The organism is Microbacterium sp. T2.11-28 (genome assembly GCF_950097975.1).
Taxonomy (GTDB): Bacteria; Actinomycetota; Actinomycetes; order Actinomycetales; family Microbacteriaceae; genus Microbacterium.
Genome location: NZ_CATNHF010000003.1, coordinates 1 through 55,677, shown reverse-complemented (window position 1 = coordinate 55,677; position 55,677 = coordinate 1). Strand labels below are relative to the sequence as shown.

The 55,677-nt window shown below is 67.4% G+C and carries 65 protein-coding genes; 51 read left to right on the top strand and 14 right to left on the bottom strand.

Going from position 1 to position 55,677, the window contains the following annotated elements; all coding sequences use genetic code 11:
- Positions 1-79: 79 nt before the first annotated feature.
- The 19 genes from QQZ13_RS05600 (at position 80) to QQZ13_RS05510 (ending at position 10,236) form a co-directional block, all read left to right on the top strand.
- The gene (locus tag QQZ13_RS05600) at positions 80-541 is read left to right on the top strand and encodes a hypothetical protein (RefSeq protein WP_005051901.1); all 462 of its coding nucleotides are present in this window, start codon (positions 80-82) and stop codon (positions 539-541) included.
- A gap of 11 nt (positions 542-552) precedes the next feature.
- The gene (locus QQZ13_RS05595) at positions 553-1,830 is read left to right on the top strand and encodes a hypothetical protein (protein ID WP_005051902.1); all 1,278 of its coding nucleotides are present in this window, start codon (positions 553-555) and stop codon (positions 1,828-1,830) included.
- A gap of 36 nt (positions 1,831-1,866) precedes the next feature.
- Positions 1,867-2,109: a hypothetical protein gene (locus QQZ13_RS05590; RefSeq protein ID WP_005051904.1), complete on the top strand. Its 243-nt coding sequence runs from the start codon at positions 1,867-1,869 to the stop codon at positions 2,107-2,109.
- Positions 2,110-2,273: 164 nt separating this feature from the next.
- The gene (locus QQZ13_RS05585; protein WP_062633405.1) at positions 2,274-2,573 is read left to right on the top strand and encodes a hypothetical protein; all 300 of its coding nucleotides are present in this window, start codon (positions 2,274-2,276) and stop codon (positions 2,571-2,573) included.
- 47 nt (positions 2,574-2,620) lie between these two features.
- Positions 2,621-2,842, top strand: a complete 222-nt coding sequence (locus QQZ13_RS05580) for a hypothetical protein (RefSeq protein WP_005052790.1) — start codon at positions 2,621-2,623, stop codon at positions 2,840-2,842.
- 95 nt (positions 2,843-2,937) lie between these two features.
- Complete coding sequence (locus tag QQZ13_RS05575) at positions 2,938-3,330, top strand: hypothetical protein (RefSeq protein WP_284528112.1); 393 nt, start codon at positions 2,938-2,940, stop codon at positions 3,328-3,330.
- The gene (locus QQZ13_RS05570) at positions 3,327-3,683 is read left to right on the top strand and encodes a hypothetical protein (protein WP_005052786.1); all 357 of its coding nucleotides are present in this window, start codon (positions 3,327-3,329) and stop codon (positions 3,681-3,683) included. Before QQZ13_RS05575 ends, QQZ13_RS05570 begins: the two co-directional genes overlap by 4 nt.
- The gene (locus QQZ13_RS05565; protein ID WP_005052783.1) at positions 3,680-3,961 is read left to right on the top strand and encodes a hypothetical protein; all 282 of its coding nucleotides are present in this window, start codon (positions 3,680-3,682) and stop codon (positions 3,959-3,961) included. Before QQZ13_RS05570 ends, QQZ13_RS05565 begins: the two co-directional genes overlap by 4 nt.
- Entirely contained in the window at positions 3,958-4,086 is a 129-nt protein-coding gene (locus tag QQZ13_RS05560; protein ID WP_005052780.1) for a hypothetical protein, read from the top strand. Before QQZ13_RS05565 ends, QQZ13_RS05560 begins: the two co-directional genes overlap by 4 nt.
- A gap of 110 nt (positions 4,087-4,196) precedes the next feature.
- Positions 4,197-5,600 (top strand): hypothetical protein, encoded by a 1,404-nt coding sequence (locus QQZ13_RS05555; protein WP_005052778.1) that lies wholly within the window; start codon positions 4,197-4,199, stop codon positions 5,598-5,600.
- 84 nt (positions 5,601-5,684) lie between these two features.
- Positions 5,685-6,008 (top strand): DUF3846 domain-containing protein, encoded by a 324-nt coding sequence (locus tag QQZ13_RS05550; RefSeq protein WP_005052776.1) that lies wholly within the window; start codon positions 5,685-5,687, stop codon positions 6,006-6,008.
- 148 nt (positions 6,009-6,156) lie between these two features.
- Entirely contained in the window at positions 6,157-6,966 is an 810-nt protein-coding gene (locus QQZ13_RS05545) for a hypothetical protein (RefSeq protein ID WP_043341031.1), read from the top strand.
- Between the two features lie 105 nt (positions 6,967-7,071).
- Complete coding sequence (locus QQZ13_RS05540) at positions 7,072-7,947, top strand: ArdC-like ssDNA-binding domain-containing protein (RefSeq protein WP_005052771.1); 876 nt, start codon at positions 7,072-7,074, stop codon at positions 7,945-7,947.
- Positions 7,948-8,052: 105 nt separating this feature from the next.
- Complete coding sequence (locus QQZ13_RS05535; protein WP_005052768.1) at positions 8,053-8,256, top strand: hypothetical protein; 204 nt, start codon at positions 8,053-8,055, stop codon at positions 8,254-8,256.
- Positions 8,257-8,267: 11 nt separating this feature from the next.
- Complete coding sequence (locus QQZ13_RS05530) at positions 8,268-8,990, top strand: HNH endonuclease family protein (RefSeq protein WP_005052767.1); 723 nt, start codon at positions 8,268-8,270, stop codon at positions 8,988-8,990.
- A gap of 26 nt (positions 8,991-9,016) precedes the next feature.
- Positions 9,017-9,427, top strand: coding sequence for a hypothetical protein (locus tag QQZ13_RS05525; protein ID WP_005052764.1), 411 nt, complete (start codon positions 9,017-9,019; stop codon positions 9,425-9,427).
- A gap of 10 nt (positions 9,428-9,437) precedes the next feature.
- Positions 9,438-9,683, top strand: a complete 246-nt coding sequence (locus tag QQZ13_RS05520; RefSeq protein WP_005052762.1) for a hypothetical protein — start codon at positions 9,438-9,440, stop codon at positions 9,681-9,683.
- The gene (locus tag QQZ13_RS05515; RefSeq protein WP_005052760.1) at positions 9,680-9,964 is read left to right on the top strand and encodes a hypothetical protein; all 285 of its coding nucleotides are present in this window, start codon (positions 9,680-9,682) and stop codon (positions 9,962-9,964) included. Before QQZ13_RS05520 ends, QQZ13_RS05515 begins: the two co-directional genes overlap by 4 nt.
- Positions 9,961-10,236 (top strand): hypothetical protein, encoded by a 276-nt coding sequence (locus tag QQZ13_RS05510; protein WP_005052758.1) that lies wholly within the window; start codon positions 9,961-9,963, stop codon positions 10,234-10,236. The genes QQZ13_RS05515 and QQZ13_RS05510 overlap by 4 nt, the downstream gene beginning before the upstream one ends.
- Positions 10,237-10,721: 485 nt before the next feature.
- Here the strand turns inward: QQZ13_RS05510 and QQZ13_RS05505 are convergent, their stop codons facing one another.
- Together QQZ13_RS05505 and QQZ13_RS05500 are read right to left on the bottom strand one after the other, a co-directional pair.
- Positions 10,722-11,057: a hypothetical protein gene (locus QQZ13_RS05505; protein ID WP_005052756.1), complete on the bottom strand. Its 336-nt coding sequence runs from the start codon at positions 11,055-11,057 to the stop codon at positions 10,722-10,724.
- Positions 11,054-13,858 (bottom strand): DNA methyltransferase, encoded by a 2,805-nt coding sequence (locus QQZ13_RS05500; RefSeq protein ID WP_228164380.1) that lies wholly within the window; start codon positions 13,856-13,858, stop codon positions 11,054-11,056. Before QQZ13_RS05500 ends, QQZ13_RS05505 begins: the two co-directional genes overlap by 4 nt.
- Before the next feature lie 191 nt (positions 13,859-14,049).
- On the opposite strand from QQZ13_RS05500, the gene QQZ13_RS05495 reads away from it, so the two are divergent.
- The 4 genes from QQZ13_RS05495 to QQZ13_RS05480 are packed head-to-tail and all read left to right on the top strand — an operon-like array spanning position 14,050 to position 15,959.
- Positions 14,050-14,550 carry a hypothetical protein gene (locus tag QQZ13_RS05495; protein ID WP_217316608.1) on the top strand — a complete coding sequence of 167 codons (501 nt, stop codon included), beginning with the start codon at positions 14,050-14,052 and terminating at the stop codon, positions 14,548-14,550.
- Positions 14,547-15,500 (top strand): DUF3560 domain-containing protein, encoded by a 954-nt coding sequence (locus tag QQZ13_RS05490; protein WP_005052750.1) that lies wholly within the window; start codon positions 14,547-14,549, stop codon positions 15,498-15,500. The genes QQZ13_RS05495 and QQZ13_RS05490 overlap by 4 nt, the downstream gene beginning before the upstream one ends.
- Complete coding sequence (locus tag QQZ13_RS05485; RefSeq protein WP_005052747.1) at positions 15,497-15,718, top strand: hypothetical protein; 222 nt, start codon at positions 15,497-15,499, stop codon at positions 15,716-15,718. Before QQZ13_RS05490 ends, QQZ13_RS05485 begins: the two co-directional genes overlap by 4 nt.
- Positions 15,719-15,725: 7 nt before the next feature.
- A complete protein-coding gene (locus QQZ13_RS05480; protein WP_005052746.1) occupies positions 15,726-15,959 on the top strand; it encodes a hypothetical protein in 234 nt (77 codons plus the stop codon).
- A 69-nt stretch (positions 15,960-16,028) separates the two neighbouring features.
- Here the strand turns inward: QQZ13_RS05480 and nrdH are convergent, their stop codons facing one another.
- The 12 genes from nrdH to QQZ13_RS05420 form a co-directional block, all read right to left on the bottom strand.
- Positions 16,029-16,289 carry a glutaredoxin-like protein NrdH gene (nrdH, locus tag QQZ13_RS05475; protein ID WP_005052743.1) on the bottom strand — a complete coding sequence of 87 codons (261 nt, stop codon included), beginning with the start codon at positions 16,287-16,289 and terminating at the stop codon, positions 16,029-16,031.
- Positions 16,290-16,340: 51 nt separating this feature from the next.
- Complete coding sequence (locus QQZ13_RS05470) at positions 16,341-16,619, bottom strand: hypothetical protein (RefSeq protein ID WP_139833205.1); 279 nt, start codon at positions 16,617-16,619, stop codon at positions 16,341-16,343.
- 58 nt (positions 16,620-16,677) lie between these two features.
- On the bottom strand, positions 16,678-18,729 hold the full coding sequence (locus QQZ13_RS05465; protein WP_052323136.1) for an FtsK/SpoIIIE domain-containing protein: 2,052 nt from the start codon (positions 18,727-18,729) through the stop codon (positions 16,678-16,680).
- A gap of 724 nt (positions 18,730-19,453) precedes the next feature.
- On the bottom strand, positions 19,454-20,047 hold the full coding sequence (locus tag QQZ13_RS05460) for a hypothetical protein (protein WP_005052738.1): 594 nt from the start codon (positions 20,045-20,047) through the stop codon (positions 19,454-19,456).
- A 126-nt stretch (positions 20,048-20,173) separates the two neighbouring features.
- Positions 20,174-21,421, bottom strand: a complete 1,248-nt coding sequence (locus tag QQZ13_RS05455; RefSeq protein WP_005052737.1) for a M23 family metallopeptidase — start codon at positions 21,419-21,421, stop codon at positions 20,174-20,176.
- A 6-nt stretch (positions 21,422-21,427) separates the two neighbouring features.
- The gene (locus QQZ13_RS05450) at positions 21,428-23,458 is read right to left on the bottom strand and encodes a hypothetical protein (protein WP_005052735.1); all 2,031 of its coding nucleotides are present in this window, start codon (positions 23,456-23,458) and stop codon (positions 21,428-21,430) included.
- Positions 23,455-25,956: an ATP-binding protein gene (locus QQZ13_RS05445; protein ID WP_043341023.1), complete on the bottom strand. Its 2,502-nt coding sequence runs from the start codon at positions 25,954-25,956 to the stop codon at positions 23,455-23,457. The genes QQZ13_RS05450 and QQZ13_RS05445 overlap by 4 nt, the downstream gene beginning before the upstream one ends.
- 35 nt (positions 25,957-25,991) lie before the next feature.
- Entirely contained in the window at positions 25,992-26,207 is a 216-nt protein-coding gene (locus QQZ13_RS05440; protein ID WP_005052730.1) for a hypothetical protein, read from the bottom strand.
- Between the two features lie 2 nt (positions 26,208-26,209).
- Entirely contained in the window at positions 26,210-26,785 is a 576-nt protein-coding gene (locus QQZ13_RS05435) for a hypothetical protein (protein WP_005052728.1), read from the bottom strand.
- A gap of 10 nt (positions 26,786-26,795) precedes the next feature.
- Positions 26,796-27,119, bottom strand: a complete 324-nt coding sequence (locus QQZ13_RS05430) for a hypothetical protein (RefSeq protein WP_005052725.1) — start codon at positions 27,117-27,119, stop codon at positions 26,796-26,798.
- Between the two features lie 16 nt (positions 27,120-27,135).
- The gene (locus tag QQZ13_RS05425; RefSeq protein WP_005052723.1) at positions 27,136-28,125 is read right to left on the bottom strand and encodes a conjugal transfer protein; all 990 of its coding nucleotides are present in this window, start codon (positions 28,123-28,125) and stop codon (positions 27,136-27,138) included.
- Positions 28,125-28,361 carry a hypothetical protein gene (locus QQZ13_RS05420; RefSeq protein ID WP_005052720.1) on the bottom strand — a complete coding sequence of 79 codons (237 nt, stop codon included), beginning with the start codon at positions 28,359-28,361 and terminating at the stop codon, positions 28,125-28,127. Before QQZ13_RS05420 ends, QQZ13_RS05425 begins: the two co-directional genes overlap by 1 nt.
- 312 nt (positions 28,362-28,673) lie before the next feature.
- Between QQZ13_RS05420 and QQZ13_RS05415 the strand changes: the two genes are divergently transcribed.
- From QQZ13_RS05415 to QQZ13_RS05280, 28 genes are all read left to right on the top strand, one after another.
- Positions 28,674-29,438: a hypothetical protein gene (locus tag QQZ13_RS05415; protein ID WP_005052717.1), complete on the top strand. Its 765-nt coding sequence runs from the start codon at positions 28,674-28,676 to the stop codon at positions 29,436-29,438.
- Between the two features lie 856 nt (positions 29,439-30,294).
- The gene (locus tag QQZ13_RS05410) at positions 30,295-30,969 is read left to right on the top strand and encodes a ParA family protein (protein WP_005052715.1); all 675 of its coding nucleotides are present in this window, start codon (positions 30,295-30,297) and stop codon (positions 30,967-30,969) included.
- 1 nt (position 30,970) lies between these two features.
- Positions 30,971-31,570, top strand: a complete 600-nt coding sequence (locus tag QQZ13_RS05405) for a hypothetical protein (RefSeq protein ID WP_005052713.1) — start codon at positions 30,971-30,973, stop codon at positions 31,568-31,570.
- Positions 31,571-31,688: 118 nt separating this feature from the next.
- Positions 31,689-32,381, top strand: coding sequence for an SAF domain-containing protein (locus tag QQZ13_RS05400; protein WP_005052710.1), 693 nt, complete (start codon positions 31,689-31,691; stop codon positions 32,379-32,381).
- A 6-nt stretch (positions 32,382-32,387) separates the two neighbouring features.
- On the top strand, positions 32,388-33,215 hold the full coding sequence (locus QQZ13_RS05395; protein ID WP_005052708.1) for a hypothetical protein: 828 nt from the start codon (positions 32,388-32,390) through the stop codon (positions 33,213-33,215).
- Positions 33,212-34,837, top strand: a complete 1,626-nt coding sequence (locus QQZ13_RS05390) for a CpaF family protein (protein ID WP_005052704.1) — start codon at positions 33,212-33,214, stop codon at positions 34,835-34,837. The genes QQZ13_RS05395 and QQZ13_RS05390 overlap by 4 nt, the downstream gene beginning before the upstream one ends.
- A 1-nt stretch (position 34,838) precedes the next feature.
- Positions 34,839-35,705: a type II secretion system F family protein gene (locus QQZ13_RS05385; RefSeq protein WP_005052702.1), complete on the top strand. Its 867-nt coding sequence runs from the start codon at positions 34,839-34,841 to the stop codon at positions 35,703-35,705.
- Positions 35,702-36,583 (top strand): type II secretion system F family protein, encoded by an 882-nt coding sequence (locus QQZ13_RS05380; protein WP_005052700.1) that lies wholly within the window; start codon positions 35,702-35,704, stop codon positions 36,581-36,583. The genes QQZ13_RS05385 and QQZ13_RS05380 overlap by 4 nt, the downstream gene beginning before the upstream one ends.
- Before the next feature lie 101 nt (positions 36,584-36,684).
- Positions 36,685-36,879, top strand: a complete 195-nt coding sequence (locus QQZ13_RS05375) for a hypothetical protein (protein ID WP_005052697.1) — start codon at positions 36,685-36,687, stop codon at positions 36,877-36,879.
- A 15-nt stretch (positions 36,880-36,894) separates the two neighbouring features.
- Positions 36,895-37,308 carry a TadE/TadG family type IV pilus assembly protein gene (locus tag QQZ13_RS05370; RefSeq protein ID WP_005052695.1) on the top strand — a complete coding sequence of 138 codons (414 nt, stop codon included), beginning with the start codon at positions 36,895-36,897 and terminating at the stop codon, positions 37,306-37,308.
- Positions 37,308-37,757 (top strand): hypothetical protein, encoded by a 450-nt coding sequence (locus QQZ13_RS05365; RefSeq protein ID WP_005052692.1) that lies wholly within the window; start codon positions 37,308-37,310, stop codon positions 37,755-37,757. Before QQZ13_RS05370 ends, QQZ13_RS05365 begins: the two co-directional genes overlap by 1 nt.
- Complete coding sequence (locus QQZ13_RS05360; RefSeq protein WP_005052691.1) at positions 37,754-38,164, top strand: pilus assembly protein TadG-related protein; 411 nt, start codon at positions 37,754-37,756, stop codon at positions 38,162-38,164. The genes QQZ13_RS05365 and QQZ13_RS05360 overlap by 4 nt, the downstream gene beginning before the upstream one ends.
- A 10-nt stretch (positions 38,165-38,174) precedes the next feature.
- The gene (locus tag QQZ13_RS05355; protein WP_005052688.1) at positions 38,175-38,786 is read left to right on the top strand and encodes a hypothetical protein; all 612 of its coding nucleotides are present in this window, start codon (positions 38,175-38,177) and stop codon (positions 38,784-38,786) included.
- A gap of 280 nt (positions 38,787-39,066) precedes the next feature.
- Entirely contained in the window at positions 39,067-39,822 is a 756-nt protein-coding gene (locus QQZ13_RS05350) for a hypothetical protein (RefSeq protein WP_253247343.1), read from the top strand.
- Between the two features lie 16 nt (positions 39,823-39,838).
- Positions 39,839-43,162: a LysM peptidoglycan-binding domain-containing protein gene (locus QQZ13_RS05345; protein WP_005052682.1), complete on the top strand. Its 3,324-nt coding sequence runs from the start codon at positions 39,839-39,841 to the stop codon at positions 43,160-43,162.
- Positions 43,163-43,318: 156 nt separating this feature from the next.
- A complete protein-coding gene (locus QQZ13_RS05340; protein WP_172400032.1) occupies positions 43,319-43,777 on the top strand; it encodes a prepilin peptidase in 459 nt (152 codons plus the stop codon).
- Positions 43,778-44,659, top strand: coding sequence for a hypothetical protein (locus tag QQZ13_RS05335; RefSeq protein ID WP_005052679.1), 882 nt, complete (start codon positions 43,778-43,780; stop codon positions 44,657-44,659). It abuts the gene before it with no gap.
- Positions 44,660-44,679: 20 nt separating this feature from the next.
- The gene (locus QQZ13_RS05330) at positions 44,680-45,198 is read left to right on the top strand and encodes a hypothetical protein (RefSeq protein WP_139833210.1); all 519 of its coding nucleotides are present in this window, start codon (positions 44,680-44,682) and stop codon (positions 45,196-45,198) included.
- A complete protein-coding gene (locus QQZ13_RS05325; RefSeq protein WP_005052673.1) occupies positions 45,195-45,560 on the top strand; it encodes a hypothetical protein in 366 nt (121 codons plus the stop codon). The genes QQZ13_RS05330 and QQZ13_RS05325 overlap by 4 nt, the downstream gene beginning before the upstream one ends.
- A gap of 38 nt (positions 45,561-45,598) precedes the next feature.
- A complete protein-coding gene (locus QQZ13_RS05320) occupies positions 45,599-45,751 on the top strand; it encodes a hypothetical protein (protein WP_005052671.1) in 153 nt (50 codons plus the stop codon).
- A 2-nt stretch (positions 45,752-45,753) separates the two neighbouring features.
- Positions 45,754-46,797 carry a hypothetical protein gene (locus tag QQZ13_RS05315; RefSeq protein WP_005052668.1) on the top strand — a complete coding sequence of 348 codons (1,044 nt, stop codon included), beginning with the start codon at positions 45,754-45,756 and terminating at the stop codon, positions 46,795-46,797.
- 491 nt (positions 46,798-47,288) lie between these two features.
- Complete coding sequence (locus tag QQZ13_RS05310) at positions 47,289-47,561, top strand: hypothetical protein (RefSeq protein WP_005052665.1); 273 nt, start codon at positions 47,289-47,291, stop codon at positions 47,559-47,561.
- Between the two features lie 224 nt (positions 47,562-47,785).
- Positions 47,786-52,780, top strand: a complete 4,995-nt coding sequence (locus tag QQZ13_RS05305; protein ID WP_005052663.1) for a CHC2 zinc finger domain-containing protein — start codon at positions 47,786-47,788, stop codon at positions 52,778-52,780.
- Positions 52,780-53,346 carry a hypothetical protein gene (locus QQZ13_RS05300; RefSeq protein WP_005052659.1) on the top strand — a complete coding sequence of 189 codons (567 nt, stop codon included), beginning with the start codon at positions 52,780-52,782 and terminating at the stop codon, positions 53,344-53,346. The genes QQZ13_RS05305 and QQZ13_RS05300 overlap by 1 nt, the downstream gene beginning before the upstream one ends.
- Before the next feature lie 105 nt (positions 53,347-53,451).
- Positions 53,452-53,889, top strand: a complete 438-nt coding sequence (locus QQZ13_RS05295) for a DNA-directed DNA polymerase (RefSeq protein WP_005052657.1) — start codon at positions 53,452-53,454, stop codon at positions 53,887-53,889.
- Positions 53,890-53,988: 99 nt separating this feature from the next.
- Positions 53,989-54,699: a hypothetical protein gene (locus QQZ13_RS05290; protein ID WP_005052653.1), complete on the top strand. Its 711-nt coding sequence runs from the start codon at positions 53,989-53,991 to the stop codon at positions 54,697-54,699.
- A 14-nt stretch (positions 54,700-54,713) separates the two neighbouring features.
- Positions 54,714-54,929 (top strand): hypothetical protein, encoded by a 216-nt coding sequence (locus QQZ13_RS05285; RefSeq protein WP_005052651.1) that lies wholly within the window; start codon positions 54,714-54,716, stop codon positions 54,927-54,929.
- Positions 54,926-55,519, top strand: coding sequence for a hypothetical protein (locus QQZ13_RS05280; protein ID WP_005052650.1), 594 nt, complete (start codon positions 54,926-54,928; stop codon positions 55,517-55,519). The genes QQZ13_RS05285 and QQZ13_RS05280 overlap by 4 nt, the downstream gene beginning before the upstream one ends.
- Positions 55,520-55,677: the final 158 nt, after the last annotated feature.

Genomic DNA, 55,677 nt, shown 5'->3' with positions numbered 1-55,677 from the left:
GGTTGCGAGAACGCTGCAACCTCTCTAGTATCAGTGAATGTCACATTCACTACTTTCTGATTGATTGAGGAGATCGCCCATGAGCGAATCGGCAGAGACCGTCACTGAGGATGTCGTCTACGTCGGGCGCAGGCAGGCGGGCAATGGCAAGCTCGCGCACTGGTACCGCACGCTCGTCGACGGCGAGATCTCCGACAAGGAGCTCGGCTCGTACAAGCCGTACACGTCGGCGCCGGTCGGCGCGATCATCACGATCACTCGCCCGATCGACGAGCCGAACTCGCTCTACACCCGCGGGCTGCATGCGCCACGGATCACGGGCGCCTATGCCGACCGCGCGGCCACCGACGAGTGGCGTGTGACCGATCAGGCCGAGGCGCAGCGCGACGCGAACGAGCGGCGCGTCAAGCGGGATCTCGACGGGCTGCCTGCCGAGTTCACCGCAGCACTGGACACCCTGGGCGCGCACTTCTCCCGCCTCAACTCTCCGCAACGGGCGGCGCTGTTGTCGCTCGTCACCGCGAAGCTCCTGCGCTACTGAGGCCGAACGTGATGTCCACCCTCGACCTGCTCGACGACAGCTTCCCGCACGGCACCCCGGACGGGTACCGCCGCGGATGCCGCACTGCAGCGTGCCCCGCGCTCATCCCCTGCCGCACCATCCACACCCGCTATGCCGGCGACTTCTCCTTCGCGAAGCTCATCGACGCCGGCACGCCCCTTGCGGAGATCCTCGAGCGCGACGCAGCCGCACGCGACCAGTCCCGGCAGCGTGACAAGATCGCCGCTCGAGAAGAGCGCCGGGCCGCGGCCGAAGCCACGCAGCCCCGCCGACCCAAGCAGGCCTCGAAGCGCACACCGACAGCACGGCCCGCCCGCCCGCCGAAGACGGCGCCGCTGAGGATCGCGACCCCGCGACCGACGTTGCTGAGGACGCGCACGCATCCTGGCTATCAGTGGATCGACAAGGCCCGCCTCGCGGCCGAGACGCTCCCCGTCGAGCGTGCCAGCACGTTCGCGGAGACGGTCGACGGCTACGAAGCAGCGCTGGATCGTCACGTCGACGAGCTCGCACAGTGGCGCAGCGACCACCGGGATCTGCGCGTCCAGCTGCGTTCCGCGGTCGAGACGCTCAAGACGGCCACCATCGCCGCCGGAAGCGGCCTATCGGTCGGCGGCGTGATCGAGCGTGCTCTGCAGGACGCCACCGCCAGGCATCAGGCAGCAGTCGACGAGCTCGCGAAGCATGATCGCCCGGCACCGCCGGCCAGGCCGCGGATGCCGCGGCCGCAGACCCCGCGGGCCCCTCGCGTCTCCCGACCGCGGCAGCTGCAGCCGCACGGCACCAACGCCTGCCGGGCGCGTGGCTGCGATCGACCGGAGTGCATCGAGGCGGGCCGCGAGTATCACCGGCAGTGGATGGCAAACCGGAAGGAACAGAGCATCCCGGCCGAACACCACGGGACCGCCTACGGCTACCAGCTCGGCTGCAAGGACCGAGATCAATGCCCTGCCGAGATCTCCTGCGCCGACGCATCGCTGACCGAAGAGCGACGCCGGCGGCGGGAAGCCGGCATCGCCCCGCAGGCCCCGCGCGTGCCCGCTGACCCCGTTCGCCGGCACGTCCGACAACTGATGGCCTCCGGCATGACCATCCTCGAGATCGCCGACCGAGCGCAGGCCTCCAAGACCGGCGTGAAAGTCCTTCTCTACGGCCGCTCCGGCGCTCGTAAGGGAGAGCTGCCGGGCGAGATCGAAGCAGCGAAGGCGCAGCGGCTCCTCGCGCTGCAGCCGACCGCCTCCGCTGCGCAGCTCGCACGTTCCGCCTGACATCGACAGCTCAACCGCCGCAAGAAGGCCCCGCCGTTGAACTGGTCGCAGCGGGTCACCATGCGGATGATCGCCGATGGCCGGTCCCCCTCCGGTGGCGCCAGCTACCTCGATACGACAGGCCTGGGGATTCCCGGTGGCACCATCCAGTCTCTCCGCAGGCGCGGTCTGATCGAGCGCTACTCATGGGTCGAACCCGGCTGGGTGCTCACGAAAGCCGGCGTCGATGCCATCAACAGTGGCGCGTGTGACGAACCCGACAGCAGCATCGACGACTAACCTCACCGATCTTCGCAACTCGGGTGTCCGCGAACAGCGCCAAGACCGGCCTATACCCAGCAAGAAGGGCCTGCGGCACAGTCAGGCACGGGGGTTCCCCTACCAGACTCGCAGGCGTATAGTCAGTGAATGTCACATTCACTATTTGATTGAGGAGACAGGCCATGACCATCACCCAGGCCGCAGCCCCCACGGGCACCGCGGTCACCATCGCAGGAACCGTCCGCACACCGCTCACCCTCGTCCGCCGACTCACCGACCGTCAGGCGCGCGTAGGGTTCCGCGTCGAGACCGACGCCGGCTCATACAACGTCCACGCCAACGGGATCCTCGCCGAGATGCTCCGGCTGACGACCCACCGCGGCGACCGTGTAATCGTCCACGGCCCGGCTGTCACGTTCAGCCACCCTGCCCAGACCATCCCCGACCTCGAGGCCGACAGCGTCGAGCTCGACCTCCGCTGACCCACGACGAGGATGGACACCACGACGCATCAGCAGGAGAGAACCCCATGACCCGCATCTTCCACGTCAACGGCAAGCCCGTCGACGTCACCGACGCCGCCGCGGTCCAGGCACTCACCGCGGACGAGTACGCCGACCTGCTCGCTCAGACCCTCAACGACACCGACGCGACCGACACCGAGATCGTCGGACTGCGCCAGGACCAGCCCGACGCCGGCACAGGGTTCATCATCACCAACCCGCCCAACGAGAGCGGGAGCGAGCGATGACCGAGCGCCGGAACAACACAGCCCATCGCCGCGGCGTTGGTGTCCGCAGCGCGGAGGCTCGACGATGCCCCGTGTGCGGACGCGGCGCCGCGCTGGTGAGCGTCACTCCCCGCCCGCTCACGCCAGAGGAGACGACCACCTACTGCCGGTGGGACGACTGCACCTATGCGCGGGTGGTGCCCTCTTCGAGTGATCTGTCGCGGCTGCGAGACGGCACACATGCGACTGCGAGAGCGATCGCCGACGCCGAGGCTCGCGGAAGGATCGACGACGCTGCGAATCAGGTGCTGATCGACCGCCTGTACCCGCCGCTCGATTCGACCGGTCAGCCGTGGCGGAGCGCGTTCGATCATGCGCGCCAGGAAGGGCACAGCGAGGCCGAGGCATACGACTTCGCAGACGAGTACGCGGCCTACGTGGAGGACCGGCAGTACGAGATCCGCGATCCTGACCTGCCGATCCCGTCCCCGAGCGAGTACACGCGATGACCGGGCGTGAGAGTAGTAGGGATCGGCATCAGCGCACGCTGAGCGAGTGGACAACTCGCGCAATCCGGAGCATGTTGCGTTCCTCGGACCCGGCCACCGCCTTCGCACAGCAGGACGGGGTCATCAAGGATCGCATCAGGAACGAGCTCGGTCAGCACCGCCGCGCAACGCTGAGGGTGATCCTGCCGATCGTGCTGCTCGCTGTCGGCGTGGTGATCGTGGTCCCCGCCCCGATCGTGCTCCTGCCTCTTGCCGGCATTGCGGTGGTCTTCGTCATCATCGTGCGAGAGGACCGACTGGCCCGCCTGCACGAGGCGATCCAGCGTGTGGACCCCGACGAGGACACCCGATGAACGAGGCATCGCCGACCGTCACGCTGGACGTGCGCGCAACGATCGTGCGCACGATCCAGCAGCACACGGACGAGGCGGACGAGGAGGCCGGCTACATCGCGGACGACATCATGGACGCGCTGAGCCTGGGCAGCGAGCTCACGGTGACCGTCCCCAGGCTGCGGCGCCGCGGCGAGCACGAATGGCCGTGCGCGCTGTTCTACGTCGGGAACTGGAACGGTTCGCGGCCGCGTGCACGGTGCAGTTGCCCGCCTGCCGAGGCGGGAGCCGAAGGATGAAGGATCCCCGCCAGCTCTCCCAGGCTGAGCTCGACGAGTACCTCGACCAGCTCGTGCGTGACGGCGACGATGACAGCCCGGAGTTTCACCGCGCCTACCAGGTGTGGGAGGAGCTCAACGGCTGACGTTTGACCATGCCGCCCTCATCGGGGCCCTGCCGACCGGCGGGGCCCCGATTTCTGTCCGCGAACACCCCCAACCCCGGCCTATACCCAGCAGACGAACGGGAGAGGCCATGTGCGACGACATCGACCACGGAGGGCGGCGGTGCCCGTCGTCGACGGCCGAAGGGCAGCGGCGTCGCCGCGCCGAGAAGCGCGAGCGGAACGCCGAGAAGCAGCTTGAGGCCTTCATCGGCGCGACCCCGTTCCGGCCGGTCTCGGGCGAGCTGATGCGGATGAGCTCGCGCCCCAGCTATTGGGACACCGACGAGTGGATCGAGTACGAAGACACCCTGCGCGCGGCCGCGGAACGTCACGGGATCGAGATCTCCGAGCTGCAGCACGCGGACGGGCTCTGGGAGGGCACGTCGGAGCCTGCAGGCGCCTACATCGTCCACGCGGACAGCTTCGAGCAGGTCACCGACTGGGCCGGCGAGCTGGCGGGGCGGTATGAGCAGGACAGCATCATGGCCGGGTACTTCGACGCTGACGGCCCCGACCGGGTCTACAGCTTCGCCGCCGGCACCGGCTCGCAGCAGCAGGTCCAGGAGACCCTCGACATTCTCCGCGCCGCCGGCGCACCGGGAGGCAGGCTCTATGACGGCAAGCTCGAGATCGCGGAACCCGCCGAGTATCCGCTGCCGGCATCCGCCGTGAACGCGATCGCCGCCCGTCTCGGAACAGAACCCACCTTCGCTCGAGCGCACGTTGCCTTCGTGCCCGGCAACGACAGCTACCGTCACCACCAGCCGATCAAGGAGATCCAGTCGCTCAGAGAGCGGTACGCCGATGCGCACGGTTTCCCACAGCGCACGCCGATCCCCCGACTGACCGAGCTCGACGACATCGCTGCAGCGAGGGCATACGCGGCCGCACCGCACGAGCCCGCGCACCCGCAGGTCGCCCGCTCCTACCGATCACTGCGGCAGCACATCGGCGCTCAGTGGGACATGCTCACAGAAGCCGGCTACACCTTCGAGCCCTGGCACGGCGAGACCGAGCAACCCTACGCCGACTCTGCCGCGATGCTGGCCGATCTCCGCGAGAACAAGCACCTGTTCTACTTCCGCACCGAGGTCTCGCAGCACAGCGAGGGGGCCCTTCCGCCGGATCATCCGATGGCTCGCAGCGTTACGGTCACCCTGCCCACGGGCGAGCGGGCGCCGATGCTCGCCAACGACGTCTTCCGCGCCGTCCACGACGCGATCGCGCACAGCGAGGGCCACCAGTTCGGACCCTACGGCGAGAAGCGCGCCTGGTGGACACATCGTGCCTGCCTCCCCCGCGAAGCGCGGCTCGCGCTGTGGTGCGAGACGCGCGCGCAGAACTGCTGGACCAACGCCGGCCCCCACATGACCACGGAGGGGGAAGCCGGGCATCCCCGGCTCATTCGGCGAAGGGAACCGGGTTGGATGCCGCTGAGTGAACGCCCCTATGCGCAGCAGAAGTGCTGCCGCGTCGACTCAGCACTCCTCTAGTCCACGGCGGTTGACGAGGGTACGTCGCCCGCGTACCATCAGTGAATGTCACATTCACTACCGTTCTGATCTGAGGAGGACTCCATGACAACGGCCATCAAGATCACCCCCGCTGGCGAGATCGACACCATCCGCATCGACGAGCTGCCCGACTACCAGCGCGAGATCGGCGGCTGGGTCGCAGAGCTCCGCCTGACCAACGGCCACGCACTGCTCGTCGACGAGGAAGCCGGTCTCAAGGTCACAGAGCCGAACCTGCTCGCCTCGCTCTACCTGACCGAGCACGGCCGCAGCGCACTGCTGTTCAGCACCGCGCTCATCGTCGGGCTGCACCCCAGGACCGGTGAGTGGATCGACGTCGCCCCCGACGTCGACGAGCAGCTCCGCGCGATCGCTGCGCAGATCTGACCTCATGCCCACCCTGAACGCTCGGCCGGTACTCATGCCGGCCGAGCCGCCCTCCTCCCCCGCGAGCGACTACTGCCAGCGTTGGTCTCGCGGCGCCCATTCGTGGCGCCACATCTCCGAAGGCGGGTTCGACCCCCGTCTATACCAGGTGGCCCCGATCACGGAAGCCGCCGCGCGAGCATTCGTCATCGACGAGCACTACGCAGCATCCTTCCCCGCAGCACGCTTCTCGATCGGGCTGCTCACCCGCGACGACCGCTTCCCCATCAACGGCGCCATGGTCGACGAGATGGCACTGGTCGGCGTCGCCACCTTCTCCACCCCGATGAGCAGAGGAGTCCTCAGCTCCGTCTTCGGCACGCTCGAGCCCTACGAACAGAGCATCGAGCTCGGCCGATTCGTACTCACCGACACACCCGCGAACGCCGAATCCTGGTTCCTCGCACGCGCTTTCCGCCACGCCTACGACCGGGGCATCCGCGGCGTCGTCTCTTTCGCCGACCCCTTGCCACGGCGCCGACAGATCACCGAGACCCTCGACAACGGCACCACAATCGAGCGCATCGAACAGACCTCGCCCGGCCACATCGGCGGGATATACCAAAGCGTCAACGCGATCGCCCTCGGCCGCAGCACCGCACGCACCCTGAACTACCTCCCCCGCCGCGGCCTCGTGCTCTCCGAGAGATCTCTGTCCAAGGTAAGAGGACAGGAGCGAGGCGCCGACGCCGCCGAGCGACACCTGGTCTCGCTCGGCGCCCCCATCCGCCGCGCAGGGCAAGACCCGCGAGCCTGGCTGCGCGAGGCGCTCGCCGCGCTCGATGTCACGAAGATCAGGCATCCGGGGAACTTCCGATACGCCTTCCCTCTTGGCAGCAGCTCCCAGCGTCGCCGGCTGCCGATCGGGCTGCCGCGCACCGCGTACCCCAAAGCCGCCACCGACATCCTTCCGGGCTGAGACCCCCGCTGCAGGCGGGTGCAAATCGGAGTTGACGGGGCATATCGAATGCCTCATACTAGTGAATGTCACATTCACTACTCGTCCACTCTGAGGGAGGACACCATGACCACCAAGACCCGCCGCAGCGGCACCACCCGCCGCACCCCGGAAGAGCGCCGCGCACAGGCCGAGGCGCTCCACGAGCAGCTCACCGCACAGGTCGCCACGCTGGCCGAGAGCGAGAACTGGAAGGCCTGGCTGCGCTTCGCGCGCATCGTCCGCCGGCGCTCGTTCTCCAACCAGATGCTCATCCTCGCGCAGGGCGGCACCCACTGCCTCGGCTACCGCCAGTGGGAGACCCTCGGCCGTCACGTCGTCAAGGGCGCGAAGTCGATCAAGATCTTCGGCTACTCCACCAAGCGGATCGTCGAGGTCGACGAGGCCACCGGAGAAGAGTCCACCAGCAGTCGAGTGATCTACCCGGTGCTCTCCGTGTTCGACGTCCGCGACACCGATGGCGAGCCGCTCCCCGAGCAGCCGGCCATCTACCTCGAGGGCGACGACGTCGCAGGCCTCTTCGACCAGCTCGCCGACTTCATCACCGCGCAGGGCTGGGATGTCGCGCTCGAGGACATCGCACAGGACGGGCTCAACGGGTACACCGATGGCCAGGCCCGACAGATCCGGGTCGACAGCAAGATGGCACCGGCCATGCGCGTCAAGACCCTCCTGCACGAGATCAGTCACGCACTTCTGCACTTCGACGAGGGCAGCACCCGCGAGCACCGCGGAGTGATCGAGACCGAAGCCGAGTCGGTCGCGTACTGCGCCGGTGGCCTCCTCGGACTCGACACGTCCGCGTGGTCGATCGGGTACGTCGCAGGATGGGCCGGCGGTGACGTCGACCTCATCCGCAGCGTCGCCGGCAACGTCCTCCGTGCCGTCAACGCGATCGCCGACGCCATGCTCGGCGCCGACGACCAGGCCGCGGCCGCGTAACAGCCCTCGGGGGGCGGGCTCGCCTATGCCCGCCCCCGAGAATCTCTGTCCGCGAACACCCCGAACTGCGACCTATACCCCTAGACGAATACCCCGGAGGAACCCATGGATCTCGCCCTGTCTACCGCCCGCGACTTCGCTCCCCTTCTGCTGGGCAGCGGCGGCCTCGTCGGCATCCTCGTCACCGTCGACACTGCACGCCGCGCAGAGCGCACGGTACGGCGCAGCCTCAAGTTCCTCGTCACCCTTCTCCTCAGCGTCGCCGCGGTCGCCGCGGCCGTCGTACTCGGCGCCGCCCTCTTCCTCTGAACGGACCACTCATGAACCGCCGAACCACACGCCTCGCCTCCGCCGCCGGCGCTGTTGTCGTCGCCCTGCTCGCTGGCGCGATCGCGATCACCAGCCAGCCCTCCGGCGTCAGCGACCTCACCGACACCGCGCCCGCGCCTGTGCCTGTGCCTACCGCAGAGATCTCCGCGGACGCCGCCGCAGCCCTCGATGAGCTCGAGCAGCTCGTCGTGGCCGATGCAGCCGACCAGGACAGCTACGACCGTGACGCGTTCGGGCAACGCTGGGCCGACATCGACCGCAACGGCTGTGACCAGCGCAACGACGCACTCGCGGCCGCGCTCGAGAACATCACCACCAAGCCCGGCACACACGACTGCGTCGTCCTCACCGGAACGCTTCACGACCCTTACACCGGGCTCACGATCGCCTTCGAGCGCGGCCAGGGCACGAGTGAGCTCGTGCAGATCGACCATGTCGTGCCGCTCGCGTGGGGGTGGCGTCAGGGCGCCGACGAATGGGACGAGGCCCAGCGTGAGCGCTTCGCCAACGATCCTCTCAATCTGCAGGCCACGGACGGCAGCACCAACCAGTCGAAGAGCGATCGCGGCCCCTCCGAATGGATGCCCCCGAACGCGGACTACGGATGCGCCTACGCTGCGCGCTTCGTCGACGTCCTCACCGCCTACCAGCTGACGGTCAACCCGGCCGACTACTCCACGCTCCGCGCGCAGCTCGCCAGCTGCGCCGCATGACCCCCCACCCGAGAGGACTGACAACGATGAGCACTCTGAACAACATCGTCATCACCGATGACACCGGCACCCGTTACAACGATCTCTTCCTCGACATCCCGCTGGACAGCTACGAGATCTCCCGCTCCTCTGTCGGCTTCCATTCCGTCGACGCGATCGTGCCAGCCGACCCCTACTCGACCCGCGCATCCGAAGATGGTCCGCTCGGTGCACTGCTTTTCCGCTGGGCTCAAGCGCACGTCGCCGGCCGCAACTACATCATCAGCTGGCAGTACATCGACGCTCACGACGTCCATACCGTCGCCGTCGCCGACACCACCACTCGCGAGCTGCACTTCGTCAACCTGTTCGGCCACGTCATCGCCGGTCGACGCAGCTACAGGCTCCGTGAGCTCGCCGACGCGCTCGACCTCCTGATCGACGCCAGCTTCGACTGAGGACCAGGCCATGCTTTCCGACGAGGTCGCTCGACAGATCATCCACGGCAGCCCCGAGGGCTACGACCTCGGATGTCAGACCCGCGCCGGATGCGCCAACCACCACCACCCCACGCTCATGACCTGTTTCGCCGCCGCGATCGCCGTCCGCGATGACTGGCGCCTCGCGAAGCTGCCTCGCAACGAACCCCTCCCCAAATCCGCTCGGCGGCTACGCCGCTCCTCCCCCAGAAGCAAGGAAGGAACACCCTCATGACCGACCCCGAGCTCACTGCGTGGCCGGCACTGCGCCTCGGAGATCATGCCCTCATCCGGGAGCGCGCGACAGCACGCGAGCTCGCCGTCACCATCGTCGCTCTGCTCGAGCCGATCGAGGGCGAGGGTGAGGGCCTGGTCGACCACCGGGGCCGCGTCATCCGGCACCACTTCTACGACGCCCGACCCATCGCGGCCGACGTCGATCTCCCCGACCAGCGCGACGTCGACACACGCTTCGCCCGACTGACCGCAGATCTCCTGAACACGAGGACACGATGACCGCACCGCTCACCACCACCGAGACCCGCCTGCTACACAAGTCGCTCGAGCTCGCCGCCGGCTACGCGAACAATGAACGCGACGAGACCGCGATCCTTGAGCTCAGCGCACGCATCCGACAGGCACAGAAGACCATCCCCTCTGCACCGGACGCGCACACCACGATCCTCGCGACGATCGACGCCATAAAGCGCGCAGGACGCCACGAGCAGCTCACCCCTCAGCTGCTCGACCGAGTCGCTGACGAGCTCCTCCAATCCACCCCGCTCTGACCGCCCCGCGCGGTACACTAAGGCGCGGCACCCGGCTGTTGAGCAGGTTCCCTTCCGCCCCTCGGGGCGATGGCTCCTCCTCAGTTGGATCGTTGGTGAATGTGACAATTTCCACGCTCCGGCCGGGTGCCGTTTTCTCTTGCCCCGGTGGCACGCGATCATCGACGATTGCTCACCGGTGGACCAGTCGCCCTCACATACTCCGACCAGGTGCACTCGACAGCGAGCCTCATTGCATCGTCGGGGAAGTAGCCGATCAACACTCGCCGCTCGGGATCGCGATCGAACGTCACGGAACGCAGCAGCCTACGGCCGCGGATCTCGACATGGCGGATGATCGCGATCCTCTTGCTGTGGTCGAACACGTACCAGATCCCCGGCTCCGGCGACGCCTGCAGCTGAGACATCGGAGACCAGTGCTGCACCACAACAGCGAACACTATGCCGGCGCACCGACAGCCCCGTGCCGACGACGACCGCGTGACTCAGCTCGTCAGCGACCCGCCGGATCCGTAGGCGTCGTGGTCATACCGCTGTAGCGCAGCAATGAACTCGGCACTAGTGATCTCATAGCGAGCCACCGCGGCCGCGGCGCCGTGGAACAGAGCAGCGTTGGGATACACACGGCCGCACACTGGGCAGACCGCGAACTCGTCGGGGTCGGCCGAACCAGCAGCATCGAAGGCAAGACGCCCAAGACGATCGGCGCTCCGCCAGTCCTGAGTCCACGAATCATTGCCACAGGCGCAGACCTGATTCTCCCCTTCCTCATCGACCGTCGCGGTCCCATCGACGCGGACGGTCGGGTACGGCCAGCTCACGATGCCGCACTCGCTGCTGTCGCCTTGCGGGGACGTTTCTTCGGCATCGCGAGCTCGTCGACCGTGGTGAGCTTCGCATAGCTGGCGAACAGCGCTCGCAGTCGGTCAGCCTCCGTCGCTATCCCCCGCAGGCCCAGGGCCTTGTCGACAGCAGTGTCGAGCTCACGATGCGCCCGGAGCAGTTCGGGCGACATCGCGAGGGGGTTGTAGTGGTCTGCGAGCGAGCGTTCTGGGCGTAGCGCTCTCGCATCCAGAACGGCTTGCCCCCCGGCGATGATGGCGGCACGCTGCGTGTCGGTGAGGGCGGGCAAGGGGAAAGTGTTCCACGTCAGGGTGCTCGAGAAGCGCAGACGAGACTCAAGGCGACCGCCGATAGTGCGCTGCCAGGTGATGAATGCCGACGACGAGATCACTGCGAAGGCGAGGCCGTCTGGGTCGTCTGCCTTGAAGTTCGCGTCACCGCAGATCACATCAGGGGTGAACAGGGCGGTCGGGAAGAACTTGCGTGTCTCGCTCACATGCCGCGGCACACAGACATAGGGCGTGTCGGGTTGCGACCTTTGACCGAACAGGTGCGGCGTGTCCGCCATCTGTCGCGTGGACTCGGCCTTCGACGCTGCGCGGAACTGACGCACGGCATCCAGCCGCCCGCGGAGTATCGGGGATCGGGCGATGTCGCTGGGGTCAAGATCCACGAGCCACAGGCACCACCGGGGTTCGTTGTGGATGAGCTGTCGGGCGCCGACAAACGGCCGGACGTACTTCGCGGCGATCGGATCTGCCATCACTTCCGCATAGTCGGCCGGCTCGATCAGGAGATTGCCGTCGTCGCGAGCCATGTTCCCGAACACCATCGGAGGGAGAGCCGACGCCAGCGGGCTTCGCCGCTGATCGATTAGCACAATGGGACCGTCGACCAGGTATCCGTTGAGCTGATCCACGACGGGGATCTCGACGGGCTCGCCCTTGAGGTTTCCTGAGTAGTCGAACAGCCGCGCTCTCTTCCTCGACGGCCGGTCAAAACCGATCACCGAGCAATGCACTGCCGCAGCGCCGGGCGCTTCACTGGTCCACGCGAACGTCCGGTGCGCGAACTTGACGCGCCACCCTGCGGCAAACACAGGGCCGAAGAGCGCTGGCACCGGCTCTCCCTGTGCGATCGAGTTTGTCGAGACGAACGCGAACTCGCCTCGGTAGCCGGGACGGCCGAGCAGCTCGAGAGCCTTCGCGTACCAGCCGGTGACATAGTCCAGCCGACCGATGTCGTCCCTCCGCCACACGTCGCGAAGTTCCTGCGCTTGCTCGGTCGAGCGGGTGGCGTGGCCGAGGAAGGGCGGATTGCCCATGATGTACAGGTGCTCAGTCGGTTGTAGGACAGCTGCCCAGTCGACACGCAGCGCGTTGCCGACGACGATGCTCTTGATCTTGTCCAGCGGCAGCGGATCTGGTGCAGATCCAAGCGCCAGCTCCATCGCCTGGTTTGCCTGGTGTTCCACCAGGTGCAGCGCCGTCGCTGCGATCTGCGCGGGCCATTCCTCGAGCTCGATCCCGTGGAAGCTCGACAGCCGCACGGCGAGGTGCTCCTCGGTGAAGAACATTGTGCGGGCCGTCTCACCGGACAGCTCTTGGATCCGCAGCAGAACCTCAAGATCGAGGGCTCGCATCTGTCGGTAGCCGACCACCAGGAAGTTGCCACAGCCGCACGCCGGATCAAGGAATCGCATCAGCCCCATGTCCGCACGCAGCTTCTTGAGCTTGGCGGTGTCGTGGTACCCGTCCGTGAACCGCTGCCGCAGCTCATCGAGGAACATCGGGCCGATGACCTTCATGATGTTGGTCTCGGTGGTGTAGTGCTCGCCGAGCTCACGCCGAGCGGTCTTGTCTTTGACGGCCTGGAAGAGGCTGCCGAAGATGGCCGGCGAGATCGCCGACCAGTTGAACATTGCAGCCGCGATCAGCCGGTCACGCATGCCTGCGTCGAACGACGGGATCGACACCGATTCCTCGAAGACTCCACCGTTGACGTAGGGGAATCGCGAGATTAGCTCGTCGAGGTTTGACTGCCGACGAGACGGCTCACGTCCCATGACCTGGTACAGCAACGACAGCTGAGGCCCGAGGTCGGAACCATCCGTCGCGGTGCGGGTCTCGAGGAACTCGAGGAACAGATCGCGATCCCACACTCCGGCGTCATCGGCGTAGAGGGCGAACAAGGTGCGCACCAGGAACACCGACGCCTCGTGATCGTCGTACCCAGACCCCTCGAGGGCCTCGTAGAGGGACGCCATCAGCTTTGCCGCTTTGATCGACGCAGACTCCTGCGCCTTCGATCCGAAGGTGCGCTCACCGTACCCGGCGAGGAAGGCGAGCACGTCAGCGCGATCCCGCATCTGGGTCAGGGCGAACTCCTGCACACCCTCGCTCTCAGCGTGGAGATCGAGCAGACGGAACCGGCGGAAGTCGCTCGTGATTACCCACCGAGGAACCTCCGGGTCAGGAAGGTCGTCAATGTAGTCGAGCGCCTGCTGCTCAGCCGCGACGAGATCCTTGCCGGCGGACTTCATTTCGATCAGCGCGAGACCAGGGATCAGCGCGTCGATGTATCCGCGCGAGCCGGTCGACGAGCGCTTGACACGCTTCTCGTAGAACGCCGCGCGGGTCTGGGTTATCCCGTACACGCCGAGCAGATCCCGGACGAAGGACTGCGCTTGCTGTCGCTCGTCGCCGGGCTCGTCCTGCCAGTCACGGGTGAACTGCGCAGCGCGGGCTCGGATCTCATTCATCGACAACGACTTCGGCACGATCCCAACGCTATCCGGCCAGACCACTCGCACCCGGTACTACCCGACCTCCGTCCGCAGCGTGGCGGCTGCTTGGCGCCACCACCACAGCGACGACGACGACGACGACGTCTTGACATGAGCGCCGACTGATTCTAGGGTAGTGAATGTCACATTCACCACCTGAGGGGGTCATCATGCGCGCGTTTCCCGTGAACCGCGACACCATCGACCTGTTGGTCACCGCCGCCTACATTTCCACACCCGCCTACCGCAGCAGCACTCCGCGCGAGCTCGCCGAGAACGCCGACCGGATGGGTCAGAGCCTCTGGGATGAGAACTACGCGAGCGTCAGCTACGCGATCAAGCAGCACATCGCCGCACCGCGCTACGAATGGCAGCCGGTCGCCGAGATCGTCCCCCATGCCGATGACGAGCAGGCGTTGCAGATCGAGCGCAGCCGTCTACTGCTCGCCGAAGTCTCCTGCCATCACCCCGGATGGGATCAGTCCCCTGCGCGTGACCTCGTCGAACGCCTCGGCGACGCGATCGCGCGACGGTTCGCTCACCGCCCGCTCGTCGACTCCCCGGACCACCTGGGCGTGAAGGAGTATGAGGGCCTGCATCGCGCCGCCGAGGTCTGGGAACGGGAGATCGGATTCCGCCACCCTCTCACGCACGACGCGGCCGCGCGGGAAGGGAGCCGGCCATGATGCTCACGATCATCCACGCGGCCGCGGAAGGCACCCTCATCGAAGGGACCAGCCGGGGCGACGGCACGGCCGATACTCTCAAGGCCAACGGCTGGCGGTGGAGCCGGGCGCTCGGATCTTGGTACATCCCCCACTCCCGCGACCGCGAACCGAAGATCGCGATCATCAACCGCACCGCCGAGCAGCTCACCGCTGCCGGGTTCGTCGTCGAGATCTCGATCGACTATGAACGCCGGGCCGCGGCCGTCGTCGAGGCTGACCTGGTCGACCGCAGGAACGATCGCGCTGCCGCCCTGGCGGTGCGCGCAGATCGACGACACCAGGACGCCACCGAAGAGGCAGAGCGCGCGGCCCGCGCGCTGCGACGCCTCCCCGAAGGTGGCGAGCCCATCAAGGTCGGACACCACTCGGAGGCCGGCCACCGCCGAGCGATCGGCAAGGCGGACGCGGCGATCCGCCGCTCCATCGACGCCGACGCGGCGGCACGGCGCGCCCAGGTGCGTGCCGACGTCGCGGCCGCGGCGACCGATGCACGGTATGCGCCGATCACCGTGGCGAACCGGATCGAGAAGCTCCGCGCAGATCGCGCCGGCATCCGTCGACGTCTCGACGGGTCAAGCCGCACCCTTCCTGGCGGGTATGTCGAGGTCACGGCTGCAGCCACCGGCGCCTACGCCGAACGGCTCGAGAGGGAGCTGGCCGCGACCGACGATCAGCTCACCTACTGGCAGGAGGTCCGCGCCGAGCAGGTCGCGACCGGCGCGGCCACCGACCACAGCAAGGACACCATCAGCGTCGGCGACCAGATCAAGTACTTCGGCGCCTGGTGCACCGTAACCCGCACCAACCCGAAGAGCGCCACCATCGTCGACGCCTACGGCCACCGCGGCACAGTCCCTTACACGCACATCCGCGAGCACCGTGCCGGCCAGAGCGGAGCGATCTCATGACCATCGCCGCCCGCCCCCGCACGATCCCGGAGCCCACGACTCGTTGGCTCCGCCGTCTCGTAATCGCGCTGCTGTACATCGCAGCCGCGGTCCTCTCTGGGTGGCTCGGGATCCTCGCCGCGCCGATCCTCGATCGCATCATCGTCACCGCCGCGGCGGTGATCCTCGTCCCCATCACCATCGCGCTCGTGATCGACTTCTTCAGCAACCCAGATTGAGCGTCCGATGCCCGCCTACAAGGTCCAATGGCAGCAGCGCGTCGACGTCACCGCCACCGTCACTGTGGAGCTCGACGAGCTCGCCGACTGGGCATGCGAGCATCTCGGGCTGCGCACCCTCGAGGCCGGTGCGCCGGCAGGCGCGGCGCCGGCAGGGGTTCGGATGATGCTCGAGCGGAACGGGCCTCTGCGGGAGCAGCTGCTGCAGCGGTGGGCAGCGGCGCACATGCCGCACAGATGATGTCCCGCTCCGATGAGCAGAGCAGAGGCCCCACCGGCGAAGAGCTGCCGGTGGGGCCTCTGTCGTCAATCACGCGAGCCGTTGCGCGAGCTCGTCGATCTTGTCGGGACGGAAGCCCGACCAGTGATCCTCATCCGTGATGACGACCGGTGCCTGCAGGTAGCCGAGCGACTTGACCTGTTCGAGCGCTGCGGCGTCTTCGCTGAGGTCGACGACGTCGTACTCGATTCCCTTAGCATCGAGCGCGCGGTGTGTCGCGACGCACTGTACGCATGATTTCTTGGTGAACAGCGTGATCGTCTTGTCGCCGTTCGTCAGTGTGGTTGTCATGGGTGATCTCTCCTCCTTCCTGGGTCTCGTTTGCTGAGCATGGCGGGCAGCTCAGACACGGGCAGCCGCGCGGCGCTTGAGCCACACGATGAGCGCGATCGCACCGATCAGGATCGCGAGGATGACGAGGATCTGTCCCCAGCCGAGGCCGACGCCGTCGACGACGGGGATCGCCACGGTTTCACCCTGCTCGAGCAAGTGGTACTTCAACATCCACGCGCGCAGCGGATCGAGGAACATCCCCAGCGACACTGCGCCACTGGCCAGGACGAGCACGGCGATCAGCAGCAGCGAGATCCAGTCGTCTTCCGACACGCTCTGGTTCGACACGCGATTCATCCCTTCTCTCGGGGCCGGTAGGCCCGCAGCATCATGACGGCCACGACGATCAGGCTGCTTCGGGTCGGCGGTAGCTGATCACCGAGTTGTCGAAGAGCGTCAGCAGCCCGTCCTCACCGCTGTCGAGGTCGCGGTATTCGATCGCGAGGTACTCGTCGTCGACGACGTCGGGCTCCACTCCTTCGACCACTCCCCACAGCCCCAGAGTCGCGTCGACGAGCAGGAGATCTCCGACCTCGAGCTCCACCGCGGGGCCCTCGAGGGATTCGCCGTATCCGTCGCCGTCAGCGGCCGCGTCGACGTCCGGTGCATCGTCGTCGACTTCGGGCACGAACCGGACCCGTTCACGAGAGTCCAGTGGGGTGACATTGGAGGGTCGAAGCGCGTCGTGCTTGGTCGTCGACGGTACCGATGCATCCCAAGCGACAATCTCGGCCGAGGACCACTGGAAGTAGTCGGGCTCGAGCTCCTCCCCCTCGCCGTCGTCGGTGAGCTCCGCTTCCGGGTCGCGCACCATCATCCGCTCGTAGTCGGCAGCGTCGGGACGCAGCGCCGCCAGGTGATCCCAGTCCGCCTTGTCGGTGGAGTCGAGCTTGGCGGGGTCGGGGGTGTAGAACGCCTGAATCTCGACGGGCTGAGATTCGGCGTTCAGAGTGACACCGCGGCCACGCTTGTTGCGAGGGATCGCGACACCGACCGCGAAGCTGTCCCACATCATGTTGGCGCCCTGCGGGGAGAGACGACCGAAGCTGACGCGGGCGCCGAAGTTGTCTCGCATCTCACCGCCGAGGAACTCGACGTCGGGGCGCTGCAGACCGAGCAGGATGTGGATCTTCGCCGACCGTGCCAGTCGCGCGAGATCGGAGAGCAGATCGAGAACGGGGGCCTGCGCCGGCGCACCCTTCGGCTTCACCGTCTTGTACCAGCGCTGCACGCGCGCCTTGAACGTCGCGTACTCGTCGATGATCAACGCGAGGGGGTCGAAGTCCTCGAGCCGGGCCGTGCCGTTCTCGAGCTGCGAGTACCGCTCCTCCATGAGCTCGTGCGCAGCGTGCAGCATCCGCACCTGGTGCTCCACCCGCGCGCCGACGAGCTCGACGTTGGGCCAGTCCCGGAATCCGGCGAACTCGATCCGCTTCCCATCGAGTACCCACACCCGCCAGTGAGCGTGCGCGAGATGGGTGAGCACCGTGTGCTGGAAGCTGGTCTTTCCCGATCCGGTTCCACCGATGACGAGGCAATGCGGGGAGACCGCCGGATGCCACGACTGGATCTGACCGTCTTCGTCAGGACCGATCGGGATCTTGAACGCCTTGTAGGCGGCGTGGGTGAGTGCGGCCGCGGGCTCCACTTCGTGCAGGACCATGTCGGGCATCGTCGGTCGGACCTCGAACGTGATCTTGTCGCCCTCGAGATCCCAGTGCGCACGCCACCGGCCAGGGAGCATCGAGGAGACCACCTTCTCGACCTGGGAGCGCCGCGCCGCGATCGCCATCTTCGGTCCCACGTTGTGCTTGACGTCGATCTTCGAGACCGAGCCGTCATCGGCACTCTTCACCGAGACGCTCGCGGTCGGGTCGATGACCAGCTTGACGACCTCGATCGCGCGCTGCTGCTCACGGGAGACCGGATCACTCACGGGTGCGAGCTCGACGACGAGCACGCACCGCCTCGAGTTGTGCTTGCGTACCCGGTACTCGGCACCAAGCCTGCGTGCAAGGCCTGCGAGGATCTGGTCGACGAAGCGGGGGTCGGTGTCATCGACGTGCGAGGCGTACCGGATCTTGATGCGCTCCGGGAGGCCCACCCATCCACGAGTCCACTTCACCGGCACGACGAGAGCACGGGTTGGCTGTGCCGCACCGAGCATCGGAAGGACCGCCTCGATCGCCGGGTCCATCCGCCCTTCCCGTTGGAAGGTCCGCACGCCGGATGCGACCGCGCCGGCGGCGAGCAACACGGCCACGACCCACACCAGCGGGATCAGATCGGTGAACGGGCGCACCGCGTTCAACCCGGTGGCGGCGGTCGCCAGTGCGATGCACAGCAGCGCCGGGATGATCCCGGTCAGCTGACGCCGAGGAAGAACACCCAGAGCCACCGTCGCCGGTGCAGGTGGGCGCGCCGGCGGACGAGATGCCACACGAGTTGTCGTTGCCATTCGAGCCTCCTGAGTGGGCCGAGTACTTCACGACCCTCTTGCGAGGTATAGGCCGGAGATCTGCTCCTTCGCGGACATCGCGGATTCTCCCCGCGTCTGACGCACTCGTGATGTCCCCTGTGCAAGAGTGTGCTCGAGGAGATCGCCACGGCGGCTGGAAAGGGTTATTGCGCCACATCGCGGCGCAGACCAGCGCAATACCTCCGCCACACCCGCGCTTGACACGGGTGATAGGATCAAGCCCGATTGGCGTTCTGCCGCAGGCACGGTTGTCGAATCGAGCTTGAACCCCTCCCCCTGGGAAATATTTCCAGCAGGCACACCCGCGCAGTTATGTGTCGTGTCTCACTCCAGTTGTCCGATTCTCACGGACCTGTCGAGTCGTCTCACTCCACTTGTCGGATTCTCACTCCAGTTGTCCGATGCTCGGCGCGCCGCGTAGTGCTGCTTCGAGGCGGGAGCAGCAGGGTCGGATTCGTGACAACTCGTGTGAGACAGACCGCTCTGCCGGGACTGCACCGCGAATGAGAGAAGTCCCGGTCAGCCCATCCGAGATCCGACAAGTCAAGCGAGATCCGACATTATGGCGCAATACTGCGCCGCACATCGGCGGCATACTGCACCGCACACCCGGTGCAACACGTCGCCGTGGCGCGGAGTCGGGTCAGTCGTTGGAGTCGGTCGGCGGGGTCTGCGCCTGTCGCCGGCGCTCCCACTCGCCTCGCAGCCATTCGCCCTGTCGTTGTGCTGCAGCGCGGCTGATCCCTCGCGCCTTGGCCGGCGCCGGCGGGAACGGGGCACCCTCGTTGTAGAGCTGCTCAAGGCGGTCGGCTTCCCGCATGAAGGCGACCTCGACGAGACCGGCCAGCGCGGGCGCACCCTCCGGCTCATCCCTCGTCGACCACCACGCAGCCTTGAGGCGCGCGTGCAGCGCGACCGGCAGGTAGTAGGTCTGATGGCGGTATCCCGCGGCTCCTCTTGGGTTCACACCCTGGGCACGGTCGGGGGCAGGAGGGAAAGGGGAGCCGGCGTTGTAGAGCTGCTCGAGGCGGTTGGTCTCGCGGCCGATGGCGACCTCGACGAGACCGGCCAGCGCGGGCGCACCCTCCGGCTCATCCCTCGTCGACCACCACGCAGCCTTGAGCCGTGCATGCAGCGCGACCGGCAGGAAGTATGCGATCGAGCGGTAGCCGGTGGCCGACACTGACCCGGCGGGTCGGTCGGTGTCACCAGCGGCGTTGACATCTGTTGAGGGCACGAGTCACCGTCTGGGTGGGAGAGGCTTCGGCCCCGTTTCGGGCCGGGGCTGCCCCCAGCCTACAGGCCGGTTTCCAGGCCGTCAGGAGGGTTACATGCCGCGAGTTGACTCGGTTTTCCAGGGGGGTCAGAGGCGTCGGCAAGTGCCGTCTGTGGGACAGATCTCGATGCCATACAGGCGGAGGAACTCTTCGGGGTTCACGTAGCCGGCGTACTGCGAGGGGGCACCGAGTGCAGTCGCCTCCTGCAGCCCGGCGACGGCCTGATTCGTCGTCCCGTTCTTGTTGACGGCCAGGTGCAGGTGGCATCCCCCACTGGGCGGCACGTTCCCGACGACACCGATCTGCTGGCCGGCGGTGACGGTGTCTCCGACGTCGACGAGCCGCTCGCTCTTGTACATATGCAGGTAGGACACCACGAACCCATCGGGGTGCTTGATCGACAACCACAGTGAGCTGCTGAGAGTCACCGTGCCCGGCAGGACCGCGTAGACAGGGTCGCCGCACGGGTTTGGCCAGCGCTGCAGGTCGATTCCGACATGCCAACTCGACGCACCCGGAACGGTGATGTCGCGCGGCCCGTAGCCGGAGGTCATCTGGTAGCCGGCCGCAAGGGGGAAAGCGGCCTGCCCGACGACAGTGCTGCTGTCGCAGCTGATCGACCCGCCGACCGCGGTGATGATCTGCTGTGCTGCGGGCTCCCACTTGTCGTAAGCGGTCGGGTATGCGGAGACCTGCACGGTCTGCGCGGCCTCCCCCAGCCCCATGTCCTCCCAGCCGGGGATGTCGAGCAGCCCACGCGGCGATCCGCCGTTGGGGCCCTCCTCGCCGCCGAAGAACGCCTTGGCTGCGTAGAGGGGGTCCATGAGCTCCTCGACGGTGCCCCAGCCCGACACACGCTGCTGGAAGTAGTTGACGGAGTCGTGGTCGCTGCCGACCGCGTCGTGCGGGTAATCGAGGGACTCAGGCACGGAGGAGTTGGCGTACATCTTCAAGCCGGACTCCTGCAGCGCGGTCATGATCGCGATCTGCTGGCCCCGCGCGGACACGCCCAGTGAGCGGGCGACCGAGAGGATGGTGGCCGCGTGGCCGAGCTCCGTCGCACCGAGGGTGCGGGTCGATCCTCCTGTGGTCTGGACCTCGAGCTTGTCGGTGGTCAGCGACCCCGCGGTGCACTGCGACGACCCACCGCCGGAGGCGCCGGCGATCGCCATCATCAGGAACATCGTGTAGCCGGCGAAGAGCACCACCGGCACCAGCACGAGCGCGATCACCCAGAGGACGACCTTGCGCGAACCACCACCGTCCCCGTCGTCTCCCCCATTGACGGCGCCGGCGACGTCGGCAGAGCGCTCGAGTACTCCCGATGCGGACATGCGGGGTTACTTCTGTGCGATCGCGAGCCGGGCGCGCATCTCACCGCTGCGCGGAGAGCGAGGCGCGCGCGCCGGCAGGGACGAGATGTCGACGACACCTGACGAGGGGCGCCGTTCGATGTGTCCCATGCCCGAGGAGTCGACGACGATCCGTCGAGGACCGTCCGGGGTGCGCGTGGGCGCCGGGCCCTGGTCGACGACCATCGAGACCACCTTCGGGTCGCCCGCAGCTCGCGGCTTGCTCGCGCCTGCCGCGGCCGCGGAGACAGCCTTCGACGCTCCCTTGCTCGCGACTCGGCCACCGACCTCGAGCGCCGCGGCGCCGGCGGCGCCGGCCACACCGCCCGCTGCGGCACCCTTGCCGATCCGCGCGGCCGTGAAGACCAGGTCCGCGGTCTTCGAGGCCTTGGCGGCAGCACCCGCGCCAGCGCCGCCCCCAGAGCCCATCTGAGGCGACGGGAGGGCGGGACGGCTCGGTGAGCCGCCAGAGGGCGTCGAGGGCGGCTTGGGAGCCGCGGGCGGGCGTGTAGCGGTCATTGTGCCGATGTCCTGCGCAGCCCCCGCGCCGAAGTTGATGGAGCGCGCGTCGACCTTGTTGTCAGGGCGACGCAGCGCCGCGGCCGCGACGGTGGATACGGCGCTCATCGCCGCGACGGTCTTGACCCCGTCGCGCTGCGCCGGCGCGCCCTTGCCGATGCCGTACTTGGAGAGCTGCTCGGCGATCGACCGGCCGGTCTTCTTGGCAATGCGACGCGCTCGGATGATGAGGAACAGCAGCACGATCATCACCAGCGTCGCAAAGGTCATCTGCGCGACGAGCGGGATTCCCAGGCTGCTGAGCCCGGTGATCGCTGCGACGGTGAGCTTGAGGACGGCCGCCATGACGACTGCCATGAAGACGATGGCGACCAGGCCCATGAAGGTGTCGGCGAGGGACTTCCACAGCGGGTATCGGTTGACCGGGAGGATCCCGATGTAGACGTTCCACATGGTCTTGAGTGCGGAGATCAGGAAGCCGAGAACCGTGACTAGGAACAGCACCCCGAAGGCCATCGGCAGGATGAACAGGGTGAGCGCTCCGGGGGTCATCGTGACGGCCGTGAGCACCTGGCCGAAGTTCGGATTCTGGTTGAACGTCTTCGCCGCCTCGTCGCACCCGCCGACCGCGTCACGGACCTCGTTGCCGCCGGTCTGGATGGGCGCCGAGTTGGTCATCGTGTCGGTGAACGTCGCGGCGCACTGCCCCTCGAGGGCGTGGCCGAACGCGATCGTCTGCGCAGGGATCTTCACGAAGATGTCGACCAGCTGCGACGTGACCGCAGCTGACAGCAGGTTCTCGGAGTCGAGCTCCGTGCTGTTGATGTCGTCGGTGACGACGACGGCAGCGATCTGACCGCCGTACTCCTGGGCGGTGTCGAATGCTCCGCCTGCGGCGGTGAGCGAGGCGATCGGGTTAGCGAGCAGACCGGTCGCCAGCACCGCACAGCACGCAGAGATGAACAACTCCGCCCACCCGGTGGAGTGCCGGCCGAGCATGATCGCCAGGCCCGCGACACCGCCGGCGATCGTCAGCGCGAACGGGATCCATGCGATCTCGCCGAGGAAGTCCTGCAAGAGGTCGGCCAGCGCGCCGAACGGTGCCGCGACGATGTCGACCCACTCGAAGGAGAGCAGCCAGTTGCAGAACCAGATCATCCACGACACCAGACCCAGATGCCCGGTCCAGATCGGGTCGATCCACATGGAGATGAAGAACTTCCCCATCGTGAACACATCGCCGCGGTCCAGTGGAAGCACCGTGTAGTTGGTCAGCGGGACGCCGTCGCTGTCAGTGATGTCGCCGCCGAGCATGAACGGGGACGAGCCGCCGCCGTCAGCGGCGAAGGCCCAGTACGTGTTGCCGAACAGGACCAGGAACAGGTCGATCAGGACGACGGCGATGACCTTGCTCCACCGCGGGTGATCGTGCGCCCAGAAACGGACCCGCCAGAACGCGCCGCCCAGAGTCTCGAAGGTGTGCCGGTAGAAGGTGATCATGGTGTCACCAGAGACGGGGTCGACAGCACGGCTTCGCGGCGGTCGGGGCGCTCGGGCAGCGTCTTGCGGAACTTCCCGATTCGACCGCGCTGGTCACGGATCAGTCCCTCGCCGCGCCGCTCCGGGGCGACCTTTCCGTCCGCCCCGAGCGGGGACAGGTCTTCGGTGACCACCTGGACCATCGCCGGGTCCGCGGGCTCGCCGGTCAGCCACTCGATCGCGCGGCGAGCGAGCTCCTTGTCGGTCTGGCGCATCACGTAGCGGGTCTTGAGCAGGCCTCGGGTCTGGGTTTCTCCGAAGTCGGCGGGGTCGTGCGAGCCGAGGGCGAAGAACGCGCGGTGCTTGCGACCGTCGCGGATGCCGATGCGCAGGTCGCGCTCTCCCTCCGGTGACTGGGTGATGTGGTGGCACTCGTCGAAGTAGGCGCCGGCGAGCTCGCCGGGGTTCATGAAGCAGACCTCGCGGGAGATCCCCATGAGCATCGCGTACATGGCGCGGCCGTAGATCTTTTCCAGGGGCATCTCCTCGAACAGGTGCGCGTGCTCGAGCTCGGTCTTGTCTGGCAGCGACAGCCCATGGGTGAGGAAGACCAGGGCACGCGATTTCAGGTCGACAGCGGTCAGCCCGTCATTGAAGAGAACCTCGCCGATGTCCTTCGACGCGACCAGGTTGATCAGGCCCGACAGCTCATCGCTCTCCGCCGAGGAGATCGTCTTGAGGTGCGCCCGCAGGCGACCGAGGCTGGTGATGTCGTGCGCGGCGACGTACTCCGGCTCGAGGAGGCGGGACAGGGCGACGCCTCGGGAGTCGCGGGCCCGGATGCCGAGCATCACCGCGAAGAGCGACTGCACCATGCGTGCGCCGACGAGAGGGCCGAACACCCGCAGCGGGTCCAGCGAGTACTCCGGGGTCATCAGGTCAACGATCGTCGTGGTGTCCGGCCGGAGGCTCTGCGCGAAAACCGCGTACTCCTTGGCCTCTGTGCGGTCGATCGCGACGACGCGGCCGTTGCGGTCGACCGTGTCGCCCATGTCTCCCTTGAGCAGCACGCTCTTGCCGGCGCCGAGCTCGGCGACCACGCCGAAGCTGGCGCTGGTGTCGGCCTGGATACTGCCGTCCGCGTCGCGGAGGATCGGGGTGTGCCGGGCGGTGCTGATGTTCTCGCCGAAGCGGGCGCCCTTCTCGTCTCCGAGCTCGTTGCTGGAAAGCGGAACGCCGGTCGCGAACTCCCGGCCCGTCGTGATCTGGGTGAGCTCACGGACGATGCGCCCGGTGGGCGTGCCGGGGATCATCGCCCACCAAAGCTCCTCCTGACCTCCCAGGGGAGCCTCGAGGAGGAAGTCAGCGCGCTTGTACTCGTCTGCCACGAACCGGCCCTTAGCCTTCGCGAGATCGGCGGTATCTGCCCCCACAGCGAACAGCACCGTCGCCTGAACCTCGACCTCCTTATCGGAGCGGTTGAGGGAGGCGTGGTAGGCGGCCAGCGTCTCCGCGATCTCTCCGAGGTCGGATCCGCCGCCGGTGATCGTCGCGGTGCCCTCCTGGTGCTTGTACTGCTCCTCGAGGGCGGTTTCGGCCTTCTTGTTGCGACGCTTGACCTCGTCGGCGCCGGTGACGGTGAAACGGATCCCCCAGTCGACGTCAAGGGGGAACTGGTCGACGTGTGAGATCCACTCGACGCCGGGCGAAACCCAGCCGGCCTTGGGTGCGGCGACCATGGCCTGCACCACCTGGTAGGACGACGTCTCGTCCGCGTAGGGGCTGTGCACCTTGAGGTAGCGGCGCTTGAACGGGAGGAACTGCTGCCCCTTGGGAAGGTCGCTCTGTCCGCCTTCGTCGAGCCATGGGTTCGGCATCGCGGAGGGCATCTGGAAGTGCGCGAGCTCGTCGACGCCGAATCCGTCCTCGGTACCCTCGGCGGGCGGGACAGGGGCGGCGAGATCTGCGGAGAGGCCGCGCTGCTGCGAGTGAAGGGCGATCCAGATCTGCTCGGCCGGCGTTGCACGGGTCGGCTGGAACGCGGCCGGGATGCGAACCTCGATCTCCTTGGCCATCCGCGCGGCCGCAGCGATCTCGGAGTCGGTAGGCAGCTGACGGGGAAGAGCCAACGTGTCGCGCAGCTTGGTGTCGGCGGCGCGCACTGCCGACCTCGCGCGAGCCTTCATCGAACCGGCCGCGAGCGGGACCGAGAACCAGAACGCGCGCGTTCCAAGCGGGATCTGCTCGAGCGCGTCCAGGGTCAGCTCGACCTCGCGCGCCCAGTCCGGACACTCGTCGATGCGAACACCGTCCAGCATCCGCTCCACGACAGACACCGGATCCAGGTCAGCGCACAGCCCCAGCAGCAGTCCCTCGCCCCGGTGCGCCTGGAAGAGCGCCTGGTGGTGCGCCTTGACGAGCTGCTTTGCCGCCGTGGTGGCGTAGGCATACGGGAGCGGCTGCAGCCGCCACGTAGCCCAGACCACGCCCGAGCGGGTCCACATCAGGTTGCTCGTCATCGCTGTTGCCGGAATCTGCATCGTCGTCTCGTTTCTCAGTCGGTCGGCGTGGCCAGCAGCAGATCGCGACCGCCGCTGAGGGGTGCCGTGATCGGCGTGCCGCCGAGGATGGGGAGGAGGGCTGCGTAGCTCGTGGTAGCGGGGTCCGCACAGATCGGCCCACGCGCGGTCTCCGCCTTGACCACGAGGGTCTTGATGACGTAGCCGCGGCCTCGGCCGATGATGCCGAGCGGGATGTCGGTGTTGTTCATGGTCAGTTGCCTCCTCGGGCTTGCTGCAGCAGGCGCTCGACGCCGCTGACCGCGTGTGCGGGTGCGTGCGCCGGCAGCGGCGTCGAGCGCGGCTGCAGGACCGGCTGCGCCACGACGGGCGCTTCCGGTGCGGGTGCGGTGGTCTCGCTATCCGGGGTGGTGAGCGTGGCTCCGACCGGCTCGGCGATCGTTGTTCCGCCGCCTGCGAAGTGGGGCGGGCGAACCCGCATGGTCACTCCGCGGTAGCGGCCGGCTGCGGGGCGGGTCATCGCGGACAGGCCGCTGGTGATGATGCTCAGCAGGTTCCGGCGTGTGGCCGGGATCCTTCCGGCTCCCCACGCTGCTCCCCAGGACACGAAGGCAGCGACGGGGATATCGACGATCGGAGAGCCAGTCCCCCACACGCTCTGCGTCAGCAGGGCGACGACCAGGACGATCGCCAGGACGACGCCCTGCGTCAGCGTGTAGGGGCCCCCGGGGATCTTCGTGCCGTCGTGGAGACGGCCGATGAACTTTGGGAACCGGCGGCTGCGCGTGTAGAAGCGCGCAACCTCTCTCTCTTCGTCGCGATCGGCCACGTTCGCCCCTTTACGCGACCAGCCGGTAGACCGTGTCGCCGGCCGCGGTGGTGGTCTCGTTGAGCACCAGGGCGTCCGCCGGAGCTGCGATCTGATGGATCGTGACTCCGATGGCGTCGACGGTCTCGGTCTGGATGAGGCCCATGACCCACTCGCCACCGCCGGCGGCGAGGAACATGGCCAGGCCGCACGCGATGCCGGTGATGATGGTCGTCGCCATGGCGAACCGCACCTTGGCGGCGACGACGAAGAAGATCACTGCTGCTGCGAGAAACACGACCGCCCGGAAAGCAGTCGTCGCATCAGCGGTGATCCCGTTGATCCAATCGAACATGGTTGGTGTTCCTTCCTTAGTTGCCGTTACCGGACGGTGTCGGCGTGGGGGTTGTCGATCCCTTGTCGGAGACCGCTTGCGGTGCAAGATCAATGGCGCTGACCTCCCAGCGGGAGGCACGCGCGGTGAGGGTGAGCGTGTACGTCGAGGTCACTTGCTGGTCCAGCGGGCTCAGCAGTGAGACGGTCGCGAGCACCTTGAGGGTGTCGCCATCGCTCGGGGACTCCGTAGGCGTCAGGTCTGACCGCATCTCCTCGACGTTGACCATCACGTAGGGGGCGGGCGAGATCGCCACGAAAGATGTGTCCGGGGCGCTGTATCGGGACAGGTCACCCGAGCCGGCAAGGTACGCGCCGAGGAACGCCGACACTGTCTCCGCGGACGGGTCAGAGGATCCGATGGTCTGCTTGTAGACCAGCGACGTTGTCTCGCCCTGGACGGGAGCGGAGATCTGGGCCGGGAGACCGACTGCCCTCACCGTGTCCCCGTTGACCGCGATCGCCACCTGGAAGTAGCGGCGCGGCCAGCTCGTCGTGCTGGTGTCGTCGGAGTCCGTCACCGACAGCTCCTTGATGTTCGCCGCGACGACGACGTTGACGAAGTCCGAGCCGTCGACGGGCGTGATGGAGACCACGGACAGGTCGCGGTACTCCCAGGCCGTGACCGACAGCTGCCGCAGCGCCGCCAGGTCGACGTAGGTAGCCAGGTCGCCCGGTGCGTCCTTCGTCGCGCTCAGCCACGAGGAGACGAAGCCCTCCGCGTAACCGCCGGCAGCCTGCTGCTGCGTGCTCAGTCCCGCTGCCTGCGCCTCGGGCGCTGCGGCGACGACGGGCGCCGGACGTGCGGCCGCGGCGAAGAGCGCGATAGGCCCACACGCGATCGCGGCGAACAGAAGCGCGGACAGCAGCTTGCCGCCCAGCTGCCGACCATGGGTCCAGCTGCTCCCCTGTGCCGGGACGGTCTTCGTCTCCTTGGCCGGCTTCGACGTCTTCTCACGACGCGCCATTATGCAGCTCCTCCCACTCGCAGCTGCGCCACCCGCAGAGCTGCCGGCACCGCTGCCGAAAGCTCCTCAACCGCCTTCACCACGCGACCATGCGTGGAGGGGTCGAAGGGTGCGTCGAGAGTGCTCGCCACTGCTTCCTCGAACCCCTGGCGCGCACGGATCGCGCGTGCAGCGTCGGGCTTGAATCCTTCCCACATGGCGTCGTCGGCGCTGTCTGCGGTGCTGCTCTCGCTCACGTTTCTGTCCCTTCCGCGGAGTCCTGATGCCTCCCGACCAACGGGGGCATATCTGTATAGGCCGGGTTTTCGGCCCTTCGCGGACATCGCGGATCGAAGAAATCTTGCGTGGATATTGCGCCCATGCAGCGAGGCATGGAAACCGCCCCTGAACAGGTATTTACAGCATCGGATCGCAACTCAGATCCACCGAAGCCAGCATCCGCCGATCGGGCGCTCTCCTGCCCGGCCGGAACTTTCCAGGATCTGAACCAGGGGTGCTGAGGAACGTGGCCCTTCGTCAACCGACGTCACGACGAAGGGCCATTTCTCATGACTGCTTGGGCGAAGACATCACCTCTTGCCGACCAGCTGTTCGATGAGTGGAACAGCTTCCACTCCCACACCACTCACCACTTCGGAACGCTCGGCGAGCTGACTGGCGATGAGGCCGTGAACCTCATCCGGCAGCCGCAAGCTCCCGAACAGCGCGACGCGCTCCTGCTCGAGCTGCTCACCCTCGAGCACGCCGGCGATACCATCGCCGGCCGCGTCCTGCTCAAGTCGTTCATGCCGCTCGCGCTGCGGCTGCCGAGCAGCTGCAGCAGCATGCGCAGCCTGTGGCAGCACTCCCCCGCCGACGCCCGTACCGCGACGATCGGCGTGCTCTGGGAGGTCATTCACACCTACCCGCTCGAGCGGGTCCACTCCGTCTCCGGAAACATCCGCCTCGAGACGATCAAGAACCTCGGAGTCTGGTTCGGCAGCGAGCACAGCGTCGACGCAATGCCGGTCGAAGACGAGCTGCTCGAGAAGATCGCAGGCCCCGACGAGAGCGATGACGTCTTCCGGGATCTGGTGACGATCCTCACCTGGGCGATCGACTCCGGCACCCTCCGCCGCGACGAGGTCCAGCTGCTTGCTCGCATCGAGCTCGCGGAGGGTGATCCCGGTGTGGCGCGTGAGGAAGCAGCTGTCGAGCTCGGCGTCAGCCGGGAGACGCTCAACCGCCGAGTGTGCCGAATCCGCACCAAGCTCATGCAGGCCGTCAGCGGCGACATGGAGGCCAAGGTCTCCTACGCCCCGCGCCGCAGCTGAGCCAACCCGCCATCCAGGGGGCAAGCGCAGTCGACGAGTCGAGCGCTCCCCACAGGCCGGAGCAACACTCCCGCTCCGCCCCCCCAGACAGACAGGGCCTCTGGATGGCCCCCAGGGGCCCTGTCTTCCCCTCCGCCTCACTCGGAGCCCTCCTCATGGCCGAAATCGCCTCAGCAGGCCGCACAGGCCCGTCTACGCCCGCATCCATCGTTTGGATGCCCCACCACGACTCCATGACCAGCCCTCGCGACACCGCGCACCCCACCATCGCCAGCGCCGCGCTACACACGCGCCACCCCGCCGCCATGCTCTGCGCTGTACCCTCGCAGCAACACCGCGATAGCCTCCGCCACTCCCCCGCCAGATCACCGCATCACTTGCGCGATACGCTGAGCAACCCCCGCGCCATACCCGCGCCAGCCATCCGCAATATCAACTGCAATATTCGCGCTATTACATCGCCCTACCCGCGCATGCTGTTGCGCTCTAACGTGCGCATTACGAGCGCCCGGCTGTCGCCTGTACGGCCCCTTACTTGCGCATTGCTTGTGCCCGTATGTAGCCACTATGGCGCGGGTCTTGTTTTAGATGATGCGCACTGTCAAGCGCTCTGCTTGCGTTGTTCTTGCACCGACAGAGCGCGTTCATCGCACAGTTCTAGCGCCGTAGCTCCACATGCTCTAGCGCATGTGTCGCGCCAGACACGCGCGATTGTTGTTGCATATAGGCGTGAATGTGACGCTATACTGGCGCCCATGAACCCGCCACAGTTGCCCCATACCCGCGCCACACATCCGCACACCGCGCGCTCGACTGGCGCGACCGCTGCCAACGCCCTCAGCCGTGGAGGCCGATCGTGAGAATCATCGGCGTCTGCAACCAGAAGGGCGGGGTGGGCAAGACCACCACCGTCATGAACCTCGCGGCCGCGCTGTCCCGCGCTAACAATGTGCTCGTGGTCGACGTCGACCCGCAGCAGTCCGCAGCACGCTGGGCCGAGCGCGCGGGGGATGACCTTCCGTTCGACTTCGCCGCCGACGTCGACCCCAACAACATCATGGGATTGCGTGACCTCGACGGATACGACATCGTCCTCGTCGACACACCTGGCAGCCATGAGAACACCGGCGTTCTCACCGCAGTCCTGCAGGTCGCCGACTTCATCGTCCTGCCGCTCGAAGCGGCCACCATGGCCATCGAGTCCGTCGCGGACACGCTCGCCGAGCACATCATCCCGACTGGGGTGCCCTACCGACTCCTGCTGAACAAGATCGACACCCGCCGAGGCGGGCGGCGACTCGAGGACTGGGAAGAGCAGCTCGACACCGTCGAGTTCATCGAAGGACAGATCGGACTCCCGCGGTTCCAGCGTCACATCCGCCTGTCCGCGAGCATCGAGGACGCTCCCTACGACGGCAAGGTCGTCACGCAGTACACCGATTCCCGCAAGAACCAAGCAGCGATCTCCGACTACACCAGTGTCGCGTTGGAGCTCACATCGCTGTGGGCCAACCAGATGAAGGAGGCCTGACGTGGCACGCCAGGATCTCGGAAAACTCACCCGCCGCGCCGTGCCGACGCCGGCTCCCGCAGAACCCGTGGAGCCCACCGTCGACCAGGCTCCGCCCACCGAGCCCGTCCCTGCAGCGGCGGTCGAACCTGCGGCCGCTCCTGCGAAGAAGCAGGCGCCGCGCAAGCAGCCGACTCGCACGACCCGCGCGGAGGACGAAGACGGGGGAGAGGGGGAGGAGCGGGAGACCGCGACCAAGGGCGTCCCTGTCCACCTTCCGGTCCCGCTGAACGACCGACTGCAGGCGTACATGGCCAAGACGCGCAAGAGCCACCAGACGGTCCTCCTGGACGCCGTCTCGGCCACCTATAAGCGTCTTCCTGAACTGATCCGCCAGGCCACCGCCGGCGGAGAAGAGACTGACGAGGACTGGACGGATCTGTTCAACCGGCAGAAGCGTCCCGCCCCCGTCACTGATGCGGGGCCTCGCGTCAAGCACACCGTGCGCGTTGCCCCGTCGTACCGCGCGATCCTCGATCGCGTCACCGCTGAACTCGATGCTCCCTCCCGGAACTTCGTCATCATCACCGCCTACGAGGCATTCCTTCCGCCTCTCGAATAGACGGTGCGGTGTCCAGCTACAGCAGAAGACCAGCTGTCGCGACAGCGGTATATGAGACACTCACCGAACTGCTTAGACACCTACGCCACATCCGCCCACGTTGAAGGACTGACTTCCAATGACCACCACCACTGACCGCAAGAGCAAGCGCACGAAAGACACCACCGAGCAGGGCGAGCAGAAGCAAGGACTCACTCCTGCAGTCCTGCAGCCGACGAAGTCTCGCCGGCGCCCCGCGATCATCGCCCTCGGCATCGCGCTTGTCCTCCTCGGCGGAATCGGCGTGTGGTGGGTCACCACGAACCTCACCCGCACCGTCAGCGTCATGGCGACCAGCGTCGATGTCTCACGCGGGGAGACGATCACCACAGACGACCTCACGACCATCCAGCTCGCCGGCGGGCAGCAGGTCGACGCCGTCTCCGCCGCGGATGCCGCCGACCTCGTCGGAACCACCGCGCTGGTCGACCTGCCCGCTGGCACCCTCATCACGTCGGCCAACACCGGCGACACCCTCGCGGTGCCGTCCGGCTCCTCGATCGTGGGCGTCACGCTCACCCAGGCGCAGATGCCCGGCTACCAGCTCGCAGCAGGCGACAACGTCCGTGTCGTCGAGACCCCCGTCACTCAGGGCGACCCGCCCGTCGAAACCCCCAAGAGCTTCGACGCCACGGTGTTCACCGCCACCTACGACACTGAGACCCAGGTGTGGGTTGTCGACCTGGTCGTGCCGAACCGTGAAGCACCCGACATCGCCGCTCGTGCCGCCACCGGCCGTGTCGCGCTGGTCATCGACTCGACGGGGGAGTGACCCCGCATGGCGATCATCTTCCTTGCCAGCGCGTCCGGCGCCCCCGGCGTGACCACCGCCGCCGGCGCCCTGGCCCTCAACTGGTCCAAGCCCGTGATCCTCGTCGAGGCTGACACCACCAAGACCAGCAGCATCATCCCCGGACTCATCCGCGGGCAGGTCTACCACAGCACCGGACTGACCGAAGCGGCCGTCGCAGACCAGTACGGCGCTCTGACCCCTGACAAGCTCTGGGAGCAGACCGTCGAGCTCAGCCCCCGCTCAGTGCTCATCCCCGGCTTCAAGAGCCTGCAGGGCGCCGCCGGCGCGGGCCCCCACTTCTGGCGGGCACTGCTCGACGCGCTGCGACCCTACGAGTCCGCCGGTTACGACATCCTCGTCGACGGCGGGCGCCTCCACGTCAACGACCCTCGTCTCCCGCTACTGCGCGAGGCGGACAGCATCACCCTGTTCACCGATCGCACGTTGCCCTCCGTGGCAGCCGTGCTCGCACACTGGCGATCCCTCGACGAGAACCGCAACACCGTCCCCGAGTGGCTGCTGAACACGCTCAACGAGATCGGGCACGCCAGCTACGTGGATCTCCTCGTTACCGAACGCTCCACCACGCAGGAGACCTGGCCTCTCAAGACCGTCACCAAGCAGATCGGCATGAACCTGCTGGGCACCATCCCCTGGGATCCGAAGGGCGCCGCTATCTACTCGGTCGGCGCACCCACCCTCGGTGCCCAGCGCACCCCCTACTCGCGGGCCATCGGCGCACTGCTGCACAGCTACAGCGATGTCCTCAACACCCGCACATACACAACCACCGACTGGGAGGGACAGCAGTGAGCGACTCCACGCCCGACCCTGCAGACCTGGGCAACATCCCGTTCTTCACCGCGCCAGCACCGGCCACCGCGCCGGCACCGGCAACACCGCAGGCACCAACGACCGCACCGGCCGACACGGGCCTGCGCAACCTGGGACACGCCGCCGCGCACCTGACCCGTGCGGCGCAGCGGAACGCTCCGGCCGAAGCCGCCCCCACGACACCTGCTGCTCCGATCGTGCCGACACCGCCCTCCACCCCCGAACGGCCTGCACCCGAGGTCACTCCGCAAACCACCCTCGACGCGCGCAGCGATCTGCCCTGGGCCGACATCGCCGCCATTCGCGACGAGGTCTCCCGTGAGCTCGCCGCGGTATTCAGCGAGTCCATGGACATCACTGCCGAGCAGCGCGAGCAGACAGCGCAGGACCACATCGTTGACCGGGTCCGAGCTCGCGTCGACGACCAGACCCGACGCCCCGGCGAGGGCCGCTGGCCGGCGCCGATGCAGACCGCGATCCGGCAGGCCGTCTTCGACCAGCTGTTCCGCCTGGGTCGGCTGCAGCCGCTCGTCGACGAGCCCGACGTTGAGAACATCCACATCAACGGGTTCGACGACGTCTGGATCTCCTACGCGGACGGCCGCGTGGTCAAGTACCAGTACCCGATCGCCGAGAATGACCGTGAGCTCGAGCGAGAGATCAACCTGCTCGCCGCCCGCTCGGGTGAGGGCGGACGATCGTTCACGAGCGCCCGGCCGCGACTGCACATGGACCTGCCCGGCGGAGCGCGCCTGGCAGCGATCGCCGAACCCGTCGCCACCCGCCCCACGATCGTCATCCGTATCCACCGCCTCGTCGACGTCACCCTCGACCAGCTCGTGGAGCGCGGCACCATCACCCGCCAGGCGGCAGCCTTCCTCCGCGCGGCCGTCATCGCCGGGGTCTCCGTCGTCACCAGCGGCTTCCCCGGCGCAGGCAAGACCACACTGCTGCGCGCGCTCGCCGACTGCATCCCGGCCGAGGAGAAGATCGTCACAATCGAGATGGAGCGTGAGCTCTACCTTCACAAGATCAACGACCGCCACCCTCGAGTGGTCTCGCTCGAGGCGAAGCCGGGGGAGGGGGAGCGTGGCGCCGATGGGCGGCTGCCTGGTGAGATCACCCCCGAAGACCTGGTCTACGACACCCTCCGACTGGACACGCAGCGCTTCATCGTTGGTGAGGTCCGCGGGCCTGAGATCTACGCCATGATGCAGGCCATGCAGTCCGGTGTCGGGTCGCTGTCCACTCTGCACGCCGCCAGCGCAGACGACTCGATCGACCGCATGTCGGCGCTGATGCTGTCGCGCGGCAACAACACGACCCCCGTGTACGCCTACCGGATGATCGAGCAGAACATCAAGATCGTGGTGCAGATCTCGAAGATCATCGACCCCGCTACCGGCAAGCCCCGCCGCGTCGTCACCGAGATCGCCGAGATCCTGCCCGGCGAGGAGCAGAACAACTCCCGCCCTGTGGCTTCTCAGGTGTTCCGCTTCGACCGATCCACCGGCAGCCTCATCACCGCTGACATGCCATCGCCGCGGCTCCTCGAGGAGCTCAAGTTCTACGGCTTCGATCCCGCGAACCTGGGAGTGTGAGATGACTACCGCAACCCTCGCTCTGTGCATCATCGTCGCGGTGGCCGGCGCGATCCTGGTCATCCTCGGCGCCGCCCATAAGCCCAGCACCAGTGGGCTGCCCACGCGCAGCGCACTTCGCGGGAAGGCGACACGCGACTTCACCCGCACGCAGCAGATCCAGCTCGTCGGCGGCGCCGCGGTCGGTCTGGTGTTCGCGCTGATCACCGGATGGTGGCTGCTCGTGATCGCGGTGCCCGTCGCCGCTGTCGGCCTGCCATGGCTGCTGCAGAAGGGCCCCGAGGAGAACACGATCGCCAAGCTCGACGCCCTCGAGTCCTGGACCCGCAGCCTCGCCGGCCTCACCGTCTCCGGTGCCGGCCTCGAACGCACCATCGCCGCATCGCTGAGCAGCTGCCCCGAAGCGATCCGCCCACAGGTCACGCAGCTCGTCGCGCGCATCAACGCCCGGTGGACCACCACCGCGGCGCTGCAGGCGTTTGCCGACGATCTCAACGACGAGACCGCGGACGTGCTCGTGATGCATCTTCTCCGCAAGGCCGAGCTCCGCGGCTCCGGTCTCGCCGCCTCGCTCGAGGATCTCGCCAAGAGCATCTTCGAGCGGGTCAAGATGCGCCGACAGATCGAAGCCGACCGCGCCACCCCGCGCAACGAGGCCAGGTTCGTCGTCTACTTCACCGTCGCGCTGCTCGTACTTCTGGTCCTCGCCCAGCAGTACTCCGCCCCCTACGGCACCCCGATCGGTCAACTCCTGTTCGCCGCGTACCTCGTCAGCTACGCCCTCGTACTGCTGTGGATGCGACGCATCAGCCGCGGCGTGCCGGCACCCCGTCTGCTCGTTGCCTCCGAGAAAGCTGGTGAGAAGTGAACCTCGCACTAATCGTCCTCCCTGGCCTCGTCCTGGGGCTCGGCTTCGCGCTGGTCATCGCCGCACTGGTGCCCACCCAGCCCAGCCTCTCCGCAGCGCTCGATCGGATCGGCACCACCACCGTCGCCGCCGACCCCGCCTACGCCGCCACCCTTGAGAACCGGGTAGGCTCAGCCGTCCTCCGTCGCGTCGGCGACAGCCCCTCGCTCAAGATCCCCACCCGCGATCTGCGCCTGATCGGCATGAGCGTCAACCGGTTCCTGTACCAGAAGGTGCTCTCCGCCGGCCTCGGCCTCATCGCCCCCATCGCGATCGGACTGATCTTCCAAGTCCTCGGCCTGACCGCGTTCTACATCCCCGCACTGTTCGGCATCCCCCTCGCCATCGGCGGCTGGTACCTGCCCAACCTGCTCGTCCGCGACCAAGCCGAAGCCGCCCGCAAGGAGTTCTCCCGCTCGGTCGCCGTCTACATGGAGCTCGTCGGATCCGAACGCATCAGCGGCGCCCCTCCCGGCAAAGCCCTCGAGTCCGCAGCCCAAGTCGGACGCAACTGGGCCTTCGTCCGTATCCGCCAAACCCTCACCGAAGCCCGCTACGCCGGTACCGCCCCCTGGGACGCGCTCGAGCAGCTCTCCGTCGAGATCAACGTCCCCGACCTGGGTGAAATCGCCAAGGTGATCAGGCTCTCAGGGGAGCAAGGAGCATCGGTATATGAGACACTCAGGGCACGGGGGCAGAACCTCCGGGACCGACTTCTGAATGACGAAGTGACGGAGGCGAACAAAGCAACCAACAAGATGACCATCCCGATGACCCTCACCGGCGTCCTCTTCATGCTCCTCCTCGGCACACCGTTCGTTCTCAACGCTTTCTTCTGAAAGGTTGTTTATCCACCGATGTCCGCGAAGGCTCCAAACCGGGGCCTATACCTAGTAGACCAAGCACCACCCACCCAGAGAGAGAAAGGAACCAGGATCCTATGTCGACCCTGAGCCGAGAGTTCCTGTCCCGCATGCGCGGGCGGGCAGCTCGCTTCACCGAAGAGCCCGAACGTGGCTCCATCACCCTCGAGCAGGTCATCTGGACCGCCGGGATCGCGCTCGCCGCGGTGGCCGTCGTGGCGATCATCGTCACCGCGATCAACGCCTACGCCGGTCAGATCCCCACCGGCTGAAAGAGCCACCCGCAGATGGTCCGCACCACCAACCCCGGTCACCGGCAGCGCCTCAGAGAAGCGCTCGCCGGTGATCGGGGTGCGGCCACGCTGCAGAACACGATCATCGCCCCGGTACTGCTGCTCGTCCTCGCGGTCTTCCTGCACCTGGGCATCATCCTTCACGCCAACAACCTCGCCCACGCCGCCGCCACCAGCGCCTACAACGCCGCCCGCGCCTACAACGCCAGCGGAACAGACGGCTCCACCGCCGGCCTCGCTGTCCTGAACCAGTCCGGCTCACCGATCAGCGGCGCGTCCGTCGCGGTCGACCGCGGCGCCAACACCGTGACAGTGACCGTCACCGGCAACGCCCCCTCCTTCGTCCCCGGACTGACCACCAACATCGACGTCACCGTGACCGGCCCCACTGAAAGGTGGGTCAACTGATGCGCACCATCCGCACCCTCATTGCCAAGCTCCGCGACGACCGCGGCTCCGCCGGCCTCGAGATCGCCATCCTCGCCCCGGCCCTCGCCGCCGTGCTCGTGCTGCTCGCAGCTTCCGGACGTCTCGCTCTGGCCGGCAATGCCGTCGAGTCCGCAGCGTCAGCCGCAGCTCGCGAAGCCTCGCTCGCGCGCACCACAGCCGAGGCGCAGGAAGCCGCCGAAGACATGGCGCGGATCTCGATGGAACAGTCCGGCGTCAACTGCACCACCCTCTCCGTCAACATCGACGCCTCTGGCCTGAGCGCCCCGATCGGGACCACCGGCCGAGTCAGTGCGACCGTCTCCTGCACCGTCGCACTCAGCGACGCCGCCATGATCGGCCTCCCCGGCACCCGCGACCTCACAGGCACCGCTGCTTCTCCGGTCGACGCCTACAGGGAGCGGCGATGAAAACCATGATCCAGAGGCTCCAAGCCAAGTTCCGTGACGACAAGGGCGTCGCGACGATCTACTTCGTCATCATGACCGTCGCGTTCCTCGCGATCGTCGGACTCGTCGTCGACGGCGCCGGCAAGGTGCAAGCCAACCAGCAGGCCTACACCACCGCAGCCAGTGCCGCCCGAGCCGCAGCGAACGCGGTCAGCGGCCAAGCGATCATCGACGGCACCACCGCGATCGACAGCAACCGAGCCGTCAGCGCCGCCAACGGCTACCTCGCCGCCGCTGGCGTCGGAGGAAGCGTCGCCGTCAGCGGCGACCGCATCACCGTCACCGTCGACACCGACTACTCGGCAACCTTCCTCCCCGTGCCGTTCCCCGTCCAAGCCACAGCCACCGCAGAGCTGATCACCCAATAGGAGCCCCACCATGAGCATCAAGCGCCTCGCCATCGCCGGCATCATCGCCGCCGCACTGACGCTGACCGCATGCACGGGCACCGGCAACCAGAACCCCACCGCCAGCCCCACAGACACCCCGACCCCCACGCCTACCGCCAGCAACGCACAGGTTCCGCCGCCGGCGAGCGAGGATGAGGCGATCACCGCAGCGGAGACCGTGCTGACCCAGTACTTCGTCACACGGGGCGAGGTCAACGCAGCTGGTGGTACCGATACTGCGCCGCTTGAGGCGTGGGCGACCGGGCGAGCTCTCGAGGTCGCTGTCAACGATGCAGCTGGCATCGCAGAGGGGCCGATTCTCAACGTCGACCAGGTGAACGTCGAAGGCCCCGCAACCACAGAGGGAGCGATCAAGTACGAAACGGTTGCTTCCTACGGGCAGGAGTGGGAAGGCATCGAGAACGGTCTTGTCACGATCAATGCCTGCCAGGACGCGAGCGAGTACAAGGTCTGGGCTAGCGACGGGTCGGAGGCCATGCGCCCCGAAGCTCGCAGCACCTTCGACTACCAGGTCGTCTACGACAGCGAGAGCGAGACCTGGCTGGTTTACAACCTGATCAGTCTGGGGGAGAGCTGCTGACCGTAGCTCGGGAGATCGCATGCTGAAACGACTAGTCACCGCCCTTGCCTCGATCGCCTTGATCGCAGGCACCTTGATGGCCACGGCTGCGCCTGCTAATGCTGCCGGTGGTGTTTGGTGTGACCCGGAGTCTTCGCGTTGCTACCTCACGATCTCGATACCTTCGGATCCGGCGCCGAACCCGGACAGCAACGGGTGGACCCCTGGCGCACCGACCTGCTACTACGAGAACTCGCAGTCTGGCCTTCTGCAGCTGGGCTGGACCGAGGATCAGATTCGAGTGTTCGAGGGCGGCACCTACCAGCGCTTCTACGCGATCATCGACTGCGGTGGATCCGACTCGTACTGGTCGAACACGCGGCAGTGCTACGTCTTTATGAAGGACGGCGTATGGCCGGCCCGCCCGCCGGGCTACTCGCAGGAGGCCGGCTACTACGGCTGCATCATGTTCAACCCGACGCCCGGTGGATCGCCGGGCCTGGGCACGGAGAGCAACTTCTGGGGTGAGACGGTCCCGCCGGGGCTGCGGGTGCTCACTCCGGGTGCCGCTGCTCAACAGCTCATCTCCACGTTCGCCCTGCGCGGCATCGACATCGGCATGGCTCCCGAGGTCAACCCGGAATGGGGTCACCGTCGCGGCTACGTCGGGGTGCCGATCTGGCTCTGGGTCAACAACCCCGAGCCCCTGACCTGGGGCCCCTATACGGAGACCGCGACGCTGGGTGGGCAGACGATCACGGCGACCGCTCAGGCCACGTCCGTTCGCTGGCAGATGGGCGACGGCGCGTCGACGACCTGCGGCAACACCGGCACCCCGTACAACGTCGGCTACGGCATGACGACGTCGCCGACCTGCGGTTACCAGTACACGTCGACCTCGAGCCGGAACCCCGGCGATCGCTTCACGGTCACGGCCACGACGAACTGGACCGTGACGTGGACCTCTCTCGCCGGCCCCGGCGGCACCATCAACCTGACCACCAACAGCGCAGTCGACCTCGAGGTCAACGAGCTGCAGACGGTCATCGTCCCCTGACCCCCAAGGAGGCATCATGAACCGCATCGGAAAGGGCCTCGGGTCGCTGATCCTGCTCGCCGTGCTCCTGGTCGGTATCCCCGCCGGGCTCGTGTTCTTCGCCGGCAACCCGCTGCCGTCGTGGGACGAGCTCGTGGCCGGGTTCACGATGCGCGACTACACCGGATCCTTCCTGATCGGGACGATCATGCCGATCGTCGCGTGGATCGCGTGGGCGACCTTCGCTGTCGGCTTCCTCGCCGAGCTGCCCGCGCAGCTGCGCGGCGTGCCGCGGCCGCGGATCCCTGGCCTCGGCGTCCAGCAGAAGGTCATGGGCGGTCTGCTCGCCGCAGTCATCGCACTGTTCTCGCCCGCGGCCGCGTTTGCGTCAGAGGTACCCACACAGCCTTCGGTGTCGATGAGCACCTCTGTCGTCTCGGTTGCGACCACCGAGGCTGCGACTGAGGAGGCCCCTGTCGTCGAGGCAGGCCCGCAGTACGTGGTGACGGGTACGGACACACTCGCCCGGATCGCGGAGAGCACGCTGGGCGACCGCAGCCGCGCTGCAGAGATCTCCGCGCTCAACCTCGGTGTGCAGCAGGCCGATGGGGGAGCGCTGACCGCATCGGGATGGCTGCAGGAGGGATGGGTGCTCACCCTGCCGGCAGACGCCGTCGTGCCAGCCGCAGCGGATGTCGCGGCAGCGCCTGCAAGCGCCGAGGCGGAGACGGTCACCGAGATCACCTACGAGCAGCGTGCCATCGTCTCCGGCGACACCCTGTGGGACATCGCGGCCGAGGAGCTCGGCGACGGTACCCGCTACCCCGAGATCTTCGAGGCCTCGAAAGACATCGTTCAGCCTGGCGGCGGCACCATCACCGATCCGAACTGGATCTACCCCGGCCAGCAGGTCAACATCCCCGTGGCCACCGTCGTCCCCATCGCTCCGACCGACGACGCGGCGGGCACCACCGGCAGCACTGGCTCGATCGACACGGACGAGGGCGCTGCCGGCGCCGTCGACGTCGACGCAGACGAGGGTGCTGGTGCCGCGGGTGCTGGCGGCGGCGCCGACGAAGGCGCTGGCGCGTCGGGTGCGGATGCCGCGGCCGAGGACGAGGCCACAAGCGGTCTGGGGTTCACCACGGATGCCACCCAGGCGCCCGCCGACGAGGCGCCCGTCGACGAGGCTGCAGCTCCGGCCGCGGCCGTCGACGTCGACGAGGACGACACGAGCGGCATTGAGGACTACTTCCAGGTCGCCACCATCGGAGGCATCGGCGCCACACTCGCCGCCGGCCTCCTCACCCTCCTCGGGTGGCGGCGTCTCAAGCAGCGCCGCGACCGCAAGCCCCGCCAGCGGATCGCGATGCCCGACGAGACGGTGTCCTCCGTGGAGCTCGAGCTGCGCGCCGTGGAGAACCCGCTGGGCGCCGAGGCGGTCGACACAGCCCTGCGCCACCTGGCCGTGTGGGCGCAGGAAACCGGCAGCCGGCTCCCCGCGCTGTACGCCCTCCGCCTCGATGAGAGCTCGGTCGCCGTCTACCTCGACGAGCCGACCGACCTTCCGGCACCGTTCACCCAGTACGACCCCGAAGACAAGCTCGCTTGGATGGTCGCGCTGACCGACCTCGAGCCTCTCGACACGGTCCCGTCCGCGCCGTACCCGGCGCTGGTCATGCTCGGCCACGACGACAACAACGGGCACATCTTCGTCGACCTGGAACGGATCGGTGCGCTCAACGTCACCGGCGCCACCGGAGAGCTGCGCCAGGGCGTGCTTACCGCCATCGCGATCGAGCTCGCCGCGAACACCTGGTCTGAGGACGTCCAGGTCACCCTCGTCGGCGTCGGCGATCGCCTCCCGCTCGCGCTCGGCAGCGGCCGCGTGCGTCACGTCGAGGACACCGACACGCTGCTGCGCAACCTGCACGGACAGGCCGCGGCGGTCGAAGCTGCTCTCGCTGAGCTCGGCGTCGACGGGCTCGAGCAGGCACGTACTACCGGAGCGGATGCGGAGGCCTGGGCGCCGGAAATCATCATCCTCGGCGACAACCCGGACGAAGCCACCCGTGAAGCCATCAGCGAGCTGGTCACCCGGATCCCGCGGGTCGGTATCGCAGCTGTCAGCGCCGGCCACCTGACGGGCAGCTGGAACCTGGCACTCACCGAGGACCGTCGAGCTCAGCTCGAGATCCCCGGCACCGGCGTCGCCATCCCGATCACCCCGCAGCTTGTCGGCACGCGCGAGTACAACGAGATCCTCGCGCTGTTCGACGTCGCCACAGAGGGCGCCGCTACCGGCGTCGCGCTCGACGACGAACTCGAGCTCGACGAGATCCCCGCCGCTGCAGTCGAAGCCGACGAGGTCGAAGCCGAGCAGCTCCCGCTCGTCGACGAGCCCGACGTCGAGATCTCCGAGCCTGTCGCCGCCGAGAAGGAGGCGGAGATCTCCGAGGCGGACGAGGCAGCACCCGCCGCCGTCGACGAGGAGCCGGCGGAGACCGTCACGGTCGACCTGGTCGACGAGGAGGCCGCGGCCGAGCACGACGAGCCGCTCGCGGCGATCACACCGCTGCACCGTGGGCCGTACCTGCAGCTGCTCGGACCCGTCGAGGTTCGCGGCGCGCGTGGAGAGGCGCCGGTGAACCCGAACACCGCCGCGCAGTGGCGATCGGCAATCCGCAAGGGGACCGAGCTGGTCGCGTTCTTGTCGGTGAACCCGAACGCCACCGCCGAGCAGGTACACGCCGTGTTCTGGCCCGGCCAGATCGCCTCGGGCAAGAAGGCAAACGACGACCGCAACGGGCTGACCTCCAAGACTCGCCGCTGGCTCGGACAGAACGATGACGGCGAGCTCTATGTGCCGCTCGTGACGACGGGGGAGTACCGGCTGCACGAGGACGTCCGCTCCGACTGGCAGGACTTCCTCGGTCTCATCGGTGACGAGATCTCTGACACCCCCACCGACCGGCTGCTCGCTGCGCTCGAGCTCGTCAAGGGACAGCCCATCAGCGGCGTCCCCGACAAGCGCTACGTGTTCGCCGACCGGCTGCGCAACGAAATGATCGCGACCATTGGCGACGTCGCCCATGAGGTAGCCACCCGCAGCCTGTCCACAGGGAAGGTCCGACACGCACGCCTCGCCTCCGCGATCGGACGCATGGTCGACCCCATCAACGAGGTCTTCTGGCGTGACGGTCTGCGCGCCGAGCACCAGGCAGGCGACCACGCCGGCGTCGAGCGACTGATCACGCAGCTCGAGCAGAACCTTGCCGCCGTCGACGAGGACTACGAGCCCGACACCGAGACGCAGTCCCTCATCGCTCAGCTGCGACAGCGCCACGCGATCGCCAGCTGACCCATGACCACAACTCGTGAGGCCCCCCAAAGCGCGCGCGCGGGACGTTTCCCGGCGTTGCGGTACCCGCTCGCGGCTGTGGGGGGCTTCGCTCTGTCAGCGGCCATCACAGCGCCCCTGAGCCCCGATCTCGGGCTCACGGTCGGCAGTTGGGTCATGATCAGCGTCTACAGCGTCTACGGGGCGCTCCTGGCGCGCACGGACCTGCAGGAGCGTCGACTGCCCGACGCGCTCACACTCACGCTCGCCGCCTTCCTGACGGGCACCGTCCTCGCTCTCGCGATCACTGCCGGCGCCGGCGGTGCAGCGATCTCTGCAATCAGCGGCGCACTCGGCCTCGCGGTGTTGCTGGCAGCGTTCGGGCTGCTCGGGCAAGTCGGTTTCGGTGACGTGAAACTCGCTCTCAGCGTGGGGCTGCTCACCGGGTGGCACACCTGGTACTTCCCGTTCATCGCAATCGCGGTCGCCTACGTCCTCGCGTTCCCCCACGCGATCATCGCGGCGGTGCGACGCAAGCACGGACACGAGAGCACGGACCTCCCGTTCGGCCCCTACATGATCGCCGCCGGCCTGGTCGTCGCGATCGTCGCCACCCTCGCCACCCTCGCCAGCTGAATGTCCGACGAGTACTACAGCCCCGAAGGGGAGTACCTACGGCGCGTGCTGCGGCGCAGGCGCGCGCGGACCGAAGTCGCGGCCGCGGGCTGGTTCGGCCGCAGACGCGCACGCGACCAGCTCCGTGAGCTCGAAGAGAGCGACGGCCTCGACGATGCAGCACAGCGATGGGCGCGTTCGATGCTGCTGACCGAGATCGCGAACGCCTGGGCGCGGACCTCCCGGCATTCCAACGAGTGGCATCCGCGACTGCTCGAGCACCTTCCGGGCCTCGCCGAGGAGGCCGCGGCCGAGGCTGTGCTGCAGGCCGGTGACGACGAGTTGCTCCACCCGCTGCTCACCGCCGCGGCCGCGGAACAGCTCGCGCGTGAGAACGTCGATCGGGTGAGGCGCGTGGTGGACGACCCGACCATCTACCTGCTGCGCACCACGACGCCAGAGGGGAACCCGATGACCGTGCTGCAGCACGCTGCGAGCGGTCTGCGTGGACGATTCGCCGTCGATCCCTTCGACGGGTTCGGTGACGTGTTCTCGAAGCCCTACGACATCCCGTCGATCAACCCGGACAACCCGCACGACGATGGCAACCGCTGGGAGCTGTACGCGGGTCTCGGCATCGGGCGTCGCCTGTACCTCTCCGCGGCCGACCTCCACCCACACGTCCGCTGGCGTGCCGGTATCCAGAGCCCCTATGCGGCGCCGCTGCGCACCAGGCTGCACGACGCCGACCCGTACCACTGGGGGGCGAGCTGCACCTGGTGCAACGAGCGGCGGATCATCTGGCGCGAAGCCGACCCGACCAAGCTCGCCGAACACCCCATCACGCCGGCGCCGGCCGCGATCGCCCCCCGGATCATCGAAGTCATCACCAGCTCGAGGTAGCAGAGGGTCATCCTCCGTGGATGCTCGCGCCGACGAAGACCGGGGGAGAGGCCACCTGTGGCAGCGCCTCCTCACGGCCGCACACCACGCACGCCAACGCGGCAGGGCGATCGCGCATCACCACACCGCAGCAATGCGGCTGGGTGCCGGCTGCCAGCCAGTCGTGGACCATCCTGCGAAGCTACGCCCCCGCGCGGCCGCGAGCATCGACTTCTCCACAGCACGTTCCCCAGACAGGTGTTTTGTGGCACAATACCTATATGGGAATCGAGTGGCCGGAGTCAGCTGACAAGCACGACATCCCCCACGCTGACGCTCTCTACGCAATGCAGAACGCGACCTACACGAGCACCAAGGTCAAGATCAACGACGGCGACACCCGCAACCAGCGTCGCGTCTTCATCGGCCCACAGCACGCACAGACCGATCGGCTGATCGAAGTGCTCATTGAACTCAAGCCCGGCGGCAACTTCGTCGTCTACCACGTCATGCCGCTGGGCGCCTACTACCGCCGACAGATGGAGGAGGAGAACGAATGACCCTCAGCAAGAAGGACCAGGAGCGCTACGCCACCCTCGCCGCGCTCGAAGAGCAGCCCACCGGCGCGTCAACGCCGGGGGATAGCGCCCACGGCGCCGACGCCGCAGCCATCGGGCAGCAGCTCCTCCTCGAGGCCCTCGGAAGCACACAGGCTGTCGCACGGGCCGTCGGAGGACGACCCCGCGTCGGCGGCACGGCCGCGGGATCCGGCGCGTCCCCGACGATCCGCACCCGCGTCACCCCGACCCGCAAGCGCGAGGTCGACCAGCTGCGCGCGCAGCTGGGGATGAAGACCGACTCCGACGTCGTCCGAGCCGCCCTCGACGAGTACGTGCAACGGCACCTGCAAGCCAGCGCATGACAGCGGGGAATGTCGGAGACGACCACTAGGGTCCGCCCATGCGCGTCATCGGAACCATCCGCAGCACCGCCACAGAGCGGATCACCGTCGAGGCCGGCAGCTACCAGGAAGCGCGCGAGATGCTCGAAGCGCAGATCCCCGAAGGCCACGAACTCATCGCCATCCGCACCGACGACACCGACGCCAGCTGACCATGGGCACACTCGCAGACTCGATACCCGCAGCTCACGCGCGAAGCGCCTGGGCTGCGGGTATCGAGCCCCTGCGTGAGGCGTTCCCACTCCACGCCGACAAGCTCGTCCGCGCGATCGCGTACTCCTACATCGAGCCCCTCCCGACACCGATCTTCATCATCGGGGGAACCCCCACAACCCGAGACGCGCTCGCCGACGCACTCGCCGAGCTCGCCGGCGAGATCGAACGACCACACATCGACCCCCTCACGTTCGCAGGAGTCCGACGTGCCGTCGTGCCCGGCAGGCCACTGGTCCTCACCAGCGCCCCCCACGTCAGCCCCCGCGCACCACTCAGCGCGCTCGACGAGATCGAGATCGAGAGCTTCGTCTCATTCGCCACCCCACTCAGCAAGGCCTCCGCGCTGATCATCGCCAGCTCTCAGACAATTCAGCCGCTCAGCGCCGAGCGCTCCATCACCATCGAGCTTCCCCAGCGTCCGCGCAGCCTTCAACCGCTCCGCTCGCTGGGAAGTGAACCCGCCGCTGCCGGCCGACGCATCATCGCGAGCTATCTGCAGCAGAACGCGCCCCACCTGGATCTCGACCCTCATGGGATCAACATCGCCCGACATCCCGACTTCGCCAAGCCCCGGCGCCTCGACGCCGCGTTCTACCTCGGCGACACGATCCTGAGCACCCTCGGCCTCGATGCTCCCGCCCAGCCCGCGACGTCATGGCTCGGCGAGGACGACCAAATCATCTGGGCCCTACGCGAGGCCGTCAGATACCTGCTCGCCAACGGCGGCGAGCTCACCGACAACGCCAGCCAGACCAAGGAGTGGGTGATCGGACGCACCGACCACCGCTACCTGTATATCCGCCCCACCGAAGCGCTGCCCTTCATCCGGGCCGCGCACGGTGACCCCACCCTCAGCATCAAAGCGATCACCACGACACTGCGCCGGCTACATCTGATCGGCACCAAGACCGGAACCGTGACCGCGCGAATCGGTGGAGAACCCACCCGCGTCTGGAAGATCCCCGCCGATCGAGAGATCTAGCGCGACACGCCGAGCTCAGCGAGCGAAGACGGGCCACACCACCCGAGGAATCCACTCCGAGGAAGCGTCGGATGACACACAACCCTCGTCGACGCAGCAGTATTGCTCGCACGTCGCTGTAACAGCAAAGCCCGACTCGCGCGCAGTGGTACACAATTGAGGTGTACCAACGAAATTAGCGCTGACCTGGGGTTTCATTACCTCTGGTACACCTGCCGATTCGCAAGGTGTACCAAGCATTTTTGCCTTCTGATCAGTGTTTTTATCGCGTTTGGTACACCTGGTACACCTTTTCAGCGGCAGCCCTCACACATGCGCGCCCGCGCGAGGCGTAAAAGGTGTACCAACAGCGAAGCCAAACTTTTTTCGGGAACCGATGTCCGCGAAGCGTCCGAGGCTGGGCCTATACCTGGCATGAGAGCTCAGAGCCGTCTGCGCGACGCACCGAACCAATCCGTGATTCTGAATCAGCTACGTGCTAGAAACAGGGCATGCCAGCCAGAGCGAAGCCAGGACGTCGTTCATACGGCCCTCGCGCCGTCAGGACGGTTCGATATCCGGAGGCCTACGACCCGATCCTCGAACGCCTCGCTGCGGAGTCTGGGATCCCCCTCAGCAGCTGGCTTGCGCTGGCTGTCTCACAGCAGGCCGGGCTTGAGATCCCGGACTACGTCAAGGACGAGTTGGAAAAGGCGGCGCGCGAGCGCGCTACGCGCGAGGCAGAACAGGAGCTCGACATGCTCGACATGCCAAAGTCCGCGTAGAAAGACTCAACCCCCTCCGGTCTGCCAACCATCGGGGGTCTTGAGTGCTTTTGGGTCACAGCCTCCTGCCAGAGGCTGATCAAGTTACTGATGCTGAGTCAGTCAATCCATGATCGGATGTTCATGATTATAGCCGCGATATTGCGGATGTCTAGCGTTGGTGTGGCCGTCGTGTCGCACACGCTGGGCGCTGCAGCGTGCACCCGAGGGGGTGTGCTGCAGCGATGACGCTTGAGTACACCGGCACGTCGACGGCTACGAACTCTCTCGATCGTGTTCTCGAGGCCCTGGACCGGGGCGGGTGGAAGCCCCGCCGGCAGGGAAGCCAGCACATGGCGCTGTGCCCAGTGCACGGCGACGCGATGCCGTCGCTGAGCATCCGCTACGACCGCACCGGCGGCAAGGTGATGTTGCACTGCTTCGGCTGCGGCGATGCCTTCGATCTCCGCGACGTGTGCGGCGCGCTCGGCCTGACCGTCAGCGACCTGTTCGACGCACCGCTGCCCGCCGATCGCCGCACCGGCTCGCGCACCCCGCGGGCGAAGCGGCCCTCGCTGCCGCCGCGGCTGACGCAAGATGAGCTCGCCCCCAAGACTCCGGATCTGACGGGCGCGACATGGCGCCAGGTCAAGGTCTACGAGTACGTCGACGACAACGGCGTCGTCCTGCAGCGCGTGCACCGCGAAGAGACCACCCTGGACGGACAGCGGCACAAGAGGTTCACGCAGAGCTACCGTGGCGCCAACGGCCGGTGGGTCAAGCGCAAGCCCGAAGGCTTTGCGCCCCTCCTGTACAACCTCGCCGCGATCCGCGCAGCGGTCGCCGCCGGCGGCGACGTGTGGCTGCTCGAGGGGGAGAAGGACGCCGACAGCGCGATCGCCGAGGCCCTGGCCGCGACGACGAACGCCGGCGGTGCCACGGCGTTCCCCGCCGAGCTGCTCGAGCAGTTCCGCGGCGCCACCGTCAACCTGGTCGTCGACAACGATCCCGCCGGCGCACAGCGGGCCGCGGCGGTCGGCGCGCAGCTGGCGGAGCTGGGCATCCCGGCACGGATCTACCTGCCCAACCTCGACGACCGCAAGTCGGACTTCACCGACCACATGGACGCCGGCGGCACCGTCGCTACGCTCGTCGAGATCTCCGTCGACGACGCCCGCGCCATGGTCGCCGCGGCCGAGGCAGACAAGCTCGTCCACGGCCGCACCGGCGTCGCCGTGTGCCTCAAGGAAGCGACTGCCCAGCTTGAGCAGAACCAGCAGGACCGGGCAACCTCCGAGCAGCACGCCGAGGCGTGGGCGCGCGAGTCCCTCAACCGCCTCGAGCGGATCCACGCGATCAACCCGGACCTGACCGCGGAGCAACTCAGCGACCGGGGCCGCGTCGCCCTGACCGAGTACGCGGCCGCGGTCGCGGAGGGCGCGCGGATCTCCCGCGACACCTACATCGTCGCAGGTCTCGACGTGCCCCAAGCGGTCGCCTCCTCCGTGGTCGCAACCCGCCCCGTCGTCGACGAGCAGCAGCCGGCAGAGACTATCGAGATCACCCCCTCCGCACCCCTCACGCAGACCGGCAGCGGCGGCGGGGGAGTGTTCTTCGGCAACGACAACCCCGAGGACCAGCCCGAGAAGCGCCCCTTCATCCGAGGCAACCACTACGGCGTGGTTGAGGGGCAGACCGTGCTCATCAAGCACACCCCCGGCGACGAGGACGACCAGTACCATCGGGTCATGCACGGCTGGGCAGAGGTCCAGACAGTCGCCATCGAAGACGACGGCACGGACAACGAGATCGCTCGCCCCCCGCACCTGTACGTGATCAAGTTCTCCCGGTGGGTCCGCAACGATCGCGGCTACCCGATCCGCGACAAGGAGACCGGCCAGTTCCAGACCGAGTCGGTGGTGCTCAAGTACACCGAAGACCAGATCCGCGACGGGTCATGGTCCAAGGCGATGCCCTGGCCTGGGTTCCTCGAGTCGAACAGCCGCCGCGGCGCGGATCAGGCATGGGATGCGATGAACGCGATCAAGCCGCCGCGGAACAACAGCATCGTGCACACCACGGTCGGATGGCGCACCACCGACACCGGCGACTACTTCGTGCACGCGACCGGCGCGATCGCCAAGAACGGCGCGCTCGGCGTCGAGGTCGACGTCGCGACGACCTCCGAAATCTACGCGATGCCCGAGCCGACCACCGACCGCGACCAGCTGCGCCAGGCGTGGCTCGACGGCACCGTGGCGCTGCGGGAATCCGAGCTGCCCGCCCGTGTGATCGCACCGCTGCTCGGCCACTCCTGGACCGCCCCGGTCCTGCCTGGCCCGATCTTGCTGCACCTGGTGGGCGGGTTCGCTTCCTACAAGACCTCACACAGCCGTCTGGCCGTGCAGTACTTCGCCCCGAACCTCACCCACAACACCAAGGGCCTGATCTCCGGCGCATCCGGCGGATCCACCGCGATCGGCCTGCAGCGCACCCTCTCCGCGATCAGCAACGTGCCGGTGATCGTCGACGACTTCGCCCCGGACGGCAACGCCAGCGACGCGATCCGCCGCATCAGCACCCTGGGCCGCACCGTGTTCAACGGCATCGGTCGCATCCGCGGCAAGCAGCGCGGCGGCGCCGAGGCCGACCGCCCGATCCTCGCCAGCATCATCACGTCCGGCGAACTCTCCGCCCAGGGCTCCGCCGACTCCCGCATTGTCAACCTCCCGCTGGATCCCGCCACGCTCAAGAACGGCGGCGTGATCTTCGGTCGCCTCGAGTCCAAGCGCGCCCGCCACGCTCGCGCGCTCATCGGTGCTTCGCTCGTGCAGTGGACGGCCGCGCGCCGTCAGCAGCTCGTCGACGACTTCACCGAGGCCGAAGAGGACAGCGAGCACCGCCTGTGCACGCAGGCCTACTGGCGTGAGGCCATCCCCCGCCAGAACGGGCACGCGGGCCTCCACGACCGCCTCGTGCAGTCTGCCGTGGTCCTGGACCGCGGCATCATGATCATGCTGATGATGCTCCGCGACCTCGACGTCATCAGCGACGACGAGGCCCGCGACTTCTACGGGTGGGCGCGAGCGGGCATCGCCGAGGCGATCAGTCTGCAGGACTCGTCCGCATCCGACCCCGCCGAGCAACTCATGGAGTACCTGCGCGAGGCGATCGCCAACGGCAACGCTCACCTAGCCGGCATGGACGGCACAGTCCCCGACGATGCGAGCTCGCTGGGGTGGGCCGACCAGTCCACCGGAATGAACCCGCAGTGGCGCCCCAACGGGCAGCGCGTCGGCGTCATCAACAAAGACCGCCTCTACCTGTTCCCGACGACGGCCGTCGCCGTGGCCCGTCAGATGTCGCAGCGCGCCGATGAAGCGTTCAGCGACACCAAGACCTCGCTCTCCTCGTCGATGCTCTCCCACGGCTGGCTCATCGCGGACGGCGCCGGCAAGCGCAGCGTCGTCCGCCGCACCGGACGGTCGATGCAGCACCGCGTGTGGGACATCCCACTGTCCGCGCTCACCGGCAGCGGCCCCGACACCCCGAACGACGACACCGGCCTGGACGGGGGAGAAGGCCCCCAGACGCCGCCCGAGAACGACATCCCGTCGCTGTTCGAGGCGCCCAAGGTCGACGAGGCCACAACCACCCCCGAGGCGCCCGCACAGCCCGCCGTGACCGAGCCCCAGCAGCCTGCATCCGCAGAATCACCCGCCGCGCCTGCCCCCCGACCGGCAGCGCCCGCACAGCCCGCCGTCGCGACGTCGGCCGAGGACTTCCGTGCACCGCTCGGCGTGCTCCACACGGACGGGCTGTGGCTGTCCACGGGCGAGCTGATCACCATCCGCGGTCAGCTCGAGCACGCCGGCCAGCTCGCGCAGCTCGCCACCGACCTCAACCTGGGCACCCGCATCAACCAGGGCACCAACGGGGCGCGCAAGACCGAGCGCGGCCAGATCTTCCTCACCATGGAAGCCGCTCTCGCTCTCGGACTCCCGCTGGACACCCTGCCCGAGTCCACCGACTCCGACTACGGCAAGCTGCTGCGCGAAGCCACCAAGGGGCACCCGTTCATCACCATGGCGACCGAGACCGGATTCTCGCTCAGCGGCGACGGATCCATGGCCGGCAGCATCGACATCTGGCGCGAGGATGACCGCCGGATCGGCGCGCACATCGCCCTCATCCCTGCCCAGGACTTTCGCTTCATCAGCACGATCCTCGACGGCGACCCAGACCCCGCGACCATCGCCCGTCGCCTGGGGAAGTTCACCGCGGCGCTCAAGTTCCCCTACCGCAGCAGCGCCGGCACCACCGGCACCAAGCTCATGCGCGCGCTGCTGCCCCGCGACAAGCACGACGAGATCTACTACCCACAGGACCGCCCCGGCCCGGTCAAGGACCAGATGATGGCCGAGGGTGACTTCAACTGGCAGCGCAAGCTCTTCGGCGACGAGCTCGAGCAGCGCTGGGTACACGGCTTCGACCGTGGAGGCTCCTACCTCGCCGCCGCGAGCACCGAGGTCGGCGTCGGAGCCCCCACCCACTACGACGGCCCGCTGCAATTCACCAAGGCCACGAACAAGCCCGGCTACTGGCTGATCACCGCACCGGAACCCGGCAGCTGGCTGATGCCCGACATCTTCGCCGCCCAAGGCATCGTCCGTGACGGGTTCACCGGATCGCAGATCTGGGTCACCACCCCCACGCTCGAGCTCGCGAGCGAAATGGGCCTCGAGCTCGAGATCCACGAAGCCTGGCTGTGGGACCGCAAAGCCAAGGTCTTCGAGGCCTGGTACAAGCGGGTCCGCGACGCCCGCACCACCCTCGACACCACCGACGTCGACGACCAGGCCGCTCGTGACCTCCTCAAGATCGTCTACGCGGCCGCGATCGGCATGCTCGACTACCGCGGCGACCACGACACCCTCGCCGTGTGGGCCCCGCACCGCCACGACATGATCGTCGCGAAGTCCCGCGCCAACATCATCCGCCGCGTCCTCGCCAACGCCGAGCGCACCGGCCGCTGGCCCGTCGCGATCGAGAAGGACACCGTCGTCTACACCAGCGACCACATCGACCCGCTCGAGGCCTGGCCCGGCGACCCGTCCTGGTTCGGCCGCGGCCTCGGTCAGTACAAGTACGAGGGCTCCGACCAGCTCTCGCATCACGCCGAGTTCCTCAACGGCGACGGCACCTACAAGGGCAAGCGACACCTGAATGAGTTGATCTGATGGCACTGAGCAAGGAAGCGCAAGCGCGGCAGCTCGCCGCGATGTTCGAGGGACTCACCGGGCACAAGCTCCCCGAGGTCTCCCGCGACACCAAATCCATGCTCAAGTTCCTCTTCCCCGGCCAGAGCGACCGGTTCCCGATCGCCACGAAGCTCGCCGCCACGAAGCTCGGAGTCTCCCAGGGCACCGTGCAGCGCTGGATCCGCGGGGCGCAGAATCCCCGCGCCGCGATCACCCAGGAGCTCACCAAGCGCGTCCGCCAGTCCGTCACCACCAAGCGCGGCCGCGGTCAGCTCGCCAAGCGCATCCAATCCCAGATCCCCACCCGTCAGCGCACCATCCGCATCAACGCGCTGCAGGGCCCGTCCGCAGACCCCACGGACAAGAAGTACGTCGCCGAACGGTTCAGCAACCTCGATATGTCGCCCTCCGAGCAGCAACAGCTCTATGACGCCTGGGTGCAAGGCGGCGACACCGGCGCCACCGACTACCTCACCGGCCTCTACGACAACCGCTACGTCGACGGTTGGCAGTTCCACGGCATCAAGGGCGTCGAGTTCCGCTGACACGAATGACCCGGCACCACAGCCTCGTCACGCTACGCTGTATGTAGTGAATGTCACGCTTTTATCAGGTGTGACCGGACTGACGACCAGAGAAAGGACCAGCCGATGGCAGCCTCCATGCCCGAGCTCGTCGACTACGCCTACATCGCCGAGAAGCTCAACGTCTCTCAGCAGACGGTGCGCGTCTACGCCACCGGCACCAAGCAGCGCAAGGCCGGCTTCCCCGAGTCGGTCGCACCCAAGACCGCGCGCTCGCCGCTGTTCCGCAAGAAGGACGCCGACGCGTTCATCCAGCGACGCCTCACCGAGACCGCCGGCGACACCGCCCAGGAAGAGGCAGCTCACAGCGCATTCGCCGAGCTCGGCCGCGAGATCAACCTGCGCAGCCGCGAACAGCTGCAGCAGGCCCTCTTCGAGGATCTCAGCCTGCCCCGCACCGAGAAGGACTCCGTCTCGACGCCAGCGCTCAAGAAGCTCTATGCCGACACCGGATCCACCTTCGTCGCCCACGTACTCGCCTACCGCGGCGCTGCAGTCGAGTGATCGCCTCGCGCTCGCCGCAGCGCCGGCACCAGCTCGGTTGACGGAGCGCGCCCACGCCTCTAGGCTGTGAATGTCACATTCACTAGTAGGAGTCAGGTAATGCCAGACGAGATCGACACGCCGGCACCCTTGTGGTTCACCCCCGAGAGCGCCGACGTCGATGCGCTCGAGCAAGCCTGGGGAGCCCACAAGCTCAGCAAAATCATGGGCGCCGCCCTCGGCAGCTTCAACCGGCTCGGCCACGTCAACGCCGGCACCGCCTCCGACACCTTCGGCGTCTCGGAGGGCACCATCCGCCGGTGGATCCGCGACGGAGTTCCTGCCAGTCGACTCGAGCGTGTCATCTCGCTCGTCCGCCCACCACAGGGCGCATTCGACCAGGAGCGCAAGGATCTCGTCTACGCCCGCGGCGCCGTGACCAAGATCACCACCGATCCAGAGAACGCCGTCGCACTCTGGGGCTACAAGGGCTACCTCGAGCAGTGGGATCTCGCGATCATCAAGATCAAGGGAATGCCCGTCCTCACCGTCCGCATGGCCCGCACCGACCGCGACCGCGCCGCAGACAAGCGTCTCGTCGCCGGCGGCGAGCTCGTCGAGCGCGTGACCTTCCCGAGCTACTGGGCAGCCATCGTCGCCCGTAGCGAGCTCCTCGAGGACGTCTACCCCTACCGAGTCCAGCTGCGCAACACGAAGCTCGCCAGCGGCGCTGGCAAGGCTTTCCTCGACGAGGCTCCCCGCAAGACGTTGCGCTCCTACCGGAAGCGTGCCCGCACCAGCGTCCGCAAGACCACCGAACAGAGCGACTGACAGGCGGCAGAGGCATGCTCCGACAGCTCCCGCTCAACCTTCCCGACGAGGACGAGCTTCTCGCCGTCGCCACGATCACGCTCGACGGCGCCGGGGAGTACAGCCTGAGCATCCACAACATCGTCGACGCCCCGCTCAAAATGACGCCCACTCAGCAGGCTCGAGCGCTGCGCATCCTCGCCACCGGTATCGAAGCAGAAGAAGCAGTCGGCAGAGAGCAGACCCCGTGAGCAAGGGGCACACGGGCCCCACGTTCTGGCATGGCGGGTTCCCCGGCCTCACGGTCGGCTCACGCCTCCTGAGTCCCTATGACGCCGCGGCCGCGCGCATCCCGATCTCATACACACCCCGCGATCGGCCGCAAATCGGCCTCGTCTCTCGCACCGATCGCGTTTACTTCAGCACGCGCCAGGAGTTCGCTCGCGCCTTCGCGTTCCAGACCGAGATCACCACACCCTCCGGCACCCTGACATCGCGAGGCACCCTCTACGCCGTCGAGCCGATCGGCGCCACCGAGGAAGATCCCGACTTCGCCGGCCACGAGATCTCATGGTGCGCGCCCGGCGCCATCATCACTGCGATCGTCGAAACCGATGTGCGCATGCGAGCTCGTGACGCAACCCGCGTCATCGGCAGCTACGCCACCTGGGACGACGGTCGACCGATGTACCTCGAGGACGGACGGCTCTGCATCACCTGGCAGATGGAGAGCCTCGGCCTCACTCAGGACACCGTCGACGAGATCGTGCGTCCGTGGACTCCTGTCGAAACCGCACTCGAGCGCATCGCGACAGCCACCCGTACCCATCACCCCCGCTGACCGGGGGAGCCGCGGTGTCGACCGCGCTCGGAATCGAGGCGAGGCCGGCCGAGCGCAGCGAGCCGGACCTGCCGGGCACCGCCACGACAACTGCACCCACGACAGCGGCCGGCTCGCCGGCCCGCCCGAGGCGTGCGGCGCAGCCGCTTGCCCACCCG

What these genes read in the sequence shown, in the direction of transcription:
- QQZ13_RS05600 (WP_005051901.1), top strand. Translation starts at nt 80, where the DNA reads ATGAGCGAATCGGCAGAGACCGTCACTGAGGATGTCGTCTACGTCGGG.
- QQZ13_RS05595 (WP_005051902.1), top strand. Translation starts at nt 553, where the DNA reads ATGTCCACCCTCGACCTGCTCGACGACAGCTTCCCGCACGGCACCCCG.
- QQZ13_RS05585 (WP_062633405.1), top strand. Translation starts at nt 2,274, where the DNA reads ATGACCATCACCCAGGCCGCAGCCCCCACGGGCACCGCGGTCACCATC.
- QQZ13_RS05580 (WP_005052790.1), top strand. Translation starts at nt 2,621, where the DNA reads ATGACCCGCATCTTCCACGTCAACGGCAAGCCCGTCGACGTCACCGAC.
- QQZ13_RS05570 (WP_005052786.1), top strand. Translation starts at nt 3,327, where the DNA reads ATGACCGGGCGTGAGAGTAGTAGGGATCGGCATCAGCGCACGCTGAGC.
- QQZ13_RS05565 (WP_005052783.1), top strand. Translation starts at nt 3,680, where the DNA reads ATGAACGAGGCATCGCCGACCGTCACGCTGGACGTGCGCGCAACGATC.
- QQZ13_RS05560 (WP_005052780.1), top strand. Translation starts at nt 3,958, where the DNA reads ATGAAGGATCCCCGCCAGCTCTCCCAGGCTGAGCTCGACGAGTACCTC.
- QQZ13_RS05555 (WP_005052778.1), top strand. Translation starts at nt 4,197, where the DNA reads ATGTGCGACGACATCGACCACGGAGGGCGGCGGTGCCCGTCGTCGACG.
- QQZ13_RS05550 (WP_005052776.1), top strand. Translation starts at nt 5,685, where the DNA reads ATGACAACGGCCATCAAGATCACCCCCGCTGGCGAGATCGACACCATC.
- QQZ13_RS05540 (WP_005052771.1), top strand. Translation starts at nt 7,072, where the DNA reads ATGACCACCAAGACCCGCCGCAGCGGCACCACCCGCCGCACCCCGGAA.
- QQZ13_RS05535 (WP_005052768.1), top strand. Translation starts at nt 8,053, where the DNA reads ATGGATCTCGCCCTGTCTACCGCCCGCGACTTCGCTCCCCTTCTGCTG.
- QQZ13_RS05530 (WP_005052767.1), top strand. Translation starts at nt 8,268, where the DNA reads ATGAACCGCCGAACCACACGCCTCGCCTCCGCCGCCGGCGCTGTTGTC.
- QQZ13_RS05525 (WP_005052764.1), top strand. Translation starts at nt 9,017, where the DNA reads ATGAGCACTCTGAACAACATCGTCATCACCGATGACACCGGCACCCGT.
- QQZ13_RS05520 (WP_005052762.1), top strand. Translation starts at nt 9,438, where the DNA reads ATGCTTTCCGACGAGGTCGCTCGACAGATCATCCACGGCAGCCCCGAG.
- QQZ13_RS05515 (WP_005052760.1), top strand. Translation starts at nt 9,680, where the DNA reads ATGACCGACCCCGAGCTCACTGCGTGGCCGGCACTGCGCCTCGGAGAT.
- QQZ13_RS05510 (WP_005052758.1), top strand. Translation starts at nt 9,961, where the DNA reads ATGACCGCACCGCTCACCACCACCGAGACCCGCCTGCTACACAAGTCG.
- QQZ13_RS05490 (WP_005052750.1), top strand. Translation starts at nt 14,547, where the DNA reads ATGATGCTCACGATCATCCACGCGGCCGCGGAAGGCACCCTCATCGAA.
- QQZ13_RS05485 (WP_005052747.1), top strand. Translation starts at nt 15,497, where the DNA reads ATGACCATCGCCGCCCGCCCCCGCACGATCCCGGAGCCCACGACTCGT.
- QQZ13_RS05480 (WP_005052746.1), top strand. Translation starts at nt 15,726, where the DNA reads ATGCCCGCCTACAAGGTCCAATGGCAGCAGCGCGTCGACGTCACCGCC.
- nrdH (WP_005052743.1), bottom strand. Translation starts at nt 16,289, where the DNA reads ATGACAACCACACTGACGAACGGCGACAAGACGATCACGCTGTTCACC.
- QQZ13_RS05455 (WP_005052737.1), bottom strand. Translation starts at nt 21,421, where the DNA reads ATGTCCGCATCGGGAGTACTCGAGCGCTCTGCCGACGTCGCCGGCGCC.
- QQZ13_RS05450 (WP_005052735.1), bottom strand. Translation starts at nt 23,458, where the DNA reads ATGATCACCTTCTACCGGCACACCTTCGAGACTCTGGGCGGCGCGTTC.
- QQZ13_RS05445 (WP_043341023.1), bottom strand. Translation starts at nt 25,956, where the DNA reads ATGACGAGCAACCTGATGTGGACCCGCTCGGGCGTGGTCTGGGCTACG.
- QQZ13_RS05440 (WP_005052730.1), bottom strand. Translation starts at nt 26,207, where the DNA reads ATGAACAACACCGACATCCCGCTCGGCATCATCGGCCGAGGCCGCGGC.
- QQZ13_RS05430 (WP_005052725.1), bottom strand. Translation starts at nt 27,119, where the DNA reads ATGTTCGATTGGATCAACGGGATCACCGCTGATGCGACGACTGCTTTC.
- QQZ13_RS05425 (WP_005052723.1), bottom strand. Translation starts at nt 28,125, where the DNA reads ATGGCGCGTCGTGAGAAGACGTCGAAGCCGGCCAAGGAGACGAAGACC.
- QQZ13_RS05415 (WP_005052717.1), top strand. Translation starts at nt 28,674, where the DNA reads ATGACTGCTTGGGCGAAGACATCACCTCTTGCCGACCAGCTGTTCGAT.
- QQZ13_RS05400 (WP_005052710.1), top strand. Translation starts at nt 31,689, where the DNA reads ATGACCACCACCACTGACCGCAAGAGCAAGCGCACGAAAGACACCACC.
- QQZ13_RS05395 (WP_005052708.1), top strand. Translation starts at nt 32,388, where the DNA reads ATGGCGATCATCTTCCTTGCCAGCGCGTCCGGCGCCCCCGGCGTGACC.
- QQZ13_RS05385 (WP_005052702.1), top strand. Translation starts at nt 34,839, where the DNA reads ATGACTACCGCAACCCTCGCTCTGTGCATCATCGTCGCGGTGGCCGGC.
- QQZ13_RS05375 (WP_005052697.1), top strand. Translation starts at nt 36,685, where the DNA reads ATGTCGACCCTGAGCCGAGAGTTCCTGTCCCGCATGCGCGGGCGGGCA.
- QQZ13_RS05370 (WP_005052695.1), top strand. Translation starts at nt 36,895, where the DNA reads ATGGTCCGCACCACCAACCCCGGTCACCGGCAGCGCCTCAGAGAAGCG.
- QQZ13_RS05365 (WP_005052692.1), top strand. Translation starts at nt 37,308, where the DNA reads ATGCGCACCATCCGCACCCTCATTGCCAAGCTCCGCGACGACCGCGGC.
- QQZ13_RS05360 (WP_005052691.1), top strand. Translation starts at nt 37,754, where the DNA reads ATGAAAACCATGATCCAGAGGCTCCAAGCCAAGTTCCGTGACGACAAG.
- QQZ13_RS05355 (WP_005052688.1), top strand. Translation starts at nt 38,175, where the DNA reads ATGAGCATCAAGCGCCTCGCCATCGCCGGCATCATCGCCGCCGCACTG.
- QQZ13_RS05345 (WP_005052682.1), top strand. Translation starts at nt 39,839, where the DNA reads ATGAACCGCATCGGAAAGGGCCTCGGGTCGCTGATCCTGCTCGCCGTG.
- QQZ13_RS05340 (WP_172400032.1), top strand. Translation starts at nt 43,319, where the DNA reads ATGATCAGCGTCTACAGCGTCTACGGGGCGCTCCTGGCGCGCACGGAC.
- QQZ13_RS05335 (WP_005052679.1), top strand. Translation starts at nt 43,778, where the DNA reads ATGTCCGACGAGTACTACAGCCCCGAAGGGGAGTACCTACGGCGCGTG.
- QQZ13_RS05330 (WP_139833210.1), top strand. Translation starts at nt 44,680, where the DNA reads ATGCTCGCGCCGACGAAGACCGGGGGAGAGGCCACCTGTGGCAGCGCC.
- QQZ13_RS05325 (WP_005052673.1), top strand. Translation starts at nt 45,195, where the DNA reads ATGACCCTCAGCAAGAAGGACCAGGAGCGCTACGCCACCCTCGCCGCG.
- QQZ13_RS05320 (WP_005052671.1), top strand. Translation starts at nt 45,599, where the DNA reads ATGCGCGTCATCGGAACCATCCGCAGCACCGCCACAGAGCGGATCACC.
- QQZ13_RS05315 (WP_005052668.1), top strand. Translation starts at nt 45,754, where the DNA reads ATGGGCACACTCGCAGACTCGATACCCGCAGCTCACGCGCGAAGCGCC.
- QQZ13_RS05310 (WP_005052665.1), top strand. Translation starts at nt 47,289, where the DNA reads ATGCCAGCCAGAGCGAAGCCAGGACGTCGTTCATACGGCCCTCGCGCC.
- QQZ13_RS05305 (WP_005052663.1), top strand. Translation starts at nt 47,786, where the DNA reads ATGACGCTTGAGTACACCGGCACGTCGACGGCTACGAACTCTCTCGAT.
- QQZ13_RS05300 (WP_005052659.1), top strand. Translation starts at nt 52,780, where the DNA reads ATGGCACTGAGCAAGGAAGCGCAAGCGCGGCAGCTCGCCGCGATGTTC.
- QQZ13_RS05295 (WP_005052657.1), top strand. Translation starts at nt 53,452, where the DNA reads ATGGCAGCCTCCATGCCCGAGCTCGTCGACTACGCCTACATCGCCGAG.
- QQZ13_RS05290 (WP_005052653.1), top strand. Translation starts at nt 53,989, where the DNA reads ATGCCAGACGAGATCGACACGCCGGCACCCTTGTGGTTCACCCCCGAG.
- QQZ13_RS05285 (WP_005052651.1), top strand. Translation starts at nt 54,714, where the DNA reads ATGCTCCGACAGCTCCCGCTCAACCTTCCCGACGAGGACGAGCTTCTC.